58 protein-coding genes, 2 tRNA genes and 1 pseudogene (1 of these 61 running past the window's edge) are annotated in these 52,735 nt (G+C 71.6%); 30 read left to right on the top strand and 31 right to left on the bottom strand.

Annotated elements, in window-relative coordinates; translation table 11 throughout:
* Positions 1–199 precede the first annotated feature (199 nt).
* Positions 200–1,363, top strand: a complete 1,164-nt coding sequence (locus tag BLR04_RS27045; protein ID WP_090770412.1) for a low temperature requirement protein A — start codon at positions 200–202, stop codon at positions 1,361–1,363.
* On the opposite strand, the gene BLR04_RS27040 is transcribed toward BLR04_RS27045, so the two are convergent.
* Positions 1,332–2,246, bottom strand: coding sequence for an RNA polymerase sigma-70 factor (locus tag BLR04_RS27040; protein WP_090770483.1), 915 nt, complete (start codon positions 2,244–2,246; stop codon positions 1,332–1,334). The two genes, BLR04_RS27045 and BLR04_RS27040, sit on opposite strands and share 32 nt — an antisense overlap.
* A gap of 222 nt (positions 2,247–2,468) precedes the next feature.
* Between BLR04_RS27040 and BLR04_RS27035 the strand changes: the two genes are divergently transcribed.
* From BLR04_RS27035 to BLR04_RS27025, 3 genes are all read left to right on the top strand, one after another.
* On the top strand, positions 2,469–2,699 hold the full coding sequence (locus BLR04_RS27035; RefSeq protein WP_143022223.1) for a hypothetical protein: 231 nt from the start codon (positions 2,469–2,471) through the stop codon (positions 2,697–2,699).
* A complete protein-coding gene (locus tag BLR04_RS27030) occupies positions 2,696–3,619 on the top strand; it encodes an RNA polymerase sigma-70 factor (RefSeq protein ID WP_245740570.1) in 924 nt (307 codons plus the stop codon). Before BLR04_RS27035 ends, BLR04_RS27030 begins: the two co-directional genes overlap by 4 nt.
* Positions 3,620–3,754: 135 nt before the next feature.
* Positions 3,755–4,432: a sigma-70 family RNA polymerase sigma factor family protein gene (locus BLR04_RS27025; protein ID WP_143022222.1), complete on the top strand. Its 678-nt coding sequence runs from the start codon at positions 3,755–3,757 to the stop codon at positions 4,430–4,432.
* Here BLR04_RS27025 and BLR04_RS27020 read toward each other — a convergent pair whose 3' ends face one another.
* Positions 4,433–5,008 (bottom strand): TetR/AcrR family transcriptional regulator, encoded by a 576-nt coding sequence (locus BLR04_RS27020; protein ID WP_090770406.1) that lies wholly within the window; start codon positions 5,006–5,008, stop codon positions 4,433–4,435. It lies immediately after the preceding gene.
* Positions 5,009–5,097: 89 nt separating this feature from the next.
* Between BLR04_RS27020 and BLR04_RS27015 the strand changes: the two genes are divergently transcribed.
* The gene (locus BLR04_RS27015; protein ID WP_090770404.1) at positions 5,098–5,799 is read left to right on the top strand and encodes an SDR family oxidoreductase; all 702 of its coding nucleotides are present in this window, start codon (positions 5,098–5,100) and stop codon (positions 5,797–5,799) included.
* Positions 5,800–5,813: 14 nt separating this feature from the next.
* Here BLR04_RS27015 and BLR04_RS27010 read toward each other — a convergent pair whose 3' ends face one another.
* The 4 genes from BLR04_RS27010 to BLR04_RS26995 all read right to left on the bottom strand — a co-directional run bounded on the left by BLR04_RS27010 (position 5,814) and on the right by BLR04_RS26995 (position 8,107).
* Positions 5,814–6,281: a DUF4396 domain-containing protein gene (locus BLR04_RS27010; RefSeq protein ID WP_090770402.1), complete on the bottom strand. Its 468-nt coding sequence runs from the start codon at positions 6,279–6,281 to the stop codon at positions 5,814–5,816.
* Between the two features lie 15 nt (positions 6,282–6,296).
* Entirely contained in the window at positions 6,297–6,578 is a 282-nt protein-coding gene (locus BLR04_RS27005) for a metal-sensitive transcriptional regulator (protein WP_090770400.1), read from the bottom strand.
* A 66-nt stretch (positions 6,579–6,644) separates the two neighbouring features.
* The gene (locus tag BLR04_RS27000) at positions 6,645–7,631 is read right to left on the bottom strand and encodes a phosphotransferase family protein (protein ID WP_090770397.1); all 987 of its coding nucleotides are present in this window, start codon (positions 7,629–7,631) and stop codon (positions 6,645–6,647) included.
* A gap of 20 nt (positions 7,632–7,651) precedes the next feature.
* Positions 7,652–8,107 (bottom strand): MarR family winged helix-turn-helix transcriptional regulator, encoded by a 456-nt coding sequence (locus BLR04_RS26995; RefSeq protein ID WP_176903303.1) that lies wholly within the window; start codon positions 8,105–8,107, stop codon positions 7,652–7,654.
* Between the two features lie 96 nt (positions 8,108–8,203).
* Between BLR04_RS26995 and BLR04_RS26990 the strand changes: the two genes are divergently transcribed.
* Complete coding sequence (locus tag BLR04_RS26990; protein ID WP_218129183.1) at positions 8,204–9,037, top strand: alpha/beta fold hydrolase; 834 nt, start codon at positions 8,204–8,206, stop codon at positions 9,035–9,037.
* Between the two features lie 128 nt (positions 9,038–9,165).
* Positions 9,166–10,041, top strand: coding sequence for a D-alanyl-D-alanine carboxypeptidase family protein (locus BLR04_RS26985; RefSeq protein ID WP_090770395.1), 876 nt, complete (start codon positions 9,166–9,168; stop codon positions 10,039–10,041).
* Here the strand turns inward: BLR04_RS26985 and BLR04_RS26980 are convergent.
* The 4 genes from BLR04_RS26980 to BLR04_RS26965 form a co-directional block, all read right to left on the bottom strand.
* A complete protein-coding gene (locus BLR04_RS26980) occupies positions 10,025–11,272 on the bottom strand; it encodes a sensor histidine kinase (protein ID WP_218129182.1) in 1,248 nt (415 codons plus the stop codon). The genes BLR04_RS26985 and BLR04_RS26980 overlap by 17 nt on opposite strands.
* Complete coding sequence (gene cseB / locus BLR04_RS26975; RefSeq protein WP_090770390.1) at positions 11,269–11,988, bottom strand: two-component system response regulator CseB; 720 nt, start codon at positions 11,986–11,988, stop codon at positions 11,269–11,271. Before cseB ends, BLR04_RS26980 begins: the two co-directional genes overlap by 4 nt.
* A gap of 446 nt (positions 11,989–12,434) precedes the next feature.
* The gene (locus BLR04_RS39945) at positions 12,435–12,899 is read right to left on the bottom strand and encodes a hypothetical protein (RefSeq protein WP_143022221.1); all 465 of its coding nucleotides are present in this window, start codon (positions 12,897–12,899) and stop codon (positions 12,435–12,437) included.
* A 120-nt stretch (positions 12,900–13,019) separates the two neighbouring features.
* Positions 13,020–14,258 carry a winged helix DNA-binding domain-containing protein gene (locus BLR04_RS26965; RefSeq protein WP_090770386.1) on the bottom strand — a complete coding sequence of 413 codons (1,239 nt, stop codon included), beginning with the start codon at positions 14,256–14,258 and terminating at the stop codon, positions 13,020–13,022.
* Positions 14,259–14,342: 84 nt separating this feature from the next.
* On the opposite strand from BLR04_RS26965, the gene BLR04_RS41965 reads away from it, so the two are divergent.
* The 4 genes from BLR04_RS41965 to BLR04_RS26945 all read left to right on the top strand — a co-directional run bounded on the left by BLR04_RS41965 (position 14,343) and on the right by BLR04_RS26945 (position 17,063).
* Positions 14,343–14,747 (top strand): hypothetical protein, encoded by a 405-nt coding sequence (locus BLR04_RS41965; RefSeq protein ID WP_245740568.1) that lies wholly within the window; start codon positions 14,343–14,345, stop codon positions 14,745–14,747.
* A 333-nt stretch (positions 14,748–15,080) separates the two neighbouring features.
* Positions 15,081–15,452, top strand: a complete 372-nt coding sequence (locus tag BLR04_RS26955) for a hypothetical protein (RefSeq protein ID WP_090770384.1) — start codon at positions 15,081–15,083, stop codon at positions 15,450–15,452.
* 292 nt (positions 15,453–15,744) lie between these two features.
* Positions 15,745–16,158, top strand: coding sequence for an ArsR/SmtB family transcription factor (locus BLR04_RS26950; RefSeq protein WP_090770382.1), 414 nt, complete (start codon positions 15,745–15,747; stop codon positions 16,156–16,158).
* Positions 16,158–17,063 (top strand): cation diffusion facilitator family transporter, encoded by a 906-nt coding sequence (locus BLR04_RS26945; protein WP_090770380.1) that lies wholly within the window; start codon positions 16,158–16,160, stop codon positions 17,061–17,063. The genes BLR04_RS26950 and BLR04_RS26945 overlap by 1 nt, the downstream gene beginning before the upstream one ends.
* A gap of 39 nt (positions 17,064–17,102) precedes the next feature.
* Here the strand turns inward: BLR04_RS26945 and BLR04_RS26940 are convergent, their stop codons facing one another.
* A complete protein-coding gene (locus BLR04_RS26940; RefSeq protein WP_090770377.1) occupies positions 17,103–18,596 on the bottom strand; it encodes a CehA/McbA family metallohydrolase domain-containing protein in 1,494 nt (497 codons plus the stop codon).
* Between the two features lie 277 nt (positions 18,597–18,873).
* On the opposite strand from BLR04_RS26940, the gene BLR04_RS26935 reads away from it, so the two are divergent.
* Positions 18,874–19,905 (top strand): acetamidase/formamidase family protein, encoded by a 1,032-nt coding sequence (locus tag BLR04_RS26935; protein WP_090770375.1) that lies wholly within the window; start codon positions 18,874–18,876, stop codon positions 19,903–19,905.
* 39 nt (positions 19,906–19,944) lie between these two features.
* Here BLR04_RS26935 and BLR04_RS26930 read toward each other — a convergent pair whose 3' ends face one another.
* The 3 genes from BLR04_RS26930 to BLR04_RS26920 are packed head-to-tail and all read right to left on the bottom strand — an operon-like array spanning position 19,945 to position 23,533.
* Positions 19,945–21,129, bottom strand: a complete 1,185-nt coding sequence (locus BLR04_RS26930; RefSeq protein ID WP_143022220.1) for a GEVED domain-containing protein — start codon at positions 21,127–21,129, stop codon at positions 19,945–19,947.
* Positions 21,130–21,175: 46 nt separating this feature from the next.
* Positions 21,176–22,357, bottom strand: coding sequence for an NAD(P)-binding domain-containing protein (locus BLR04_RS26925; protein ID WP_090770370.1), 1,182 nt, complete (start codon positions 22,355–22,357; stop codon positions 21,176–21,178).
* A 15-nt stretch (positions 22,358–22,372) separates the two neighbouring features.
* Positions 22,373–23,533: a carboxylate--amine ligase gene (locus BLR04_RS26920; protein WP_090770367.1), complete on the bottom strand. Its 1,161-nt coding sequence runs from the start codon at positions 23,531–23,533 to the stop codon at positions 22,373–22,375.
* A 177-nt stretch (positions 23,534–23,710) separates the two neighbouring features.
* On the opposite strand from BLR04_RS26920, the pseudogene BLR04_RS42615 reads away from it, so the two are divergent.
* Positions 23,711–24,385, top strand: a pseudogene (locus BLR04_RS42615) (glycosyl hydrolase); the annotation flags it as partial.
* Positions 24,386–24,561: 176 nt separating this feature from the next.
* Here the strand turns inward: BLR04_RS42615 and BLR04_RS26910 are convergent.
* From BLR04_RS26910 to BLR04_RS26875, 8 genes are read right to left on the bottom strand one after another with little or no spacing between them, the layout of a single operon-like run.
* Positions 24,562–25,791 (bottom strand): glycosyltransferase, encoded by a 1,230-nt coding sequence (locus BLR04_RS26910; protein WP_090770363.1) that lies wholly within the window; start codon positions 25,789–25,791, stop codon positions 24,562–24,564.
* Entirely contained in the window at positions 25,782–26,912 is a 1,131-nt protein-coding gene (locus BLR04_RS26905; RefSeq protein WP_090770362.1) for a GNAT family N-acetyltransferase, read from the bottom strand. The genes BLR04_RS26910 and BLR04_RS26905 overlap by 10 nt, the downstream gene beginning before the upstream one ends.
* The gene (locus BLR04_RS26900; protein WP_090770360.1) at positions 26,909–27,463 is read right to left on the bottom strand and encodes a hypothetical protein; all 555 of its coding nucleotides are present in this window, start codon (positions 27,461–27,463) and stop codon (positions 26,909–26,911) included. The genes BLR04_RS26905 and BLR04_RS26900 overlap by 4 nt, the downstream gene beginning before the upstream one ends.
* Positions 27,460–28,560 carry a glycosyltransferase gene (locus BLR04_RS26895; protein ID WP_090770475.1) on the bottom strand — a complete coding sequence of 367 codons (1,101 nt, stop codon included), beginning with the start codon at positions 28,558–28,560 and terminating at the stop codon, positions 27,460–27,462. Before BLR04_RS26895 ends, BLR04_RS26900 begins: the two co-directional genes overlap by 4 nt.
* Positions 28,557–29,276, bottom strand: a complete 720-nt coding sequence (locus tag BLR04_RS26890) for a polysaccharide deacetylase family protein (RefSeq protein WP_245740567.1) — start codon at positions 29,274–29,276, stop codon at positions 28,557–28,559. Before BLR04_RS26890 ends, BLR04_RS26895 begins: the two co-directional genes overlap by 4 nt.
* On the bottom strand, positions 29,273–30,775 hold the full coding sequence (locus tag BLR04_RS26885) for a lipid II flippase MurJ (RefSeq protein WP_090770359.1): 1,503 nt from the start codon (positions 30,773–30,775) through the stop codon (positions 29,273–29,275). The genes BLR04_RS26890 and BLR04_RS26885 overlap by 4 nt, the downstream gene beginning before the upstream one ends.
* A complete protein-coding gene (locus tag BLR04_RS26880; RefSeq protein ID WP_090770357.1) occupies positions 30,772–32,109 on the bottom strand; it encodes an O-antigen ligase family protein in 1,338 nt (445 codons plus the stop codon). Before BLR04_RS26880 ends, BLR04_RS26885 begins: the two co-directional genes overlap by 4 nt.
* The gene (locus BLR04_RS26875) at positions 32,106–33,281 is read right to left on the bottom strand and encodes an exopolysaccharide biosynthesis polyprenyl glycosylphosphotransferase (RefSeq protein ID WP_218129180.1); all 1,176 of its coding nucleotides are present in this window, start codon (positions 33,279–33,281) and stop codon (positions 32,106–32,108) included. The genes BLR04_RS26880 and BLR04_RS26875 overlap by 4 nt, the downstream gene beginning before the upstream one ends.
* 720 nt (positions 33,282–34,001) lie before the next feature.
* Between BLR04_RS26875 and BLR04_RS26870 the strand changes: the two genes are divergently transcribed.
* Positions 34,002–34,442, top strand: coding sequence for a hypothetical protein (locus tag BLR04_RS26870; protein ID WP_143022218.1), 441 nt, complete (start codon positions 34,002–34,004; stop codon positions 34,440–34,442).
* Positions 34,443–34,558: 116 nt separating this feature from the next.
* On the opposite strand, the gene BLR04_RS26865 is transcribed toward BLR04_RS26870, so the two are convergent.
* Together BLR04_RS26865 and BLR04_RS26860 are read right to left on the bottom strand one after the other, a co-directional pair.
* Positions 34,559–35,284, bottom strand: coding sequence for an SDR family oxidoreductase (locus BLR04_RS26865; protein ID WP_090770352.1), 726 nt, complete (start codon positions 35,282–35,284; stop codon positions 34,559–34,561).
* A 99-nt stretch (positions 35,285–35,383) separates the two neighbouring features.
* Positions 35,384–35,836, bottom strand: a complete 453-nt coding sequence (locus tag BLR04_RS26860; RefSeq protein WP_090770350.1) for a GNAT family N-acetyltransferase — start codon at positions 35,834–35,836, stop codon at positions 35,384–35,386.
* 121 nt (positions 35,837–35,957) lie between these two features.
* Between BLR04_RS26860 and BLR04_RS26855 the strand changes: the two genes are divergently transcribed.
* Positions 35,958–36,335 carry a DUF2255 family protein gene (locus BLR04_RS26855; RefSeq protein ID WP_090770347.1) on the top strand — a complete coding sequence of 126 codons (378 nt, stop codon included), beginning with the start codon at positions 35,958–35,960 and terminating at the stop codon, positions 36,333–36,335.
* Between the two features lie 65 nt (positions 36,336–36,400).
* Entirely contained in the window at positions 36,401–37,102 is a 702-nt protein-coding gene (locus BLR04_RS26850) for a flavin reductase family protein (RefSeq protein WP_090770345.1), read from the top strand.
* Here the strand turns inward: BLR04_RS26850 and BLR04_RS26845 are convergent.
* From BLR04_RS26845 to BLR04_RS26835, 3 genes are read right to left on the bottom strand one after another with little or no spacing between them, the layout of a single operon-like run.
* Positions 37,039–37,572: an NUDIX hydrolase gene (locus BLR04_RS26845; protein ID WP_218129179.1), complete on the bottom strand. Its 534-nt coding sequence runs from the start codon at positions 37,570–37,572 to the stop codon at positions 37,039–37,041. The two genes, BLR04_RS26850 and BLR04_RS26845, sit on opposite strands and share 64 nt — an antisense overlap.
* Before the next feature lie 21 nt (positions 37,573–37,593).
* Entirely contained in the window at positions 37,594–38,337 is a 744-nt protein-coding gene (locus BLR04_RS26840; RefSeq protein WP_090770341.1) for an ABC transporter permease, read from the bottom strand.
* Positions 38,318–39,262 carry an ATP-binding cassette domain-containing protein gene (locus BLR04_RS26835; RefSeq protein ID WP_090770340.1) on the bottom strand — a complete coding sequence of 315 codons (945 nt, stop codon included), beginning with the start codon at positions 39,260–39,262 and terminating at the stop codon, positions 38,318–38,320. Before BLR04_RS26835 ends, BLR04_RS26840 begins: the two co-directional genes overlap by 20 nt.
* A 397-nt stretch (positions 39,263–39,659) precedes the next feature.
* Between BLR04_RS26835 and BLR04_RS26830 the strand changes: the two genes are divergently transcribed.
* The 4 genes from BLR04_RS26830 (at position 39,660) to BLR04_RS26815 (ending at position 41,605) form a co-directional block, all read left to right on the top strand.
* A complete protein-coding gene (locus BLR04_RS26830; protein ID WP_176903302.1) occupies positions 39,660–40,622 on the top strand; it encodes a lysozyme in 963 nt (320 codons plus the stop codon).
* A gap of 42 nt (positions 40,623–40,664) precedes the next feature.
* A complete protein-coding gene (locus BLR04_RS26825; RefSeq protein WP_090770336.1) occupies positions 40,665–41,195 on the top strand; it encodes a C40 family peptidase in 531 nt (176 codons plus the stop codon).
* A gap of 67 nt (positions 41,196–41,262) precedes the next feature.
* Positions 41,263–41,493, top strand: a complete 231-nt coding sequence (locus BLR04_RS26820) for a transposase (RefSeq protein ID WP_090770334.1) — start codon at positions 41,263–41,265, stop codon at positions 41,491–41,493.
* A 39-nt stretch (positions 41,494–41,532) separates the two neighbouring features.
* Positions 41,533–41,605 (top strand) — tRNA-Thr (locus tag BLR04_RS26815).
* A gap of 378 nt (positions 41,606–41,983) precedes the next feature.
* Here BLR04_RS26815 and BLR04_RS26810 read toward each other — a convergent pair.
* Entirely contained in the window at positions 41,984–42,433 is a 450-nt protein-coding gene (locus tag BLR04_RS26810) for a carboxymuconolactone decarboxylase family protein (RefSeq protein WP_090770332.1), read from the bottom strand.
* A gap of 84 nt (positions 42,434–42,517) precedes the next feature.
* On the opposite strand from BLR04_RS26810, the gene BLR04_RS26805 reads away from it, so the two are divergent.
* From BLR04_RS26805 to rpmG, 3 genes are all read left to right on the top strand, one after another.
* Positions 42,518–43,396: a sigma-70 family RNA polymerase sigma factor gene (locus tag BLR04_RS26805; protein WP_090770330.1), complete on the top strand. Its 879-nt coding sequence runs from the start codon at positions 42,518–42,520 to the stop codon at positions 43,394–43,396.
* A gap of 252 nt (positions 43,397–43,648) precedes the next feature.
* Positions 43,649–43,722 (top strand) — tRNA-Met (locus tag BLR04_RS26800).
* 71 nt (positions 43,723–43,793) lie between these two features.
* Positions 43,794–43,958, top strand: coding sequence for a 50S ribosomal protein L33 (gene rpmG / locus BLR04_RS26795; RefSeq protein ID WP_019632658.1), 165 nt, complete (start codon positions 43,794–43,796; stop codon positions 43,956–43,958).
* Positions 43,959–44,562: 604 nt separating this feature from the next.
* Here the strand turns inward: rpmG and BLR04_RS26790 are convergent.
* On the bottom strand, positions 44,563–45,153 hold the full coding sequence (locus BLR04_RS26790) for a TetR family transcriptional regulator (protein WP_090770326.1): 591 nt from the start codon (positions 45,151–45,153) through the stop codon (positions 44,563–44,565).
* A 119-nt stretch (positions 45,154–45,272) separates the two neighbouring features.
* Between BLR04_RS26790 and BLR04_RS26785 the strand changes: the two genes are divergently transcribed.
* On the top strand, positions 45,273–46,184 hold the full coding sequence (locus BLR04_RS26785; protein ID WP_090770324.1) for an SDR family oxidoreductase: 912 nt from the start codon (positions 45,273–45,275) through the stop codon (positions 46,182–46,184).
* A gap of 12 nt (positions 46,185–46,196) precedes the next feature.
* On the opposite strand, the gene BLR04_RS26780 is transcribed toward BLR04_RS26785, so the two are convergent.
* Positions 46,197–47,102, bottom strand: coding sequence for a LysR family transcriptional regulator (locus BLR04_RS26780; protein ID WP_090770322.1), 906 nt, complete (start codon positions 47,100–47,102; stop codon positions 46,197–46,199).
* A 112-nt stretch (positions 47,103–47,214) separates the two neighbouring features.
* Between BLR04_RS26780 and BLR04_RS26775 the strand changes: the two genes are divergently transcribed.
* The 6 genes from BLR04_RS26775 to BLR04_RS26750 all read left to right on the top strand — a co-directional run bounded on the left by BLR04_RS26775 (position 47,215) and on the right by BLR04_RS26750 (position 52,300).
* Positions 47,215–48,426, top strand: coding sequence for an MFS transporter (locus BLR04_RS26775; protein ID WP_218129178.1), 1,212 nt, complete (start codon positions 47,215–47,217; stop codon positions 48,424–48,426).
* A 121-nt stretch (positions 48,427–48,547) separates the two neighbouring features.
* Complete coding sequence (locus BLR04_RS26770) at positions 48,548–48,997, top strand: MaoC family dehydratase N-terminal domain-containing protein (protein ID WP_090770320.1); 450 nt, start codon at positions 48,548–48,550, stop codon at positions 48,995–48,997.
* A gap of 1 nt (position 48,998) precedes the next feature.
* Entirely contained in the window at positions 48,999–49,427 is a 429-nt protein-coding gene (locus BLR04_RS26765; protein ID WP_090770318.1) for a MaoC family dehydratase, read from the top strand.
* 66 nt (positions 49,428–49,493) lie between these two features.
* Positions 49,494–50,459, top strand: a complete 966-nt coding sequence (locus BLR04_RS26760) for a hypothetical protein (RefSeq protein WP_090770315.1) — start codon at positions 49,494–49,496, stop codon at positions 50,457–50,459.
* Positions 50,460–50,470: 11 nt separating this feature from the next.
* Positions 50,471–51,508, top strand: a complete 1,038-nt coding sequence (locus BLR04_RS26755) for a UDP-N-acetylmuramate dehydrogenase (RefSeq protein WP_090770469.1) — start codon at positions 50,471–50,473, stop codon at positions 51,506–51,508.
* Positions 51,509–51,733: 225 nt separating this feature from the next.
* Complete coding sequence (locus tag BLR04_RS26750) at positions 51,734–52,300, top strand: TMEM165/GDT1 family protein (protein WP_090770313.1); 567 nt, start codon at positions 51,734–51,736, stop codon at positions 52,298–52,300.
* A 4-nt stretch (positions 52,301–52,304) separates the two neighbouring features.
* Here BLR04_RS26750 and BLR04_RS42450 read toward each other — a convergent pair whose 3' ends face one another.
* On the bottom strand, positions 52,305–52,735 hold the end of the coding sequence (locus tag BLR04_RS42450) for an ATP-binding protein (RefSeq protein WP_281191676.1). 2,425 nt of this gene lie beyond the right edge of the window; only the last 431 of its 2,856 coding nucleotides appear in the window; its start codon lies beyond the right edge, outside the window; its stop codon occupies positions 52,305–52,307.

Raw genomic sequence — 52,735 nt, 5'->3', positions numbered from 1 at the left:
CACGAACTCCCAGATGTTCGTGTCCTCGGGCGGCTTCACCACCCGGTCACCAGCTAAGACAGCGCAGCTCGCCGAGCTGTGACAGCCGTGTGCTGTCACACACGGGAACGCTGTCCTGTCCTTGCCTGCCGGACGACTCGCGCAGCGACAGGAGCACGCCTTGCCGGCAGCCCGAACCCCCGGCCGCATCCGGGTACGGATGAACGCACGGCCCCTTGACGAGCCCCATCGCGCGTCGAGCCAGCTGGAGCTGCTGTTCGACCTCACCTTCGTGGTGGCGATCGCGGCCGTCACGGACCGGCTCGCGCACAGCGTCGCGGCCGGTCACGCCCTGGCCGGGCTGGTCCCTTTCCTCCAGGTCTTCTTCGCGATCTGGTGGGCGTGGATGAACTTCACCTGGTTTGCCTCGTCGTACGACACCGACGACGTCGCCTACCGGCTGCTGACGATGCTGCAGATGGGCGGGGCCCTCGTCATCGCGGTCGGGGCGTCGGCCGCCGCCGACCACTCCGACTACGCCGGTGTGACGCTCGGCTACCTCGTCATGCGGGCAGGGCTCATCGCCCAGTGGGTACGGGCCGGCGTCGAGCACCGGGCGGGCCGCCGTACCGCGTTGCGCTATGCCGGCGGCATCGCCGTCGCCGAGGCCGGCTGGCTGCTCCGGCAGGTGCTCGCGGACTCCGGCGCGCTGCCCGAGTCGTGGCAGCTGCCGTTCTTCCTCTGCCTGATCGTGCTGGAACTCGCGGTGCCGCGGTGGGCGGAACGGAGCGGGCCCACGACCTGGCATCCGCACCACATCGCAGAACGCTACGGCCTGTTCGCGATCATCCTGCTCGGTGAGGGTGTCCTCGCCGCGAGCCGGGGGGTGCGGGCCGCGCTCGACGTGGCGGAGCTCAGCAGCCCGTTCGTCGTCGTCGCCGTCTCCGGGCTCGTGCTGCTGTTCGCGTTGTGGTGGCTGTATTTCCTGGTCGAGGCGGGTGACGGGCTCAGGGAGCGCCGCCACCGCTCCTACGCGTGGGGGTACGTCCACTACGGCGTCTTCGCCGCCCTGGCGGCGCTCGGGGCCGGTCTGGAGGTCGCGGTCGAGCGGAGCGGGCACGCGCTCGCCGGCGCGCCGCAGGTGGCCGGTTACGCGGTCGCCGTCCCGGTGGCGGTGTTCCTCGTCCTGCTGTGGACGGTGCACCGGCTGATCGTGGTCCGGCCGGTGATCCGTCCCGCCGCGCTCGCGGGCTGCGTCGCCGCCGTCGCGGCGGCGCCGCTCGCCACGCCGTGGGTCGGCGTGGCGGGCGTGGTCGCGGTGATCGCGGCCGCGTGCGTCCTGCTGGTGGCCGTCACGGTCGGGACGGCGCCGGAACCGCGGTGATCTTGTCCGGGTTCATCATCCACATGACCCGCTCGATGCCGCGGTCGGAGGCGTCGATCGTGACGACCGCGAACACCGCTCCCTCGCGCAGCAGCACGGCGGAGGTCTGCGCGTTCGTGCTCGCGTACCGGACCTCGACGCCGGGCCAGAAGCGGTTCGCGAACGCCCTGACGTACCTGGCCACCCGGGTGGCGCCCGCCACGGGGAAGCGGGACGCGCGCACGACGCCGCCGCCGTCGGAGTAGCTCATCACGTCGGCGGCGAAGAGCTCCTCCAGCGCCGCCAGGTTGCCCGTGCGGGCGGCGGCGACGAACGCCGTCAGCAGCCTGCGCTGTTCCTTCGGCGACACGGGCGTGCGCCGCCCGGCCAGCACGTGCTTGCGGGCCCGGCTGACGAGCTGGCGTACGGTCGCCTCCTTCACCTGGATGATGTCGGCGATCTCCCGGTAGGAGTAGTCGAAGGCCTTGCGCAGCACGTACGCGGCCCGTTCGGTGGGGGTGAGCCGTTCGAGCAGGACGAGCACGGCCAGCTCCAGCGCCTCGCCCCGCTCCGCGCCGATGGACGGGTCGGCCCCGGTGTCGATCGGCTCGGGCAGCCAGGGGCCGACGTAGACCTCGCGCCGCACGCGGGCCGACTGGGCCGCGTTGATCGCGAGCCGCGTGGCCACTGTCGCCAGGAACGCCGCCGGGTTGTCCACCGAGGCGCGGTCGTAGCCCTGCCAGCGCAGCCAGACCTCCTGGACGAGGTCCTCGGCCTCGGCCACACTGCCCAGCATCCGGTACGCGATGCCGAACAGCCGTGGCCGCACGGTCGCGAACACCGAGGCGGCCTGTTCGAGGTCGTCAGGTTCGCCGGACCTGCTCGCCGGCACGGTTCCCGTCATGTCGTCGCCCCCCGCTCCGTCGTCCACATTACGTCGGCCGTCCGGCCGTGGATCATCCGGCCACCCCTCGTGAAGTTTTGCCCGGAAACCGTCACAAGCCAGGCAGCCGTCCTGTCTTAGCTGCGTATGAGCCGGGGACGGGCGGGTGCCGGGTGGCGCAGGGACCGCGCCCGCCCGCTCCCCTTACCGGACGTCTCACTCAAGCCACGTATGGAGTCACGCATGAACGCGTCGAGCGACGAGGACAACTTCCTGTACGAGCTCAAGATCGAGGTCGAGGCGGAGATCTCCCTCGTCGAGGCCAGCCGTCCGGAGGAGGAGGCCGAGCTGCCGGTCACCGACTGGCTGTTCGACCCGACGGAGGCCGAGCGCGAGCAGGTCGCGCTGCGGGGCCTGCTGGACGCGGTGGAGGCGCTGGAAGAGGACTCCATACCGGACGATCGACAAGCTTGAGCACACGGGTGCGGGGGACCATGCACACGAACTACCGGGCGGACGCCCTCGACCAGGCGGCGTCCGACTTTCTTGAACTGCGCCCGCGCCTGTTCGGCATCGCCTACCGGATGCTGGGCAGCGTGGCGGAGGCCGAGGACGTCCTCCAGGAGGTGTGGGTGCGCTGGCAGAACACCGACCGTGCGGGCGTCGAGCACCCGCAGGCGTTCCTGTCGCTCGTCACGACGCGGCTGTCCATCAACGTCGCCCAGTCCGCCCGCGCGCGGCGCGAGTCCTACGTCGGGCCCTGGCTGCCCGAGCCGGTCGACACCGGCAACGATCCCGCGCTGGGCGCGGAGCGCGGGGAGGCGCTCGAACTCGCCTTCCTGCTGCTCCTCGAAAGGCTCTCCCCCACAGAACGGGCGGCGTACGTGCTGCGGGAGGCGTTCGTCTACCCGTACCCGGACATCGCGGAGATCCTGGGGGTCAGCGCGGTCAACGCCCGCCAGCTCGTCAGCCGCGCCCGCAGGCGGCTGACCGCCGAGCGGCGCGAGCCCGTCGACCGGAGCGAGCACCGGCGGCTGCTGCGGGTCTTCCTCGACGCCGCCCAGACGGGGAACGTCGCCGCCCTGGAGGAGCTCTTCGCGGCCGACGTCGTCAGCAGCTCCGACGGGGGCGGCGTTCGCAGGGCGGCCCGCGTCCCGCTGGTCGGCCCCCTGCGCGTGGCGAGGTTCTACGCGGCGCTGGTGCCGCGGAACTGGAGCGAGGCCGACCTGTCCTGGGTGGAGGCGAACAGCCGCCCTGGGGTGCTGATCCGGCACAGCCGTACGAAGGTGGCGCTGCTCACCATCGACGCGTCGCCGCAGGGCATCCACCGCGTCATGTGGATCGGCAACCCGCACAAGCTCGGCGCGTACGAGCCGTCGCTCAGGAGCGCCTGACCTGGCCGCCTTCCGTGGCGGACGTCACATCCTGGCCGGCTGTCCGGTCTTTTCTCGCGACACCCGACGACAAGGGGACAACGTGCGGATCACCACGTTGAGCCACGCGCAGCCGCGCTCTGAAGGAGGCGGGACATGACCGAGGAGAGCGCGGGGACGCTCGCGGAGATGCTGGACGAGCGGCGGCGCCTGTTCGAGGTCGCGGTGTGGATGTCCGGTTCGGCGGAGGCCGCCGACGGGATCGTGCAGGAGACCTATCGCCGCTGGTACGCCCTCGACGACGCGGAACGGGCCGGCATCGCGGTGCCGCGGGCCTGGCTGACGCGTACCGCGGGGATCGTCTGCCTGGAACTGCTCGCCGACGGCGTCCCGTCCTGGCCGCCGCGGGGCGCCGTCCCTGACGTGCTCGCCGCCCCGCGTCCGGTCAGGCGCGAGCCGCAGGGCGACGTACGCGACCGGCACCACCGGGTGGTGAGCCGGTTCGCCGCGGCGTGCGTGCGAGGCGACGTGGCGGCGCTGAAGGAGGTGCTGGACGGTGAGGTCACCGTCGTCAGCGATGCCGGGGGCAAGCTCCGCGCCGCGGTGCGCCCGGTACGCGGCGCCGAGGCGGTCGCCCGGTTCGTCACCGTCATGCTGGCCGGTCAGCCGGACACCGACGTCGCCGTCGAGTCGGTGAACGGCAGGGCCGGGCTGGTCGTCCGCCGGGAGGGTCAGGCGGTGGCGGTGATCGGCATGAGCGTCGCCGACACCGGGATCACCGCGGTGTGGATCATGCTGAACCCCGACAAGCTACGCCACTGGCACCGTCCCTGATCACGCGCGCAGGCCGCCGGCGTCGAGCAGTGCGGCGGCCGTGGTGACGGCGAGCCCGTCGAGCCCCTGGGCCTGAACGACCGCGCGCGCGTTGCAGCCGTCGAACACCACGGTGAGCTGCCGTGCCAGGAGCGCAGGGTCCGTGGCGCCGCCGCGTCGGGCCTCCTCCTCGAAGAACGCGGTCAGCTGGTTCTTGGCCTTGCGGGCGACCGTGCTCGCCGGGTGCTCGGGCGACTTGACCTCCACCGCCGTGCTGACGAAGGGGCATCCGCGAAAGCCGGGCTCGGCCGCCGACTCCTCCAGGCGTTCGAACGGGTACAGGATCCGCTCCCGTGGCGACCGGCCGTCGCCGGCGGCGGGCATCAGATGCGCCGCCGTGGCCGGGATCCTGCGGTCGAGGCTGGCCGCCACCACCTCGTCCTTGCTGCCGAACAGCTGGTACATCGAGCGTTTGGACACCCCCGCCGCGCGGCACAGCTCCTCGACGCCCACGCCGATGCCCTCGCGGTGGAAGAGCTCGGCCGCGGCGTCGAGGAGGCGGTCGCGGGTGGATGTGCGGGAGGCCGTGTCCGTCATGCGTCCAGATTACTCCGGCTGTTGCGATCTAGAAACCGATCGGTTTACAGTGCTGGAAACCGATCGGTTTCCAATGGAGGGGTACGTTCATGACCAGCATCAAGGGCGCGGTGGCCTTCGTCACCGGCGGCAACCGGGGCATCGGCAAGTCTCTGGTGGAGGAGCTCTACGAGCGCGGCGCCGCGAAGGTGTACGCCACCACCCGCGACCCGCGCACGGTGACGCACCCGGACGCCGTCCCGATCGCCCTGGAGGTCACCGACCCCGCCTCCGTGGCGGCGGCGGCCGAGCAGGCCCAGGACGTCACGATCCTGATCAACAACGCCGGCGTCTCGGTCAGGGGCGACTACTTCGGCGAGACCCTCGACGACGTGCGCCAGGAGTTCGAGGTCAACTTCTACGGACCGCTGCACGTCACGCGGGCCTTCGTGCCGGTCATCGAGCGCAACGGCGGCGGACACATCCTCAACGCCCACTCGGTCCTGTCGTGGTTCACCACCGGGTCGTCCTACAGCGCCACGAAGGCGGCCCTGTGGTCCGCGACCAACTCGCTGCGCCTGGAACTGCGTCCGCGCGGCATCGCCGTCACCGGCCTGCACATGGGCTACGTCGACACCGACATGGTGGCGGACGTCGACGCCCCCAAGACGCCGCCGCGCGACGTGGCCGTCGCCGCGCTCGACGGCATCGAGTCGGGAGCGCACGAGGTGCTCGCCGACGACCTCACCCGCCAGGTGAAGGCCGCGCTGTCCGCCGACCTGGCGGCGCTGTACCCCGAACTGGCCGAGTAGGTTCTGAAAGCTCGTCAGTGATAGCGGTGGACCACCGCGTGGCCCTTGCCGCGACCGATGATCCACTTGTTGATCGGGGTGGTGACGAGGAAGGCCACCAGCAGTGACAGCGCAAGGGCGCCCCAGAACAGGGCGGAGGTCAGGGCGGCGTCCATGGCGCCGGGGACGGCGAGCATCACGCCGTTGTCGACGATCTCCATCACGATGATCGACACGGTGTCGGCGGCCAGCGCCAGCCTGATCGCCGTCCGCCAGTCAAGGCCCCTTCGGCGCAGCGGCACGAGGGTCAGCAGGTAGCCGAAGAAGAAGGCCAGCAGCACGGCCAGCGCGATCGAGGGGGCCGCGGTCCAGCCGAGCCAGGTGGCGATCACCAGCCCGAGGATCTCGCCGATGGCGCACCCGGTCAGGCAGTGCAGCGTCGCCGAGGCCGCCGTCCCCCATGACGCCTTGGGGGGTGCGTGCCCGTGCGGCTCGGTACCCATGTCGGCCTCCTCGCCCTAGGAACGGACCAGCCGGGCGATGGCGTCCGAGGCCTCCTTGATCTTGGCCTCCGCCTCGGGGCCGCCCTTGAGCGTGGCCTCCGCGACGCAGTGCGCCAGGTGCTCCTCGAGCAGCGCCAGCGAGAACGCCTTCAGCGCGCTGGTGGCCGCCGACACCTGCGTCAGGATGTCGATGCAGTACTTGTCCTCCTCGACCATCCGCTGCAGGCCGCGGATCTGCCCCTCGACACGCCGCAGGCGCATCGCGTGCTCGCGCTTGTTCTCGCCGTACCCGGTCATGACCGTCCTCCTCAGGGGTCGTACCTTGCAACACGGTACCCCCCTGAGGTATTTCGCGTCAGGACGCTAGGCGAGCCGGGGCAGGAGGGCGGCCACCGCGTCGTAGGTGCCCGCGATCGCGGAGGTGTCGGCGAGGCGGTGATGTTCGAGGCGAACGGCGCCGAGGTGCAGGATCTCGTAGAGCCGCGCGCGCCACGCCGCCGACGGGCTCAGGTCGCGCTCACCGTACGTCTCCCAGAACGCCACCCGCTCGTCCTGCTTGGCGGCGGCCATCCGGATCGGCCAGTCGGCGGCCGGGTCGCCCCATGAGGTGCGGTCGAGGTCGAACACGCCGGTGACGGTCGGCTCGTCGGCGTCCTCCGCGACCATGACGTTGACCGTCCACAGGTCGCCGGTGAGCAGGCGGGGCTCGGTGATCTCGTCCAGCACGGCGTGGTGCTCGGCGGCGATGGCCTCGGCCTTGCGCAGGTCGGCGGCATCGAGCGCCACCGCGTCGAGATCGGCCGCGATGTCGCGCAAGGTCCCGATCACGGCCCCGCTCCAGGTCTCGTACGCCGGCCCGGCCACCGGGCCGAACGCCCGGCCGCGCACCGAGTGGACCGTCCGCGTGATCTCTCCGAGCTGCCGGAAGAAGGCCGTCCAGGTCGGCCGCGGATGGCGGCGCAGCCCCTCGGGCGCGGGGACGCCGTCCAGCAGGGTCTGCACCAGGTAGTCACGGCCGACCAGCTCGTGCGACCAGTCGGCCGCGATGACCTTCGGCATCAGCGGGGCGATCGCCGTCAGGTACGGGACGGTGGCGTACTCGTTGCGCATGAACTCCCGCTCGGAGCCGAACTGGCGGTCCGGCTCGGGAGCGAAGCGCACGATCACCGGACGGGCCTGGTTCTCGACCGTGACGCGATAGGTGCTGTTGTACATCCCGAGCCCCATCTCGACGGCGGACACCACCCGCCCACCCGCGCCGAAGACCCGATGGCAGACCGCCTGCAGTTCCTCCGCGCTCACCGATTGCTGGAAAGCGTCCGCGGGCCGTTCGATCGGCTGAAAGTCCATCCGGACATTCTGGACGAGGCTCACCGTCCCCGCAGCCGGGCGAGCGCCTGCGGGGTGAGATGGCGGCCCAGCTCGGCGAGGAGCGCCACGATCCGGTCGACGTGCTCGGGGTCGTCGGTGCCCAGGGCGGTGGCCAGCGCGGCGTCGATCGAGGTCGATCTGATCTCCGCCACGCGGGGAGAGGCCTCGGGCGCGGGCCGGATGAGGACCCGGCGGCGGTCGCGCGGGTCGGGTTCGGTGACGACCGCGCCCGTCTCACGGAGCCGGGCGACCGCGCCGGACACGGCGCTCTGCGGGAGACCGGTCCGCGCGGCGATCTCGCCGACCGCGCTGCCGGGGTGTCCGCTCACGTCACCGGCCACGATGAGGACCGTACGGACGCTGGTGGAGTGCTGCCCGATGCCCTCGGTGGGCAGCGCCTCCTCGCCGATCTTCATCAGCACCCGTCCCAGCAGGAACAGCTCGACTCCGTTCATGCCCCGAAGATACATTATTTCTGATGCATCTGGCTTGATATATCAGAAATGATTGATTATGGTCCCTTCCGACGCTCCGAACCGAGAGGACAGCTCATGATGATCACCGACACGTCCGGACTGCTGCGCGTGCCCGGCGCCACGCTGTACTACGAGGTCCGTGGCGCGGGCCCGATCCTGCTGATCTCGCAGAGCGGCGAGGGGGGCGCCGGGCGCAGCACTGACCTGGTCGACCAGCTCGCCGGCGACTACACCGTGGTGACCTACGACCGTCGTGGCCTCTCGCGCAGCACCCTCGACGACCCCGCCAAGGCGGTGACGCTCGCCCAGCATGCCGACGACGTGCACCGCCTGCTCGCCGAGCTCACCGACGAGCCGGCGCTCATGCTCGGCTGCAGCATCGGCGCCTCCATCGGCTTCCACGTGCTCACCCGCCACCCGGGGCGGATCGGCACGCTCGTCGCCCACGAACCGGTGAGCCCGCGACTGCTCCCCGGCGACCAGCGCGCCCGCCACGAGCGGGAACTGGAGGAGATCCAGCGCGTCCACCGGACGGACGGTCTGCCGGCCGCTCTCGCGATGATCGCCGATGCCCTCGGCATCGACCCCGCCGACCCCGACGCCGAACCCGGCCTCACCCCGCAGCCGATGACCCCGCAGCGGGTGCGCGACTTCGGCTTCTTCATCGAGCACGAGTTCACGGCGGTCGTCCGCGACACTCTCGACATCGCCGCGCTCCGCGACGCGCCCGCCCGCATCATCCCGGCGGTCGGGCGCGCCACGCCGCACACCGTCTTCGACCGTACGTGCGCGGCCGTCCTGGCCGAGCTGCGCGGCACGGAGCTGCGGGAGTTCCCCGGCGGCCACAACGGCAACACCAGCCACCCTCGCGCGTACGCCACCGCCCTGCGGGCAGCCCTCGCGAACTGAGCTCCGGCCACTGAACGCCGTGCCACCCTGCCGCGAGCGGTGACTGCTGCACGATCGATGGGTGGCTGATCCCCTCCGGGTACGCGGACACGGCCTGCGCGACACATCGCCGGCAGACCCTGTCCGGCATGCGGAGTTCTGTGGCCTTCCTCCTTCTGCTGGGCTTGCTGCCCGGCTGCGCGCCCGAACCGATCGTCTCGGGGGCCGACGTGCCCGGTGTGCTCCTGCCGTGGCCGGCCGAGGGCCAGGCGGCGGTCGAGGTGGAGGGGATCGGCAGCCTCGGCGTCAGCGGTGACGGCGAGCCGGTGCCCATCGCCAGCGTGACGAAGGTGATGACCGCGTACGTGATCCTGCGGCGGCACCCGTTGCGGCCCGCCGACCCGGGCCCGCTGGTCACCGTCGACCGCACCGCCGAGGAGGAGTCGCACTCGCCGCAGGAGTCCACCGTCCCGGTCAGGGAGGGACAGCGGATCGGGCTGCGCCGCATGCTGGAGCTGATGCTGGTGCCGTCGGGCAACAACGTGGCCCGTCTGCTCGCCCGCTGGGACTCCGGCTCGCAGCAGGCCTTCGTCAGGCGGATGAACGCCGCCGCCCGCCGCCTCGGCATGGTCGGCACCACGTACACGGGGGCCAGCGGCAATGAGGACAGCACCGTCAGCACCGCGACCGACCAGCTCAAGCTGGCCTCGACGGCGATGCGGGACCCGGTGTTCCGCGAGGTCGTGGGGGAGGGCCACACCGAGCTCCCCGGCGACGCCCGGCGGTTCGCCAACACCAACACGCTGCTCGACAGGCACGGCGTCATCGGCATCAAGACCGGCTCCGGCACGGCCGCCGGCGGCAACCTGATGTGGGCCTCCCGCGTACGGGGACGGCTGGTCCTCGGGGTGATCCTCGGCCAGGCCGCGGGCACCGACCCGGTCTCCGGCAAGGAGGCGGCGCTCGCGGCGGGCGGGAGGATGACCGCGGCGGTCGAACGGTGGCTGCTCAGCTCGGATCGGTAGCGGGCGGGAGGCCGAGAGTGGCGACCGCGCCGCCGTCCGCCGCGTTCGACAGGGTGAACGTCGCCCCGATGACGCGGGCCTGGCCCATGGCGATGGTCAGCCCGAGGCCGTGACCGTGTCCGCGTTCCGCCGCTCCCGTACGGAAACGCTGCGGCCCCTCCGCGAGCAGGTCGGCGGGAAAGCCGGGACCGTGGTCGCGCACGACGACGGTCGTGCCGGACACGGCGACGTCGACGGGGGCGACGCCGTGGCGGTGGGCGTTGACGACCAGGTTGGCGAGGATCCGGTCGAGGCGGCGCGGGTCGGTCTCGGCGACGGCGCCGCCGGCGGCGGTGAACCGCACCAGGAGTCCGGTACGGGCGACGGACGCCTCGACGATGTCGGCCAGCGGCACCGGCCGCAGGTCGGGCCGCTCGGCGCCCGCGTCCAGGCGGGAGATCTCCAGCAGGTCCTCGACCAGGGCGCGCAGCACTCGCACGCGGTCGCGTACGAGGTCGGTCGCCTCGCCCTCGGCGAGCAGCTCGGCGGAGGTGATCAGGCCCATCAGCGGGGTACGCAGCTCGTGCGCGACGTCGGCGGTGAAGCGTTGCTCGCTGAGGAGCCGCCGCTGCAGCCCTTCCGCCATCGAGTCGACGGCGCGGGAGATCTCGTCGATCTCGTCGCCGCCGCGCGGCCGGCCGCCGATGCGGGCGTCCAGCTCCCCGTCGGCGATGCGCCGCGCCGTCCGCGCCACGCGGCGCAGCCGGCGGGTGGGCGGCTCGGCGACCAGCGCGGTGAGGGGGACGATGACGGCGAGTGTGCCGAGCGAGGCCAGCACGATGTGCCGGTCGAGCGCCCGCAGGCTCGCCATCTCGCCCCCCATCCACATCTGGACGACCAGCTCGCGCCCGCCGACGCGCGTGGCCCCCCACATCCACGGATAGTCAGGACGGCGGTCGTCGAACCAGTAGACCGCGCGGTCGGCGCGTGCGTCCGGCCCCCCGAGCTGCCGCAGCAGCTCCGAAGGGACGGGGTCGCTCGCCGCGATGTCCTGGGTGCCGTCCTCGGGGAGGGAGGCCAGGGCTTCGAAGGCGCGCGACCGGCCCAGCTCCATGGTGCGGTCGTAGGTGCTGCTGTGCACCAGTACGCCGATGGCCACCGCGACCGCGCAGCAGGCGAGGCCCACCAGCGTGGCGATCTTCCAGCGCAGCGACCGCCAGTTCAGCAACCCGTACGCCGCTCGTGCCCTCACCGGCGCAGCTTGTAGCCGAAGCCGCGGACGGTCTCGATGCGGTCCGCGCCGATCTTCTTGCGCAGCCGCTGCACGCACAGGTCGACGACGCGGCTGTCGCCGTCCCAGCCGTAGTCCCAGACATCGGTGAGCAGGGTCTGCCGGTCGAGCACGATCCCCGGATGGGCGGCGAACTCCAGCAGCAGCCGCAACTCGGTCGGGGCGAGCGCGACCGGACGGCCGGCCAGCGAGACCTCCAGGCCCTCCGGGTCGATGGTCAGGTCGCCGAAGACGAGCACGCCCCGGTCCTTCGCGGCGGCCGGCTCGGCGTCCGCGGTCTGCGCGGGGAACGAGGCCCGGCGCAGCAGTGACCTGATCCTGGCGACCAGGACGGAGGTGTCGACCGGCTTGACCACATAGTCGTCGGCGCCCGCTTCGAGACCCGAGACCACGTCCAGCGAGTCGCCGCGCGCGGACATCATGAGGATGGGCACCAGGCTCGTCTCCCTCACCTTGCGCGCCAGCCCGATGCCGTCGAGGCTGGGCAGCATCACGTCCAGGACGAGCAGGTCGTGCCGCTTGTCCTGGATCAGTTCCAGGGCGGTCAGGCCGTCGCCTGCCGTGTTCACGTGGTAGCCGTAGCGTTCGAGTGCCATCCCGACCGTCTTGCGGATCACTTCGTCGTCCTCGACGAGCAGGATCGAGACGGGAGGGAGCGTCACCGCAGAAACAGACATATCCCCTCAAATCATATGAAAAGGCATTCTAGCCACGAGTGCCGAATGCACCGCCTACCCCGCTCGACCTCACCACCGAAACACTCGCCTCGTGTCGCGATGCCGCCACCCCACGTCGCCCTCTGTGCGGCGATGCCGCCGCCCCACCTGGCCCTCTGTGTGGCGATGCCGCCGCCCCACCTGGCCCTCTGTGCGGCGATGCTGCCCCACCCACTTCACCATCTGTGCGGCGATGCCGCCGCCCTGCTTCGCCCCGGTGCGGCGATGCCGCCGCCCCACTTCATCGTCTGTGCGGCGATGCCGCCGCCCCACTTCATCGTCTGTGCGGCGATGCCGCCGCCCCGGTGCGGCGATGCTGCCCCATTCACCCCTCAGCCACGTGTCGGCGAGGTATCGACGGTGTATCTCCCCGCATCGCCGGCTGTCGCGCGTCCGTGGGGTGCAGCTCAGGAGCCGTGGGTGTGGGTGCTGTCGCGGATCTCTCCGCCCAGTTCGGCGTGGAGGTCGCCGAGGAGGGCCGGGGTGGCGACGACGGTCCACCGGTCGCCCACGAGGTACGTGCCCCCGTACGGCATGGCCGCGTCCAGCCAGGCGTCCCGGCCGGCCGGGGTGTCGAAGGTCATGATGGTGAACCGGCCCTTCGGCGACTGGCACACCACCTGGCGGTAGTCGGCGGCATGCCCCTGTTCCTCGGCATCCGGGCATCCCGCCGCGGCGACGATGCGTTCCATGCCCACCGATGGCCCCGGCTCGGCAGCCGTCGGCGCGTGACCATGACCGGCGGCGGGCGGGCCCGCCGTCGTCCGCGTGTGGTCGTGACCCGCGGCGGGCGACTCGCCGGTCGTCCTCACGTGGCCGTGACCGGCGGCGGGTGGATCGGAGCTCCAGACCGAACCGGCGAACAAGCCCACACCGAGGACGGTCAGGCAGCACGCGGCGATGGGTCGTAACCGATGCAGTGCACGTTTCACGTTCAGCCCAGGTGTCGTCGCGGATCTCACCCCTGGGTACGCGGCCACCCGGCCGGAGGTTCACGGCCAGTGCACCTCCGGTATCAGCCCCAGGAACCGCGCGTAACGCTCGAACGCCCGCTCGGCCTCCGCCCGGTCGCTTCCCCCGAGCGGCACGAGCGGCCGGACGGAGATCTTCACCTTGCTCTTCGAGACGGCACGCTTCCAGGTGGCCACGACCTGCCCGCCGCGCACCACGGTGGGCTGGAAGACCCCGTTCCCGCCGGGGATGATGGCCGCCTTGTGCTCGTCGGCGACCATGAGCGACCGGTCCTTGTAACCCAGCAGGTACTCGTCGAACCCCGGCAGCACGAGCAGCTCATCGCCAACCGGGGCCGGGGCGGTGGTGGTGACGGGGGCGTTGCCCGGTGGCACAGCGCCGGGTAAGGCGTCGCACGGTGATGCGGTGTCCAGGAGCGCATCGTCCGATGGCGCGGTGCCCAGGGCCGCGGTGTCCGCTGAGGCGGTGTCCGGTGGGGTGGTGTCGAGGAGGTCGGAGGCCAGGTAGGTTTCGAGGCCGTCGACGGTTACGCGGGTCAGGGCGTCGCCGGCTACGGCGATGCCGCGTTTGGCGTCGGCGGCGGTCAGGCCGGTCCAGCCCGCGAAGTCGTGCCGGGTGGTCGGCCCCCGGCCCCGGAAGAAGCGCAGGGCGATGATGCCGAGCGCCTCGTCGCGCTCCGGCCGGTGCGGGTCGGGGACCCACTCGTCCAGCAGCACGAAGCTCTGCTCGTTGCCGAGGTTGGGCGCGATGCACACCAAGCCCCGCTGGGCGGCGTGGCACAGCAGGTGGTAGCCGCGCGAGCCGCCCGCGTCGATGCCCTTGCGGGCGAGCACGGCCAGGCAATCCGACCGGCTCAGCCGCCCGCCGCCGGCCAGGGCCGTGCCGAGCGCGTCCATGGCCGCGGCGACGGTCTCGTCCGAGAGGCCGAGCCGCTCGCGCGCCCGCGCGGCGCCCTTCAGCATCCGTACGGCCATCAGGTCGAGCATCCAGCGGGCGTCGCGGGCGGGGACGAAGTGGATGGTGCCGCGCATCGGCCACGTACGCACAGCCTCGCGCCGCTCCAGCGCGGCGGTGACGTCGGCGGCGGTGTGCCCGGGCAGCCGCACGCCGAACGACCACAGCCCGCTGGCCAGGTCTTGCGCCTGCATGGCCCCCAGCCAGGTGACCACCTCGGCCACACTGGCCGCCCGGTGGGACGACGCCAGGAGCAACAGGCTGGACATCCGCAGATCGAGCGCCTGCCGGCGAGTGAGCTCCATGGACGAGGCCCTTCGGTTCGGCCGCCGGGATTTCCGACAGGACCTCAGCGTACGAGGCCCCACCGACAGAGGATCAAGAACGAGGTGACCGTCAACGCTCCCGGCGCCGAGCATCTTCCGTACGCGAGCTGGTCGCCCGCGGCGTGCTGGGTCACCTGGGTGACCATCCACTCCGAGCACGGGGCGGAGGCGTCCCACTGGCCGTCGCGCCCACCCGCGACGCTGCTCTCCAGCGCCCGGTACGAGGCGGACAGCACCTCGCGCCAGGCCGTGCACGCCGAGCGCGGCCCGGTGGGCGGGTACCGGCTCGGCCAGGGCGCGAAGATGCCCCCGCTGCTGCTCGACGACGACGAACGAGGCCGTGGCCGTGGCAGTGGCGCTCGCCGTCGGCCTGGCAGAGGACGGCTCCACCGGCATCGCGGACATCGACGCCAGTCTCACCCGGGCGCTCGCCGAGCCGCTGTGCGGAAGCTCTCGACGGACAAGTAGGACCGCCGATAGAGCGACATATCGATTAAATACGGACATAGATGGATGAATTACGAGAAAGTCAGCGCCCCAATCGCCCATGCTTAAACGTCAAATAGTGGTCGAAGTACCCCTTTTGGTTTTGACGGGCCGTTTGGGCTTGAAGAGTTAACTGAGAAGATCCGTATGGGTATGTCTGATCTCGTCTGGTAATCGCGAAATAGCGGATACCGGGATTTCGAGCAGGTCTACCCACGAACGGAAGAGCACGTGAATACTGAAAGTCGGCGGTCGCGGTCGCTTCGCCACGGGCGGCTCGCGGCACTAGTCCTTACCGGCGCGGTCGCCGGTGTCATGTTCATTCCCGTCGGCCAGGCAGTGGCCGGGGCGAGCGCAGGCTTCCCGGCCGTCGAGGCCGGCGGTCCGCCGCCGAAGCCGGCCAAGGCCGCTCCGGCGCCCAGGCCCGTCAGGGTGGTGAAGCAGATCCGGCGCGAGAAGCCGGTTCTCCTCCCGCCGCGGTCGAGGCGCTCCTGGCGGCACGACAACGTTGACGCCGTCGTCGACAACTACAACGACAACTTCAACCGAGAGGAGCGCAGGCACCGTCACTTCCCGCGCCACCACCACTTCCCGCGCTGGTGGGGCCCGACGCCCTCCATGACCGGCGCCACCACGCTTGCGGACGATGCTGGTCTGCAGAACAACATGGGCGACCTCGTCGACTGAACGGGTCGTGCACGGGCCGGCCGCTGAGGCCGCGATCGGTGCCGGGTGTGCAGTGCCCGCATCGTCACGGTGAAGCAGTAAGGCGCCGGCAAGCACCGGCGGAGCTGTCGCGGACCTCGTGTCCGCGGCAGCTTCGTCATGTGACGGACGTCCGAACTCGGCGCCGCCCCGAGAAGGTGCGTGGGCGGGGGCGCGCAGAGAGGGCGTGGGGAGGGGCACGTGTGGACCGGAAGGGCGCGGGCGGGTAGCTCAGGTCTTGACAGGGCGGCCCGATTGCCTCATACCTTGTCATATGAAGAGTTCTTCAGACGACCGGGTGTTGGCCATGGACCGGTGCACGGCGAAGGTGGTCGACGCCGACCGGGTCGCGGCCGTCTGCGAGCGCATGCCGGCGGCCGGCGACCTGGCCGACACCGCCGACGTCTTCGGCCTGCTGTCCGACCCCAACCGGCTCCGCCTGCTGGTCGCCCTCCTCGACGGTGAGCTGTGCGTGTGCGACCTCGCCGCGGTGACCGGGCAGAGCGAGTCGGCCGTCTCGCACGCGCTGCGGCTCCTGCGCGCGCACCGCATCGTCGCGGCCCGCCGCTCGGGCCGGATGGCCTACTACCGGCTCGAGGACCCGCACGTGCGCATGCTGCTCGACCTGGCTCTCGCCCACACCGAGCACACCGAGGCCATGCACCCGGAACGCGAGGGAGCCCCCTGATGGGCGCGGGTCACGGACACGGGCACGGGCACGCCGGGACGAGGCACCGCTGGCGGCTGGCCGTCTCGTTCGTGCTGATCGGCGCGTTCTTCGTGGTGGAGCTCGTGTACGGGCTGATCGCCGGCTCGCTCGCGCTGCTGTCGGACGCCGGCCACATGGCCGCCGACGTCGTCACGCTGGGCGCGGCGCTGGTCGCCACCCGCATCGCCACCCGCCCCGACACCACCGGCCGGCGCAGCTACGGCTCCTACCGGGCCGAGGTGTTCGCCTCGCTGCTGGCCGTGATCACGATGCTGGTCGTCGCCCTGTACGTGGTGACCGAGGCCATCGGCCGCATCGGCGGCCCGGCGGAGGTTTCCTCGGGTCCGATGCTCGTGGTCGGCGCCATCGGCCTGGCCGTCAACCTCGTCGCCCTGCTCCTGCTGCGCGCCGGCGCCGGGGAGAGCCTCAACGTCAGGGGCGCCTACCTGGAGGTCGTCGCCGACACGGCCGGGTCGGTCGGCGTCATCGTGGCCGGCTGGCTGGTGGCGACCACCGGCTCGGCCGTCTGGGACACCGTCATCGCCCTCGCCATCGGCGTCTTCGTCGCCGTACGCGCCGTCGCACTCGGCCGTCAGGTGTTCGCGGTGCTGGGCCAGCACGTGCCCGAGGGGGTGGACGCCACCGCCGTGGCCGCCGACCTGGCCGCCATCAAGGGCGTCCGCGACGTCCACGACCTGCACCTGTGGACGCTCACCTCCGGCATGAACGTCGCCACCGCCCACCTCGTCACCGCCGACATGGGCGAGAACCACGCCGTCCTCGACGAGGCCCGCGAGGTGCTGAGGCGGCGGCACGACATCGCCCACGCGACCTTGCAGGTCGAGCCCGCCGACCACCAGGGGTGCGACGAGCTCGGCTGGTGAAGGGCCGGGGCGGTCCAGGGGACCGCCCCGATCAGCGTCCTAGCGGACGCGGATGAAGACCGGGTTCGAGTAGAACCACAGGTCCTCCCACGGGCTCTCCTTGCCGTCGGCCTGCGGCTCCATCTCGTCGGTGCTGGTGCCACGGACCCGCAGGTAGCTGTCCTGGCCGACGTCGCGCAGGGTGTGCTTGATGACGTAGTCGTCGCCCTGACGACGCCAGTCGCGGGGGCCGAAGCGCGCCACGACCTTGGTGGTCGGGTTGGTGGCGGCGTCGAGGTCGGCGCTCACACCGGTGACCTGGCCGACGATCAGGTCGACGCGCCGCACCTCAGGGCGGTCGCCGTTGGCGTTCTCGCCGTCCAGCGGACGGAAGCGGATCTCCACCTCGACGTCGTTGCGGTTACGGCTGTTGACCTGCAGCGTCTCGCTCACCGTGGCCTTGCGGCCCTGGCTGCTCGCGGTGACGTCGAGCGCGGTGATCAGGTCACCGGTGGTGACGAAGATCCGGCCGTTGCGCAGGGCGTCCATGATGTCGCCGTAGTCCTGCCGCGCGGCCACGTAGGTCTTGCTGTACTCGCCGGGCCAGAAGTCGGAGCCGCCGCGCGTCCAGTGCACGTGCGAGTCGGAGGTGGCGGTGATCCACCAGTGCCGGCCCTCGCCCAGGAGGGAGTCCCACAGGCCGCCGACCATGGCGGTCATCTGGTCGAAGCCGCCGTAGGTGGGGTGGTTGCCGTAGCCGCCGCGGGCGCCGCCGTTGAGCGGGCCGGCCTGGTGGCCGGGCGCGCCCTCGAAGCCGACGTAGATGTCGGGGGCCGCGTTGTTGCCGTTGCGGAACTCGCGCGGGGTGTCCTGGCCCCAGACGCCGAGGCCTGTCGCCGAGCGCGAGGCGTGGTGCGCGATGACCAGCGGCTTCTGCCGCATGTCGCGGGCGGTCTTCAGGAACTCGACCATCTTCGCCTCGGTGTCACGGGCGGGGTCGGTCGGGAAGGCGTCGTACTTGGCGAAGCGGCTCTCCAGCTCGAACAGCTGCTTGGCCTCGTCGGCGTGGTGGGGGATCATCAGCGTGTGGTGGTCCAGGGCCGGGGCGTCGAGCTCCATGCCCCAGAACTGCAGGACCTCCGGCACCAGCACGCGCGAGCGCAGCAGGTCGGGGTAGGCCTGCTCCAGGTTGACCTTGGAGTGGGTGGGGCCACCGTGGTCGGTGCACATGGCCCAGGTCAGGCCGAAGTACTTCGCCATGATCGCGTTGGTGACGATCGGGTAGACCGCGTCCGCCCCCTTGTGGAAGGTCGGGGGGTTGGTCTTGGTGTCGAACTCGCCGCTGTACTCGGAGTGGATGTGGTGGTCGCCCGCGCGCCACATGCGTCCGTTGTTGCCGCCGTTGCCGAACTTGCGCTCGTCGTCGGCCTGGGCGGGGGTGCCGCCGACCAGGGGAGCGGCCGCGGCCAGGGTGGCGCCGACGCCGGCGTACTTGACCAGCCTGCGCCGCGAAAGCCCGGAGAGCTCGTTCTCTTCGGCCTTCTTGTTTCGCACGGTGAAGCCTTCCTGCTGGGTTTGGGGTGCCAAGCGACAAAGCTCCAAGAGAATCTTGAACACAGGGTGAAGATCGGCCGGGATGATCGAGAACAGTGTGTTGCCGGAGGTCTGGACCGCCCGCCGGCGCCGGTTTCCCGTCGCCCGCGCCCGCGCCGCCGAGGCGTCTTGAAGGCGAGTCCCGAAGCCGGGACGGGACCATACCGAGGGCGGCTGTAGGGGGCGCGGTATAAACGGTGAAATATCGTGATGCATCTGCTGTTGGAGGCCCACCAACGTGAGATCCGCCGAGCCGTCCGTGACCCCGCCCCAGCCGTCCGCGACCGACGCCGTCGTCCTCCCCACCACCCGCGACACCGCGATCTGGGGGTACTTCCCGACCGACCGGGCGCCGGTGCTGAGCGTGGACTCCGGCACGGTCGTCACGGTCGACGCCGTCAACCAGTTCGGCGTCCCCTCACCTGAGGGGCCGGTCGCCTACTTCGAGCGGCTCGGCGTGCCCGCCGGCGAGGTGCTGCCCGAGCTCGCCGAGATCGCGAAGAACCCACGCCCGGCGGGCTCCAGCGGCCACGTCATCACGGGCCCGGTCGAGGTGAGGGGGGCCGAGCCGGGCGACGTCCTGCAGATCGACATCATCGACCTGTCACCGCGCGTCCCGTACGGCGTCAACAGCAGCGGCCCCGGCAGCGGCGTCTGCGGCGACCTGCTCGACACCGCCTCGGTCCGCCTGCTGCGCCTGGACGAGTCCGGCAGCCACTACGACTTCGGGCACGGCATCCAGATCCCGTTCAAGCCGTTCGCGGGGATCATGGCGGTCGCGCCGCCCACGTCGGCCGGCTTCGTCTCCGCCAACCCGCCCGACCGCTGGGGCGGCAACATCGACTTCCGCGACCTCGTCGCCGGGACGACGCTCTACCTGCCGGTGTTCCAGCCGGGCGGGATGTTCTACGTCGGCGACACGCACGGCGCGCAGGGCCACGGCGAGGTCAACCAGACGGCCGTCGAGCACTCGCTGACGTTCACGGCCCGCTTCACCGTGCGCAAGGACCTCACCCTCCGGTGGCCGCGCGCGGAGAGCGACACGTACGTGTGGTGCATGGGCATCGACGCCGATCTCGACGTCGCGCTGGAGATCGCCGTCAAGGAGGCGGTGGGCCACCTGGTGGAGGCCACCGGCGGCGCGCTCACGGTCGCCGACGCGTACGCGCTGTGCAGCATCGCCGTCGACTTCGTCGTGGCCGAGGCGGTCGACGGCAACAAGGCCGTCGTCGCGTACGTGCCCAAGTCGCTGACGACGGCGCGAGGCTGAGGCAGCCGGCCCGCGGGGAGCGGGCCGGCGTGCGGCGGGTCAGGGAAGCTCGTGGTCGAGCCGGATCAGGTGGTCCTCGACCTCGCCGGTGTCCGCCCAACCGGTCGGCGACGCGGCGGGGTCGTCGTCGGCGGTGAGCCGGAGCCGCAGCCACGTGGGGCCACTGCCGATCGGCCGCGGCGTGACCCATCGCAGGGTCGCGACCGTCTCGCCCGCGGCCACCGACGTCCTGGCCCGCTCGTTGGGGTCGAAACGGCCGTCGCGGTCGAAGTCGATCCAGCCGGTGACGCTCGAGTCGGACCTGGACGTCACGGGCACGTCCAGCGTGTAGCCGCCCTCGTCGCGGGTGAGCTGCGTCCTGGTGGCGTCCACCGCGTCGTCGACGTCCGAGTCGGTGGCCAGCGCGCGCGGCGCCATGCTGACGGTGGCGCCGTGGTCGGCGGTCACGGTACGGCCCAGGTAGGAGTCGCTGATCGCGTGGGCGGCGGCCCCGTACGAGGTGGGCGCGTCGGAGGCGTCCTCGGTCAGCGACAGCTTGAACGCGGCCCACATCTGCGGCGTCGTCGCGCCGTTGCCCTGGCGTACGTCCCGCGCCCGCAGCCGGATCGTGAACCGGGTGAGCGTGCCCGACACCGTGACCGTGCCGCAGGTGTAGACGACCCCGCAGGTCGTGGACGGCGCGGAGTACACCCGCTGCGGCCTGATCGAGTCGGCCGTCACCATGTACCCGGGGAAGCCCGCCGCCTTGCTGAAGGACGGCCGGCCCGGCGATCCGCCGACCAGCTGGACCCCGGCCCAGTAGTCGTCGCGGTTGCGGGTGGAGGTGCCCGACGAGCCGCCCGTGCCGAAGATGTGCAGGTGCGGGTCGCGTACGGGCCTGGAGAAGACGAACGTGAGCTCGGCCACGTCGGTCCACGCGTCCGTCTTGGTGGCGAAGCCCTCGTAGAGGTCGACGAACCCGGCCGTCGCCTTGGCGTTGGCGGGGATGAGGTACTCGTCGTCGGGCGCCGAGGGGTCGGCCGGCGTCGCCTTGGCGGAGGTCACCCGGGTCTTGCCGATCATCGTCTTGCGCACGATCACCTTCACGCCCGACGGGGTGCGGCCCATGGCCGTCGCCGCCGAGTTGGTGAAGAGGGACGACGGCGTGTCGTCGGCGTGCGCCGCCTGGACGCAGGTCAGGGCGAAGGCCAGGGTCGAGCAGACCAACGTTCTACGAAATTTCATGCTTGATGCCCCCGATTACTGATGTGTTGCAATACAGAGCGAACCGTCAGCGCAGATGGCGTACGAGCCCCTGCGTCACCCGCCGGGCCGCGTAGTCGCAGCCGTACACGAACCTCATGGCCGGCCCGAAGGTCGCGGCGGCGGCCAGCCCCACCAGGTGCAGCCCCGCGACGGACGTCTCGAAGGCGGGGCCGAGCCGCGGCGTCGGGCCCGCCGCCGCCACGGCCCGCCGCAGGCCGTCGTCGAGGACGCGGAGCCTGCCGACGTCCACCCGGTAGCCGGTCGCGGCGATCACGTGTTCGGTGTCGAGCGTGGTCTCCGCGCCGGACCGGTCCCGCAGCCGCAGCCGCACCCCGTCGTGCAGCTCGGCGGCGGCGAGCGCGCTGCCGAGCGTCACCGAGACGGCCGCCTCGAAGCGGTCCCGCAGCCACCACGAGCCCGCGGGGCCGAGCGCGGTGTGCACCACATGGTCGCGGACGCCGCGCGGCAGGTGCCGGAACGCGCCCGGCACCCGGGCCCAGGCCAGCGAACGCCAGCCACGTCCGAGCCCCGAGCGCGGCGCGAGCAGGCGGGACGCCACGGAGGGACGCCCGTCAGGTGTGTCGTTCCACGCCAGCGCGGCCGTCCTCGCCACGACCCGGACCTGGGCCCCCGCCTCCGCCAGCAGCGTCGCGGTCTCCAGCGCCGCCTGACCGGCCCCGATCACGGTCACGTGCCGGCCCGAGAACCGGCCGACGTCGTGGTGGTCGGAGCTGTGCGTGACGGCCTCGGGCGGCAGCCCCTCCAGGGCGGCCGGCCGGTGCGCGAACGGCAGGAACCCCACGGCGAGGACGACGGTCCTGGCCAGCAGCTGCTCGCCCGAGGTGAGGGTGAGCGCGAACGACCCGCCCTCGACGCCGACGGACGCCACCTCCGACTCCTCCAGCGCCGCGCCGACCGCCCGCGCGTGGAACCACCTGCCGTAGTCGACGAACCGCTCCACCGGCACCGGATCGCCGTACCCGTACGGGTGGTAGGCGTCGAGCCCGTGCCGCCGCTCGGGGTCGGCGAGGTGCGACGCGTCCGGCTCGGACTTCAGCAGCATCCCGCGCGGCATGTGGTTCTCCCACGCCCGCATCGGAATGCCGAAGACCCGTGCCTCCAGCCCGGCGTGCAAGGCATGGGCGGCCACGGACAACCCGTAAGGACCGGCGCCGACGATCGCGACGTCGATGATCGGGATACGCAACTTTCCTCCACAGTGCTAATCGCCGGAGCGGGTGATCCGGGCGAGACCGCGCCTGATCGTCCGAGTGGCCATGGCCGCGAACGGGCGGGGGTCGTCGGGCGCCATCCAGGCCAGTTCGTCGGCCATGGCGAGCGCGGGCAGGGCCAGCGGGCCCGCGGTGAACAGCTCGTAGTTCTCCACCACGTACGTCCGGCCGTACGCCGCAGGGCCGCGCGAGGGCCGGTGGCCGGACAGGTGCAGGTGCGCGACACGAACCAGGTCCAGGCCGTCGGCGTCGGTGAACAGCCGGAACTGGGCGCCGAGGCGGGGGTTGCAGTCGAGCAGGTGGTAGACGTCCTCGGCCGGGTCGTGCCGGAAGTCGATGTCGAGGACGCCGCGGTAGCCGAGCTTCTCCGCCAGCGCGCGGGCCATGTCCTCGACCGCCGGGTTGCGCACCCAGCGCCCGTAGGTGGTGAGCCCCGCGCCCCTCGGGTAGGACCGCTCCTTGCGGCCCGCGCCGTCGTACAGGCTCTGGGAGTGCTCGTCGAAGTAGCCGTGGTAGAACCAGTCGCAGCCCTGCCCGCCCGGCACGTACCGCTGGAAGAGCAGGTCGCGGTCGCTCGCGTGCGGCAGCAGCCGCGCGAGGTCGCGAGGGTGGTGGACGAGCGAGGTGTTGCGCAGGCCGAGTCCGGACGGCAGCAGCCAGGGCTGGGCCCACTTGGCGACCAGCGGCAGCCCGAAGGCGGCGACGGCGTCGTCGGCGTCGCGCTCGTCGCGGATCAGCCGCGTCTGCGGCTGGGGGATCCCGAGTTCGGCACACAGCTCGGCCAGCAGCCGCTTGTCCGCGAGCACGCGCGGCAGCCGCGGCTCCTGCCGGGGCAGCAGGTAGTACGGGGCCAGCTCGTCGGCGTGCTCGGCGACGGCGATGGCGCTCGCGTCGTCCATCGCCAGCAGCACGGCCCTGCGGCCGATGTCGTCGGCCACCTGGAGCAGCGACCGTACGACGTCGCGTTCGTGCGGCCACGGGTGGACCCGGGTGAGGTACCGGGACCGGGCGGCCGGCTCGTCGTCGGAGCCGATCAAAGCGTGAACCTCCACGCCGGCCCTGCCGAGCGAACGGATGGCGCCGAGCGTCCCATGGTGGAACATGTTGGAGTCCAGCCGCAGTACGAGCGCCGGGACGGTGTGATCAAGCATCAATTACGTCCTGCTCCTTTGCGGAAAATTCATGAATGTAACCATTCGTGAATGGGCTTTCAGGGGTGTCGTCCTACGCGGTGTAGGCAATGAACGAAAAGCAGCAACAGGGGGGATGCGGTGTCGAGGGCGAGGGTTTTCCTGCGGTGTTCGCTTGCGGTGGCTACCGCTTGCGTCATGGCCGCATGGCTCGGCGTCGGAGAATGGCTCGGATTCGACGACAACGAGGGGCGCGCCCAGGACGGCTCCGACGCGGCGATCGGCATCTTCCTCGCCTCGGACGAACGCGGCCCCAAGCACCTGGCCAAGTTCGAGGGGTGGCTCCGGCGCAAGGTCACGGTGGGCCGCACCTACCTGCCGGGTGAGCGATGGGAGTCGATCGAGGGCGCGTCGTTCGTCCTCGATCCGTGGCTGCGCTGGAAGGCCGCCACGCCCGGCCGCATCCTGGCGCTGAACGTGCCGATGGTCGCCCCCAACGAGGCCGGGATGCCCGACCACGCGGTGGCGGGCGAGCTGCAGGCGGGGGCGAACGGCGCGCGCGACCACCACTTCGGGCAGCTGGCCCGCAAGCTGGTGTCGTCCGGCGCCGGCGACACGATCATCGTGCTGGGCTGGGAGATGAACGGCACGACCTACTCCAGCAGGTGCGCGCCCAACCCGCAGGCGTGGAAGGACTACTGGCGGCGCATCGTGACGACCATGCGCGCGACGCCCGGCCAGCAGTTCCGCTTCGACTTCGCCCCCAGCCGCGGGCGCGACGCGATCCCCTGGACCGAGTGCTACCCGGGTGACGACGTGGTCGACATCATCGGCATGGACTCCTACGACCAGTGGCCGGGGCGCGACTTCTCCGACTACGTCAACCAGCCGTACGGGCTGGAGGCGCAGGCCAAGTTCGCCGAGGAGCGCGGCAAGCCCATCTCGTTCCCCGAGTGGGGCCTGTTCCGGTACGGCGACCGGCCGCAGTTCGTCGAGAAGATGCTCGACTGGATCGAACGTCACGACGTGGCCTACCACTCGATCACCGACTACTGCCCGCATGGCGTCTGGTTGTGCTCGTCGAACCCGCGCTCGGCGGAGGTGTTCCGCAAGCGGCTGCGGCCCGTGCCGTCGACGGCCCCGAGTGCCGTTCCCGCGCCCAGCCCGTCGCTGCATCCGGTGGTCGTGCCGAGCACGTGCCCGGCCAGCGAGTCCATCGCGTCGTCCACGTCGAACCCGGCGGCCAGCGACGCGGCGGCGGCCCCTTCCGCGGCGGCCAGCTCCGGCTGCCCGAGCCTGAGCAGCAGCGCCTCGGCCAGCCCGGCGTCGTCACCGGGCGCGACGACCGCGCCGACCCCGCCGGACACCAGCTCGCTCAGCCCTGGCACGTCGGAGGCGACCAGCGACCTGCCGGAGGCGAGCGCCTCCAGCGCGGTGAGCGGCAGCCCCTCCCAGCGGGAGGGCAGCACCACCACGTCGGACGCGGCGTACCAGGAGCTGACGTCGGAAGAAGCACCGGCGAACTGAACGCGCGGCACGGCGCGTGAACGCAGCGCGCCGAGCAGCGGGCCGTCGCCGACGACGGCGAGCCGCGCCCGCTCGTCGCGGGCGGCGACCCGCTCCCACGCCGACAGCAGCAGGTCCTGCCCCTTCTGGCGGGTGACCCGGCCGACGCAGACCGCGAGCGGCGCCGCGCCGTCGATGCCGAGCCTGGCGCGGGCGGCCGCCCGCTCGGCCGGTCCGGCAGGGCGGAAACGGCGCAGGTCGACGCCGTTGCGGACCACGACGATGCCGCCGCGGACGCCGTGCTGCCTGGCCAGGCCGGCCTCTCCCGTGCCGACGCAGACGATCCGGTCGCTCCAGCGGGCGGCCAGCCGCTCCCAGCCGAGCGCCGCGCGGGCGGCCGGCCCGCGCAGGGCCAGCCAGGACCAGCCGTGCGGCTGGAACAGCGTGGGCACGCGCCCCCTGATCGCGAGCCGCCCGGCCAGCCCCGCCTTGGACGAGTGCAGGTGCACCACGTCCGGGCCGAAGCGGCGGACGATCCCCCACAGCCGCGCCGCCTGCGCGGCGTCGCCGACGCCCGGCGCGCGCCGCGCCGTCCAGTCGAGGTGGGGCACGCCGAGGGCGGCCAGCTCGCGGGGCAGCGGGCCGCCGCGCGGGCAGGCCACCGCGACCCGCCAGCCGCGCCGCACCTGGTCGGCGACCACGGTCGCGACGTACGCCCCGACCCCGCCGTCCACCGGCTGCGTGACGTGCAGGACGCTCGGTGTCAGCGCCATGTCGTGATCCTCTGCGCCAGCCTTGGGAACCGCCGTTTCGCCACGTCACGTCCGGTCGCGCGCATGCCGGTGGTGGCCGCGTAGGCGCCGGCGCGCAGGTTGCGGCCGAGCATCACCCGCTGGTTGGGGACGACCTCGCACTCCCACTTGGCCTTGTACTCCTCGTCGCCGCGCAGCATGCTGACCGTCCGCTTGCCGAGCCGGCCGGCCGTCGCCAGGTTCTCGCGCAGCAGCATCATCAAGATGTCGGCCTCGGCACGCAGGTCGGGATGGCACCCGTACAGGTAGCCGCCCACGAAGTCCTTGCCGACCACCGAGAAGTCGCAGGCCATCAGCCGTCCGCCGACCCGGTACTCGGCCAGGCCCGCGTGGCCGTCGGCCACCATCGACTGCGCGGCCCGCGTCAGGTGCTCGCGGAAGCGCGGCTGGGTGTGCAGGACGTTGATGGGCCGGTCCTGCCACTGCAGGGTGTGCAGGCGCAGCAGCTCGGTCATCGTGTGCTCGGCCCGGTCCGCCCCGACGGACGTCACCGACAGCTCCATCCGGTCCAGCTTGCGCAGCCGGGCGCGCAGCTTGCGGGCCCGGCTCGGCTTCAGCCCGTCGAGCACCTCCTCGAGGGGCCGGCCGGGCAACTGCAGGCAGGTGGAGCTGGGCATCGTCCACGACCGGACGCCCCAGAGCCGGGCCAGCCGGAGGATCGCCGCGCCGGGCCGGGCCTCCGGGACGTCGATCACGTCCCAACCGGGCTGGGCCAGCAGGCCGGAGCGCAGCTCGCACAGCCCGGCGTCGCCCTCCCCGTCGTCCACCACGATGTCGGTGAAGTCGGACTGCGTCCCGCCGACGGGCGTCAGCACCCGGCACCCCATCCGGCGCTCCAGCCGGAACGGCGCCGCCGCGACGAGACGGCCGTCGCGGCGGGCCAGGAACACCCGAAGCCGACCCGGCGTCCCGTAGACCCGCCACCAGGAGCACAGCCACCCGTACGACTGGAACGGCGTCGCGGTCGAGCTGCGCGCGTACAGGTCCGCCCATTCGGCCGACAGCGCGGCCAGGTCCTCGCCCTTGGTGACGACCCGAAGTGCCAGCCGCGCGTGCGAGGCCCGCGAGGTGGACGACGTCACGCGCCCGCCCCGCTCAGCGCTGCCGCCGGCTCGCGGCGCGCGTACGGCGCGGCCATCCTGACGAGACCGCCCACGAGCACGGCGCCGAACGCCCCGACGGCCACGCTGATCAGCGGGAGCGGCGACGCGGGCCGCACCGGGGCAGCGGCGGTGGCGAAGGACGCCAGCCGTACCCGGGTGTCGGTCGCGTGCGTGTTGGCGTAGTTGACCAGCGCGCTCGCGGCCCGGTTGGCCCGCGCCGCGGCCTCGGTGCCCGTGGTCGCCTCGGAGGTGAGCCGCACCAGCGGCGCGTCGGGCGAGGCCGCCACGCTGAGGGCGTCCTGCTCGGCGCGGTCGGTGGTGAGCAGGCCGGGATGGCCGGCGATCCTGGCGTAGGCGGTGGCGAAGTGGGCCGACTGCACCGGATCGCCTCCCGCCACCACGACGTAGGCGTCGGCGGCGTAGACGGCGTCCGTGGCCAGCGCGTACGTCAGTCCGCCCGCGGCTCCAGCCGTCAGGGACAGCGCGAGCCACCATCGCGAGGCCAGGTTGGTGATCCGGGTGAGCTTCATCGTTCCTTCTCCGTGGGTGTGGCGCCGAGCAGGCGCTGGTAGAGCGACTCGAGTTGGTCCGCCTGGCGGCGGACGTCGTAGAAGCGGACGGCGTCGGGCGGGGCCAGCCGGGCGGGCGGCCGGGCGGCGAGCCTGGTCAGTTCGGCCGCGAGCCGGTCGGGTGGGACGCGCATGGCGCCCGGAGCCGACCCCGGCGGCAGGTCGTCGATGGCCGGGCAGTTGTCGTACAGCACCGGCAGGCCGCAGGCGAGCGCCTCGACCACGGCGAGCCCGAACGTCTCCTCGGCGGAGGGCGCGACCAGCACGTCCATGGCCGAGAGCATGGCCCTGACGTGCGGCGATTCCCCGGCGAAGCGCACCCGCCGCTCGACCCCGAGCGCGCGGGTCTGCTCGCGCAGCCGCTGCTCGCAGGAGCCCGAGCCGACGAGCAGCAGGATCGTGTCGCCGAGCGACGGCATCGCGGCGATCAGCCGGTCGAAGCGCTTGACCGGCTCCAGACGGCCGACCCCGCCGACCACGAACGTGTCCGTGGCGAGCCCCAGGTCCTCGCGGGCCCGCCGGCGCAGGCCGGGGTCGAAGCCGAACGCCGCGCCGTCGAGACCGTTCGGGATGACCACCATGCGGCGGCGGGGGACACCCCAGGCGGTCAGCCGCTCCACCACCGACGGCGAGACGGCGACCGTACGGTGCCCGAGCCGTTCGCTGGCCAGGTAGAGCGCCCTGATCGGGCGGGTGAGGCGGCGGCCCTCGATGTGCTCGCGGCCGATGGAGTGCTCGGTGGCGACGATGGCAGGGACCCGCGCCAGCCGCGCGGCCAGCCTCCCGTACACGCAGGCGCGGTAGAGGTGCGTGTGCACCACGTCGTAGCGCTGCCGGCGCATCAGCCGCGCCAGCCGCCCGACGGCGCGCAGGTCGCGGTTGCCGCGCATGCCGACGTGGTGGACGGGCACGCCGGTGCGCTCGATGGCCTCCGCGAGCGCGCCGCGCCCGGTGAGCACCGCGACCTCGCACCGGGCGCGCAGGTGCGGGAGCAGCGACCGCAGCTGCTGCTCGGCGCCGCCCGCCGCCAGGCCGGTGATGACGTGCAGGACCTTCACCGGCCCCACCGGCCCCAGCGGCGCGTCTGCGTCCGGTGCCTGACCCGCTTGACCCGCAGCCGCAGCGCGCCGTCCTTCTCGCCGATGTACGTGCGGGGCAGCGCGTGCCGGCCGCCGACCGGGGAGGTGCGGATGGCGCAGGCGTAGGAGTACCCGGCGCGGCGCACGGCGTCCGCCTCCCGCTGGGTGACGTGTCCGTAGGGGTAGCAGAAGCCGCTCACCTCGTGGCCGAGGACGTCCTCCAGGTCTGCTTTGCCGGCCGCGACCTCGTGCCACAGGTCGCTGTCGCTCAGCCCGGTCAGCGAGCGGTGGCGGACGGAGTGCGAGCCGATCTCCATGCCCTGCATGGCCGCCCAGCGCACGCCGTCGGCGTCCATGAGCGGTTTGCGCGGGGCGTCGGCGTCCCAGACGTTGTGCTCGCCGAGCAGCCCGGAGACGACGAACACCGTCGCGGTGAACCGGTGGCGCAGAAGGGCGGGCACGACCTCGCCGAGGAAGTCCTCGTACCCGTCGTCGAAGGTCAGCCCGACCAGGCCGCGGGAGGCCCCGGCCGCCTGGGCGCGCAGCAGTTCGCGCATCGACACGCCGACCAGCCCCTGGTCGGCCAGCCAGCGCAGCTGCCGGGCGAAGCGGCCGGGCGAGACGGTGATGTTGTGCGGGTCGCTGTCGCATTTCTCGACGGAGTGGTACATGAGCACGTACGGCATGGCGGTCATGCGCGACCTCGCATCCTGGTGTCGTTGTCGTCGGTGAGCGCCGCACCGGCTCGCGTCACGACCGCGACGGCGCAGAAGACGGCGGCGATCGCGGTCCCGGTCGCGATCACGCGGGCCGGCTGGGACAGGCCCGCGGCGAGCGTCTGGACCCCCCACCCGGCGGCGCCAGCGGCGACCGTGGCCGCGAGCAGGCCGCCGAGCGGCCCGGCGACCGCGCCGAGTGGCAGGGCGACGACCCGCCGCCGCCCCCCGGCGAGCAGCAGCACGGCGGTGAGCGTGATCCCCGCCGCGTTGGCCGCGGCGATCCCGGTGGTCCCGAAGGCGGGCCTGGCCATCGCGACGGTCACGGCCAGGCCGGCCGCCATCGCCAGCGCCGGGTACCAGTAGGAGCCGGCCCGGCAGAAGTACGTCCTGCTCACGATGCCGACCAGCGCCTGGCCGAGCAGGCCGAGCGCGTACACGCGCATGATGTGCGCGGTGGCGGCGGTGTCGGCCTCGGTGAAGGCGCCGTACTGGAGCAGGGTCGCGACGAGGTCCGGAGCGCAGACGATCAGGGCCGCGGTCGACGGGAGCACGATCGCGGAACCGGCGACCAGGTCGCGGGCCAGCCGGCGGCGGGCCCGGACGTCGTCCCCGGCGGTGACGGCGCGGGCGAGCTGCGGGAAGCTCACCGTCGCGATGATGAGCGAGAGCACCATCGGCACCTGGGCGATCTTCTGCGCGTAGTTGAGGTGCGAGATCGACCCCTCCGGCAGCGCCGAGCCGACGTGGCGTTCCACGAACACCTGGAACTGGCGGGTCAGCGTGAACACCGCCACCGGCAGGAACGCGATCAGCGGCACCGGCACCCGCCGCGCGGACCGGGCCGGCGCGCCGAAGCGCCGCAGGAACGCGGGCACCTGGACGAGGACCATGCCGACGCCGCCGGCGGCCACCCCGATCGCGGCGGCGTACGCGCCCTGCTCCCGCAGCGCCACCACACAGGCGACGATGCCCACGTTGTAGGCGACGTAGATCGCGGCCGGCGCGGTGAACGAGCCGTGGGAGCGCAGGGCCGCGCTCAGGTAACCGGCCAGGCCGAACGTCAGGATCGTGACGGAGGCCACCCGCATGCAGTCGACGGCCAGGTCGGGGCGCGGGATGCCGGGGGCGAGCCAGCCGACGAGCCACGGCGCCGCGGCCGCGGCCAGCGCGCCGAGCGCGACGAGCCCGCCGCACAGGCGCGGCAGCGTGGACGCGATCAGGTCGCGGACGTCGTGCCCCAGCTCGATCCACCGGCTGAACAAGGGGACCAGCACGAACGCCATCGCGCCCTCGATGAGCAGCGGCGCGGCGGTCTCGGGGATGGTCCAGGCCACGAGGAAGGCGTCGGTGCCGGCGTCCGCCCCGAACAGCATGCCGAGCGCCAGGTCGCGGACGAAGCCGAGCGCCGACCCGCATCCGGTGAGCACGGCGGTGATGCCGACGGCCCGGACGGTGGCCGACGAGGCCGTCGTCATCGCGCGGCCCCCGCGCCCACCGCGGCGCGGTTCTCCGTTCGGACCGCCGCCCGGTGCCGGCCGGCGACGAGCGCCAGGGCCAGGCCGAGGGCGACGGACGTGACCATCGTGGACGGCCCGCCGATGTCGCCGTAGGTGAAGCTGACGACGTGCCAGGTGACGAGCCCGGCGGCGGCGAGCACGGCCCCGCGGGCCGCCCACCAGGCCAGACAGCCCAGGAACCCGGCGAACGCGGCCAGCCCGAGCAGCCCCTGTTCGCTCAGGATCAGCAGGTACATGTTGTGCGGCGAGAGCAGCGGCCGGCGTTCGTAACCGTGCACGGGGTCGTCGGTGTCGCTGCCGGAGGACAGTTCGAGCGGCGCGTACGTGTCGCGCAGCTCACCGAACCGGCGCGGGCCCACCCCGGTCAGCGGGTTGTCGACCCACATGCCCGTGGCCGCGGTCCAGAGGCTGTAGCGGTCGCTCACCGACTGGTCGGGGTCGGTCACGACCTCGGTGATCGAGGCGAGCCGCCGGTCGAGCAGGTCGGACCCGGTGCCGGCCGCGAACGCGAGCGCCGCGCCCACGGCGCCCACGAGGACCACCCGGGCGGCGACGGCCCGGCTGTGCAGGAAGAGCACGACGAGTACGGCGCAGATGACGGCGATCCAGCTGCCCCGGCTGAGCGAGAGCGCGAGCGGGACACACAGCAGGCCCGCGCCGCCGAGCGCGAGGACGCGGCCGTTGCCCCGTACGGACAGGCCTGCGGCCAGCAGGATGACGACCCCGTAGCTGACCATGGTGGCCATGCCCATGACGTCGGGGGCGCCGAAGGTGCCGACGGCGCGTACCCGTTCGCCCTCGTAGGCGGCCCCGGTGCCGGTGAGCACCTGGTAGCAGCCGAGCACGCCCTGCAGGGTCGCGGCTCCGACGACCGACCCGGCCACGATCATGACGTCGGCGCGGTCGCGCACGGTCACCAGGACGGCCAGCGGGACGAGGACGAACACCTGGAGGAAGCGCAGGTAGCCGGGCAGGCTCGCCATCGTGTCGGCCGAGGCCAGCAGCGCGACGGTGGCGGCCGCCGCGAGCGGCGCCAGCACGACGGCCCGCCTCTCCAGCGTCCCTGCCACGTCCATCACGCCGGTCCTGAGGGACGGACGGCGGCCGGCCACGTCGATCACGCCCGCCCGGCGCCCTGACAGCAGGAAGGCGGCCGCGAGGACGATCAGTGCGACCGAGGTCAGGTCGGCGGCCGAGACGTGCACGCCGGTGGCGGTCCGGTCCGCCGGCAGGCACGAGATCAGCACGGTGGCGGCCGCGGCCAGGCTGGGCCGCTCGATGAGGGCCTTCATGACTGGCTCCCGCCCGGCCGGATCATCGACCACACCGTCAACAACATGATCTTGAGGTCCGTACGCAAGGTCCACCCGTCGATGTAGTGGTTGTCGAAGCGGGCGCGGTCCTCGATCGAGGTGTCGCCGCGCAGTCCGTGGATCTGCGCCCACCCGGTGATGCCCACCGGGAGCCGGTGCCGCAGGTCGTAGCCGGGAACGGCGCTGGAGAACTCCTCCACGAAATAGGGGCGCTCGGGACGCGGGCCGACGAGGCTCATGTCGCCCTTGAGAACGTTCCAGAGCTGGGGGAGCTCGTCGAAGGACGTCCTGCGCAGCACCCGGCCGATCGGCCCGAGCCGGCTGTCGTGGGCGATGCTCCACAGGGTCTCCGACTCGTGCGTCGTCGCGGGCTTCAGCGTGCGGAGCTTGATCACCTCGATCGGACGGCCGAGGCGGCCCACGCGGCGCTGCCTGAACAGCAGGCCGGGGCCGGTCTCCCAGGCGGCCAGCAGGGCGCAGACCGCGAGGAGCGGGGCGCTCACGACGAGCCCGGTCGCGGCGAGCAGCACGTCGAGCGCGCGCTTGACCGGCCAGGACGGCCTGCGCCACGCCGGGGCCCGCATGCGGACGACAGGGAAGCCGTACACGTGTTCGCGCAGGCTGACGAAGTCGGTGACCGGCGTGCCGGGTTCGGGGGCGAGGAAGACGTCGCAGCCCAGTTCGGCGGCCGTTCGTGCGATGCCGTGGTGGTCCTGGCCGGCGATGATCACGGCGCGCACGCCGTGGGCCCGGATGACGGAGGTGGCGTCGGCCGGCCCGCCGAGCACGCTCAGGGGCGGTTTCTCGACCGTGTTCTCGTGCAGGAACCCGAGGGGGAGCAGGCCGTACTCGGGGTGGGCGAGCAGGGCGGTCGCCAGGTTCTGCCCGTGCGGGCCGGCTCCGACCACGAGGGCGGCGGCCGCCCTGCCGTTCATGTGGGCCCTGCGCGCCACGAAGTACAGGACGCCGCGCAGCGACACGGCGCACACGGCGAAGAGGGCGGCGCTCAGCGCGACCACGGTCAGTGACGTCGCATGCCAGAAGGCGGCGAGCGCGGCGACGAGTCCGGCTCCGGCGATCCAGAGCCCGCGATCGAGGCTGGAGGGCAGAATGCGCGGCGCGTAGACGCGTCCGGCGCAATTGAGCCCCACGACGAGAATGGCCGCGAGTGCGATTCGCGGTATTTCCTGACCGGCCGTGGTGGCCGTGAAAGCCATACTGGTCAGGTCGATGCAGACGGGACCGAGCGGCTGCGCTGCCACCCGGTGGCCGCGACGCGTCGATCGCCGCCCGACCTGGCGGTCGCCTCCAATACGAACAGCCACTACTTCTCCGGAAATAGCTAGTTTGACCAGATCAGCTGCTGAGTGGCTGGTCCAATCCTACCGAAAAAGCCAACAGTCGCCTTTTGGGCGGCTTGCCTATATTTAGGCGTGGTTTAGGGATTTCCTGTGTAATACGCGAACAATGACCTTGCGAATCCTTGATCATAGTCGCGAGCTCCGGCGAAATCGAGAACATGAAGGGGTCATGGCCCGTAGGGTCACGCAAGATTTCGTTGGCGGCTCTTTGGTGATGCGAATGCCGTCGTGACGTTTGGGCGCAGAATTGGGGTGGTGAGTCCCGGCTGTACCGATAGCTCCCGGCGGTGTACGCGCTGTCGGTGGCGATCACGCAGCGTGCTGGGCGGTGGGTCGCCGCTGCCGGGAAAGGTCCCTCGTTATGAGTAAAAATGCACATTCGAGGGGTTGTGCGTATTTGGCCACAGAACTGTTGGCCGGTTCTCCGTAGCTTGAGTGTCGTCCGGACCGCGTGTCCGGTACGGGCAAAAGGCGTACTCGTCCCGAGACGCTCACTCAATGGAGGAAACTGTGCGAAACATCCGTAAGTTGTTCGCCGGCACCGTCCTCGCCGGCGCCCTGGCCGCGGGGGCTTTCGCGGCTCCGGCGTCGGCCGCGACCGCGACGACGGCGAACGCGCCTGTCGCCGCCTCGGCCCAGGCCTTCTCCGGCTGGAAGTACCTCTACGTCGGCGGCCACGACGGCCGCATCGGCTACCAGTGGGGCCGCAACAACGGCCGCTACTACCTGAACTTCAAGCTGTGGGACCGCGACCGCCACGACCGCGGCTTCACCTGGTTCGACGTGTACTACAAGCGTGACGGCCGCTGGCACCACTACAAGCGGTTCTCCACGAAGAACTTCTACGAGAAGGACCTCGTGTTCGGCCGTGACGTGGACGACATCCGCATCCGGTACGGCTACGGCTGGGACAACCACTTCAACTGGGGCAGCTACCGCTACTACCGCTGACCTCATATTTCCGGATAAGTCGCCGGTCCCGGCTCCGTGAGGAGACGGGACAGGAAGAACGACTGAGCGGGCGCTCCCTGGCGAGGGCGCCCGCTCTTCCGTGTGCCATCGGGCGATCAGAGCTCGCGGCGACCGCCGTCCACGTGCAGGTCCACGCCGTTCACCGCGCGGTTCTCCAGCAGGAAGACGGACGCGTCCACGACGTCGGCCGTCGTGGGGGAGCGGTCGGTCAGCGTGCGGCGGCGGGCGTCCTCCAGGGCGGCCGGCTTCGCCAGCCAGAACGGCGAGTCGCCCACGATGCCCGGGTGGATGGAGTTCACCCGGATCGGGGCGATCTCCACCGAGAGCGTACGGACCATGCCCACGACACCGGCGTTGATCGTCGACACCGTCGTGGACCCCGCGTACGGGCGGTCCTTCGCCACCCCGCCGAAGAACAGCACGGAACTGTCCGGGGACAGCTGCGGCAGCAGCGCGTTCACCACCGCGTGGTAGCCCACCAGCTTCAGCGTGGTGAGCCGGACGGCCCGCTCCACGTCGTAGCCGGCGATGGAGTTGAGGTCGCGTTCGATCGCGGTGAGGACGAGCCGGTCGACCGGGCCGACGTCGGAGAGCGCGGCGGCGATGTCCTGCGGGCGGCTGAGGTCGAGGGCGATGCCCCTGGCCTGCGGCGCGTTCCCGCCTGCGTCCGCGACGGCGATCTTGTCCACTTCCGCGGCGGCCTGCTCGGCCCGCTCTCGGTCGCGGCCGCTCACCACGACGGATCTACCCCGTACGGCGTAGTGCTTGGCGAGCTCCAGACCGATGCCCGCGGTGCCGCCGACGATGATCACACTGCTCATGTGCGTTCTCCTTCGAGTTCGCCGGGTTGCCCCGGTGTCCGGTGCAACACCCGAACCCCCTGGCCGCTGACCCGTCAGCCTGGGGTTGCCAACCCCTGGCTAGACCTTCAGGTCGAGAACACCGACCGTCTGGCCCCCGCTGGTCTCACCCGTCAGCCGGAAGCCGAGCCTGCAGTAGAACCCCTCGGGGCCGTCGTCACCGGGCTCCCAGGTGACGTACATGCGGTCGGCGCCGCGCCGCCGCACCTCGTCGGCCACCGCCGCGACGGCGAACCGCCCGACCCCGCGCCCCTGCGCCTCGGACGACACGTTCAGCCGCCACAACCCCGACCGGAAGTCGACACCCTTGCCGTCCCAGTCGATGTCGACGAACGCCATGACGAACCCGACGGCGGTGTCGCCGTCGAGGATCAGGCGGGGCCACGCCTCAGGGTGCACGTACGCCTCGGCCAGCGACTTCACCACGGGGGAGACCAACCGCTCCTGGTCGGGACGGACCCGTACGGCGAGGGCGCGGTCGATGTTCGCGGGGGTGATGGGGGCGAGTCTCATGCGGACACCCTAGAAGGCCGCCGATCTCGGCGGTCCGGCGCGTCTGACCGGGTGGTGGGGGTGGCAGCGGTGAAGATCGGAGCGCCGGGCCATATCCATCGACCACAAGGGGGACGGACCGATGCCGACCTGGACGAGTGACGAGATCAACCGGATCTCGACCGCGGACGAGCTGGAGGTCGCGCCGCTGGGCGGCGACGGCGCCCGGCTCAGGCCGGTGCCGATCTGGGTCGTACGCCATGACGACGGCCTCTACGTCCGGTCGTACAAGGGGACGGACGGCCGCTGGTACCGCGCGGCCCTGACCAGCAGCCAGGGGCGCATCCAGGCGGGCGGCGTCGACCGGGACGTCACGTTCGTGGCGGAGACCGACCCGGAGCTCAACGAGCAGATCGACGCGGCCTACCGCAGCAAGTACCACCGGTACGGCCAGAACTACGTCGAGGCCATGGTGTCGTCCGACGCCCGCACGACGACCCTCAGGCTCCTGCCGCGCTGAGCCCATGACGCGAGGTCCGATGGCCGCCAGCGGGAGGCCGCTGTGGCGGGCGAGAGTGGTCGGCCATGAGCACCGACATACGTACTCCCGCTGCCGTGCACACCGCGCTGGAGCCGAGCATCCTCTACTTCGGCACCCCCGTCGTCCTGATCTCCTCCTGCGACGAGGACGGCGTGCCGAACCTGGCGCCGATGTCGTCGGCCTTCTGGCTGGGGTGGCGGGCCGTGCTGGGGCTGGGGACCAGGTCGAAGACCGCCCGCAACCTGCTGGCGACCGGTGAGTGCGTGCTGAACCTGCCGTCCGACGCCCTGGCGCACGCGGTGGACCGGCTGGCCCTCACCACGCAGGTGAACCCGGTGCCCGAGCGCAAGTACGAACGCGGCTACCGGTACGTCGAGGACAAGTTCGGCCAGGCCGGGCTGACCGCCGTCCCGTCGGAGACGGTGACGCCGCCGCGCGCGGCCGAGTGCCCGGTCGCCATGGAGGCCGTGCTCGAACGCCACCACCCCGTCGACGACGGCGGGACGGTCGCGTTCGAGGTGCGGGTGCAGCGCGTCTGGGTGCACGAGGACATCCGCACACCGGGTACGGACGACCACATCGACCCCGACGCCTGGCGTCCGCTGATCATGAGTTTCCAGCAGCTGTACGGCCTCGGCCCGCGGCTGCGCCCGTCGGCCCTCGCCACGATCCCCGAGCGCTGCTACCGCAGCGACGACGTGGATCGGGCCCGCGCGATCCCCACCAGGGGCAGCCAGGTGCTCTGAGGGCAGGCCCGCTCGATCTCGTCCGGTGCCATCCAGTCGGCCCGGCTGCTCTCCGACCCGGCGGGCGGGCGCGTCGGCGCGCCCACCCCCGCCACGGACCCCCGGAACATCACCATGTACGCCAGCGCCGGGTACCGGTATCCGGCGGGCGGCGGCTCCAGCAGCTCGATGCGCTGCCAGGCGAGGACCGACAGCGAGGAGACCGGCACCCGCAGGCCGGTCTCCTCGTACAGCTCCCGGGCGGCGGCCGTGGCGGCGTCCTCGCCCGGCTCCAGGTGACCGCCAGGGATGTCCCAGCCGCGGCCCTCGCGCTCGACGCGGGTCATGAGTGTCCGGCCCGCCTCGTCCGCCACGAACGCGAACGCGGACGTCGTCCGGTCGACCGGCGGGAGGGTGTCGGACAGGATCAGGTCGAGGCGGTGCGCCACGGGGATCCACGGCACGGTGTGGGTCGCCACCAACTGCGTCATGGGCCCCATCATGCCGGTGGGTCAGACGCCCTTCCGCATGGCCCGGTTCCCGAGGTGGAGGCCGACCGCGGCGACCACGCAGACCGCGATGCCGCCGTACAGGACGGAGGGGTCGGCGAGGTCGCCCGCGTACAGCGCGCGCTGAGCGGCAACGACGTACGTCACCGGGTTGAGCTGCCCGAGGACGCGCAGCCACCCGGGGGCCGACTCCAGCGGCAGCAGCACCCCGGACAGCAGCAGCAGCGGGAAGAGCACCGACTGGCTCACCACGTAGAACAGGGTGCCGCTGGGCGCCGACTTGACCGCCAGCACGAACGACAGCGCGCCGAGGCCCACCGCGAACACCATGAGCTGGGCCAGCGCGGCCGGCACGCCCACCGCGTGCGGCTCGAAGCCGAGCGGCAGGGCCAGCAGGATGATCAGCACCGCCTGCGCGAGCAGCGTGAGCGTCGCCTTCATGCACTTGCCCACCAGCATCGCCGTACGGTTCAGCGGCGTGACCAGCAGGCGTTCGAACGCGCCGCCGAGCAGCTCGACCAGCAGCCCGTACCCGGCGCCCATGGGCCCGGTCAGGCACATCATCACGAGGATGCCGGGGACGAACCACTGCCACGACGAGCCGACGGCGCCGTCCAGCAGCGTCCCGAACAGGAAGAGGAACAGCAGCGGCTGCCCCATGTCGAACAGCAGGCCGACCGGGTTGCGCAGGGCGGGCCTGAGCTCGCGGGAGAAAACGGTGGTGGTGTCACGCAGGAAGGTCGTCATCGGTGAGGCTTCTCCCGGTCAGGGTGAGGAACACGTCGTCGAGGGTGGGCCGGACGGTCTCGGCGGCGGTGACCTTGACGCCGGCGGCGTCGAGGGTCCTGAGGTGGCCGGGCAGCGCGGCGGCCGCCCGGTCGACCCGCAGGCGCACGGTGGTGTCCCTGGCCGTCCCGCCGGCGACGCGGACGGCCTTCTCGGCGTCCTGCGCGGTGGCGGTGGTGACGACGACGTGGTCGCCCGCGAGGTCGTTCTTGAGCTGCTCGGCGGTGCCGTCGGCGATGATGCGCCCGCCGTCGATGATCACCACCCGTTCGGCCATGCTGTCGGCCTCCTCCAGGTAGTGGGTGGTGAGGAGCAGCGTGGTCCCGTACGTCTCCCGCAGCCGCAGGATGTGCTGCCAGATCTCGGCGCGGCTCTTCGGGTCGAGGCCGGTCGAGGGCTCGTCCATGAAGAGCAGCCTGGGCCGGTGGACCAGGCCGAGCGCGATGTCGAGGCGGCGGCGCTGGCCGCCGGACAGGGTGCCGGGCAGCCGTTTCGCCAGCGGCGTGAGGTCGAGCAGGTCGAGCAGCTCGTCGGCGCGGCGGGTGGCCTCACGCGGGCGCAGGCCGTAGCAGCGGCCCTGGGAGACGAGCTCGTCGCGGACGCGATGCTCCTCGCCGGCGCTGTTGCGCTGGCCCACGTACCCGATGTGGGAACGGACGCGGGCCGGGTCCTTGACCACGTCGTGGCCGGCGACGACGGCGGAGCCGGAGGTGGGCGGGAGCAGGGTGGTGAGCATGCGGAGTGTGGTGGACTTGCCCGCTCCGTTCGGGCCGAGGAAGGCGACGAGCCGGCCGGCCTCGATGTCGAGGTCGACGCCACGGACGGCGTCCACCTTCTCCTTTCGCCTGACGGTGAAGACTCGGGTCAGGCCCCGGGTGTGGATCATGGTCGAACTCCTCCGGGCATGGCGAAGAAACCCCTGGTCGGGGGCGGAATTCGCGGATCGGCACCAGTCTGGGCAGGGCAAACTCGTTTGGCAAACGCGAACATGACGTACACGAACGGCGCTGACCTGCGGAAACATCGCGGCCCGCGACGGCGTACGTGAACTTTTTTCAGGGCGCTGACGTGGGGTTTCTCACCTGTCGTGCGGTTTTCTGCTCAGGGCCGCGGGCGCGGGCTGTCCAGGGCCCGCGGAGCCTCGGGGGTCGGGCTTACGGGGCGTATTCGAGTGATGCGAGAAAGGCAAGTCGATATTTCGCGACTTGCAGAATTCGGTACTCCTCGCAATGATCTCCGGCGTGAAACGCTTATTGGTATGTGCGGTAATCGCCACGGTGGGGATGACCGGCGTCGCACAGGCGGCCGACGGCGTCCCCGGCGTCGACGTCAGCAACTGGACCGGCGAGATCGACTGGGGGAACGTCGCGGCCGGTGGCGGGAAGTTCGCGTTCGTGCACGCCACCGAGGGCACGGACTACCGCAACCCACGTTTCGACGCCCAGTGGAACGGCGCCGCGGCGGCCGGCCTGATCAGGGGCGCGTACCACTTCGCCCAGCCGCACGAGTCGGACGGTACGGCGCAGGCCGACTTCTTCCTCCAGAACGGCGGCACCTGGATCGGCGACGGCCGGACCCTGCCGGGCGTCCTCGACGTCGAGGACAACCCGTACAAGGACAGGAACGGCAAGAACACCTGCTACGGGCTGAACGCCACTGACATGGTCACCTGGCTGAAGGCCTTCACCCGGCGCTACCGCGAGGCGACCGGACGCGACGCGATCATCTACACGACCACCAGTTGGTGGAAGACCTGCACCGGGAACTCCGCCGAGTTCGCCGCCAACCCGCTCTGGCTGGCCCGCTGGGGCAGCGAGCCGGGAGAGCTGCCGAAGAGCTGGAAGCGGCACACCTTCTGGCAGTCGGCCGACAAGGGCACGCTGGCCGGCGGGCAGAACTCGTACAACGGCACGGAGTCACAGCTGAAGTCGCTGGTCAACCCGCCTGCCGAGGTGCGGGTGTCCGGCACGGTGAAGAGCCGTACGCTCTACTCGGTCACGATCGCCAACACCGGCCCGCACCCTGTCACGAACATCAAGGTGTCGGGGCGGACGTTCGGCGGCCAGCGCGTGGTGAAGGCGCCCACGTGCAAGTACAGCGGCACGGCGGTCAAATGCCAGATCAAGGAACTGCCGCGCGGGAAACAGGTGAGGTTCGAGTTCACCACCAAGCCGTCGAAGAAGAAGGGCGCAGTGGGGATCAACATCACGGTCGGTTCGGTAAAACTCCACCTCAAGGCCCGATAAGGCAATATGTAACCCAAACCCATATTTGCTCGGGGGTGGGTGATGAAGCGGCGACCGGTCATGGCGGCGGCCCTGCTCGTGCTGGGCGCCGCTGTCGTCACGGGCTCCGCACCGCTGAACCAGCCGGTGCCGCCGCTGTCGGTACGGCTCGCGTACCAGATGGAGCAGCGCGACATCCCGTACTCGTGGGGCGGCGGCCACGGCGCGCGCCCGGGTCCCTCCACGGGCACCTGCACCGGTTACACGGGCAGCATCAAACCCTGCCCGGCCACCACCACGACGGGGCTCGACTGCTCCGGGTTCGTACGCTGGATCTATGCGATGGCCCACGGGACGGACGTGCTCGGGCCGGGCAACACCGGCGCCCAGCTCCGCAGGATGCACCGCGTCGCCGTCGGCCGGCCAGGAGACCTGGTCTTCTTCGGCAAGGTCACCAAGCGGACGGCCAAGGTCCACCACGTGGGCCTCTACCTGGGCGACGGGAAGATGATGGACGCCCCCTACACCGGGACCGTGGTGCGCGTGGACGAGGTCGCGACCAGGAAGGATTTCGCCGGGTTCTACCGGTACTGATCCGGTATGGGCGTAACGCCTGTGGCGGAACGAAAAATGAGAGACCCGGCGGCTAGGGTGTGCCGCTATGGAAAGCCGATGGATCGGGGTCGACGGTTACGAGGTCGTGCCCGCCCTGCGTGAGGGTCGGCAGGTGCTCCGGGTGCTCAGGAACGGCTGGGCGGTGGCCGACTGCAGCTCGGTCGACGAGGTCGCCAGGCACGTCGACCTGGCCGATCTGTGCGAGGTCTTCGAGTTCCCTTCGCGGATGGCGCTCGATGGACCGGCTGAGGCCCGAACGAGTTCGCATCATCGCTGAGTGCCGTGTATGGTTACACCTGTCCGCAGCGCCGGACAGGCCCCTATAGCTCAGTCGGCAGAGCGTCTCCATGGTAAGGAGAAGGTCAACGGTTCGATTCCGTTTGGGGGCTCGCAGTCTGACCACCAGGTAACGCCCGGTCCGAGATCTCGGAACCGGGCGTTCTTCGTTGTCAGGGTCTCTCCCAGTGGCTTCGCGCCGAGAGCTCCCGATCCATTCCAGCGGCCTCCCCGAACACCCCCGAAGCTCCGGACGGGGATGTCGGCGCACCGGCACAGCCGCATCACGGCGCCTTCGCGACACCCGACACCCACCGCCCCCAAGCGCCCGGCTCGGCTTCAGGACGTGCGCGTGTCCTACGCTTGCGGGACGCCACGCGTCCTATGCGCGCTTGTCTTGCGAGGCGCGCGCGTCGTACGCGCCCGACTCCAGGGCGGGCGCATCCTGCGCTTCAAGCCACACCCTCCGGGCGGAGGGTGTGGCTTGCGGGTTACCAGGTCTTGCCGGCTTGCTGGCGGGTCGTGCGGTTGATCCGGTTGAAGAAGTTCGTCAGCGCGATCTCCAGGGTGATCGCCGAGAGCTGCTGCTCGTCGAAGTGGGCGGCGGCCGCGTCCCAGATCTCGTCGGTCACGCCCGGCGCGCCGTCCTGGACCCGGGTGGCGGCCTCGGCCAGTGCGAGCGCGGTCCGTTCCGCCTCGGTGAAGAAGGGCGTCTCACGCCAGGTGACCACGTTGTGCAGCCGCTCGTCGGTCTCCCCCTGCTTCCTGGCAGCCGCGACCCCGGCGAAGACGCAGGGGCTGCAGCCGTTGATCTGGCTCACGCGCAGGTGGACCAGTTCGAGCACGAGCGGATCCACGCCACCGGAGTGGATCGCCTTGTGGAGGTGCTGGATCGCCGTCGTCACGTCGGCGTTCGGGCGGCTCTGCATACGTGCTTCCATCGATCGTGCTCCTTCAATCGGTTACCTGTGCCCCTCGGGGCCCGTCATCACCCATGACGGAGCAGAGGCGAGGAAGGTAACACCATGTCCGACACCAGCCCCACGGACCCGATCTCCTGGGCGTTCGAGGCCCAGCGCGACCGGTTGCGCGCCGTCGCCCACCGCATGCTCGGGTCGCACGCCGACGCCGAGGACGTGGTACAGGAGGCCTGGCTGCGGCTCTCCCGCCAGGACACGGCCACCATCCACAACCTCGCCGGCTGGCTGACCACCGTGGTCGGCCGGATCAGCCTGGACGTCCTGCGGACGCGTCAGGCCCGTCCTGAGGCGTCCTACGACGACCGGTTGCCCGAGCTCGTCGTGGCGGTGGATGACGGTCCCGCGCCCGAGGACGACGTGGCGCTCGCCGACTCGGTGGGGCTCGCGCTCCTGGTCGTCCTGGAGTCGCTCGGGCCGAGCGAGCGGCTGGCCTTCGTGCTGCACGACCTGTTCGCGGTGCCGTTCGACGAGATCGGCAAGATCCTCGGCAGGTCCGCCGACGCCGCCAAGATGCTCGCCAGCCGCGCCCGCAGGAAGGTGCGGGCGAACGAGCGGCCGGCAGCCGCCGGACGCGAGCAGCGCGAGGTGATCGAGGCGTTCCTGGCAGCGGCTCGGCGCGGCGACTTCGAGGGGTTGCTGCGCGTGCTCGACCCCGATGTGAGGCTGACCGCCGAGACCCCCGGCGGGGTGTTCGTCACCCTCGGAGCCACCAAGGTCGCCGGTGGCGCGCGAATGTCGGGCGGCGCGGCCGTGCGCTGGCGGGCGGTGCTCGTGGACGGTCGTCCAGGGATCGTGTCCTGGCGGGCGGACGGCTCCCCGCTCTCGCTCGCCGCGTTCACCGTCGTCGACGGCCGGATCACCGACATCGCGGTCGTGGCCGACCCGACCAGGCTCGCGTCCCTGAACCTGCCCGACCCGACGTGACCGACGCCACGGTCTCGTGCCGCGCTTCCGTGGTACGGGGCATCCACGGTGGGTGCTGGGCGTTCGCGGAGAGTGGCGGGCGCTGCTAGGCTGATCACTCCTCGAGACGGCGGCAGGCGGGGTTGCCGCTTATTGATTTCGAGTGGTGGGGGTTCCTGAGGCATACTGGGAGCACCCCACCCGATCGGGCGAGTTACTAATGTGCTCACCGCTTCGGGTATCCTCTACGGGCCGGGTCGTTACCGGCTCAAAGGCGGAGTAGCTCAGTCTGGCAGAGCAAACGGCTCATAATCGTTGTGTCGCCGGTTCAAGTCCGGCCTCCGCTACTGCCCCATCCCAGGTCCACCGACCTGGGTACGGGTGTGTCCATATCCCGAACGTAGAAAGGCACTCCCAAGTGGCTGCCACCGACGTTAGGCCGAAGATCACGCTGGCCTGCCAGGAGTGCAAGCACCGCAACTACATCACGCGGAAGAACCGGCGTAACGACCCGGATCGGCTTGAGCTGAAGAAGTACTGCCCCAACTGCCGCTGCCACCGCGCGCACCGCGAGACCCGCTAGGTCTCCGGGCAGGTCTTCTGCCACTCTCCTTCTCCATAACGCACAACCGGCGTCCTCCCGACAGGGCGCCGGTTCGTCGTGTCTGCACACCCCTCCAAGGCCCCACCTGACCGGCGCCCCTCCAAGGCCCCCTGCCTGACCGGCACTCCCTCACCGAGGCACGGCTCCCGCGCGCCGATCTGAAACCCCCTGCCTGACCGGCACTTCCTTGTGACCCCTTGCCTGACCGGCACCTCTTCATGGCCCCGCCTGACTGGCCGTGCTCGGATTTCTCTCGTCGGGGGGGCCAACTGCGCTCAAGCCCTCCAGGCGCCCGCCCGTCTGCCGGTGCGCAGGTTTCTGCGAGTGTCTGACTGCTGGTCGCGTTCGCCCTTTTGGTCCCACGCCTGGCTGGTTGTTCGGGTGACTCCCGAGTGCCTGTGCGGACGGCCTTGGTGAGCCCAGTACCGGTTGCGAGCGCGACGCCCCGGCGCACCGCGCCTTGAAGCCGCTGCGCTTCGGCGGGGCCGCTGTCGTAGCTGCCACGTCCCGCTCGCCGTGCCTCGCGACTGCGCCTCTGCGTTTCTGTCCACTTGCGGCTGGGCCCGTTCGGGCCAGCGGTTGATCAGGGCATGCTGCCGGAGTCGTCGGCCAGGGGGGTCAGGGAGAGGGCGCGCAGGTCGGCGAAGGCTTGGAGGAGGTGTGCGTCCAGGCTCTGCGACGAGTCGTTGATCCAGGCTTGGAACGCCTGGTGGAAGGCGGCCCACCCGGCCTGGGCGGCCAGGCCGGCCAGCCGGTCGGCGACACCGCGCTGCCGCAGCGCTGCCGCCAAGGCTGCGATGAGCGACGCGGCCTTGGCCAGGTCACGCTCGCGGAGCGCCGGCGTCGCCGCGATGACCTGGACGCGTGGTTCTGCGAAGGGCCGGTTGCCCTCAAAGATGTGTTCGGCCTTTCTGAAGGCGCGGAGCAGCAGGTCGAGCGGCTGGAGGCCGTCGGGCGCTTCGGACACCGCCCCCGTCAGGGCCGCGCGGAGGTCGGCCTCGCCGTCGAAGAGCACCTCGCGCTTGTCGGGGAAGTGCCGGAAGAACGTGCGTTCGTTGACGCCGGCCCGGGCGGCGATCTCGGCCGTGGTGGTCCTGTCGAACCCGCGTTCCAGGTACAGCTCCAGAGCCGCCTGCTGAAGGCGGCGGCGCGCTTCTGCTCCGCTTCGTGGCACGCTCAGGAGAATACCGCATGTGCCAGTGACTGGCGCTACTTGACGTCAGTCACTGGCGCTACCTACAGTCGCTGAAGGCACAGGTAGTGCCAGTCACTGGCGTTAAGTGGGGGAATTACATGCATGTCTTCGTCACTGGTGGTTCCGGCCTGACCGGCCCCGCGGTCGTCGCCGAGCTCATCGCGGCCGGCCACACCGTCACCGGTCTGGCGCGCTCGGACGCCGCGGCCGCCCGGCTGGAGTCGCTGGGGGCCACACCGCACCATGGCTCCCTGGACGACCTCGACAGTCTCCGCAGCGGCGCGGAGGCCGCCGACGGGGTCCTGCACATGGCCTACGGCGTCGACTTCTCTGATCCCGACGGCATGATGAGGCGAGACCTGACCGCGATCGAGACTCTCGGCCGACCGCTGGAACACTCGGGCAAGCCGCTCGTCGTCACATCGGGCACCCTGGTCGTGTCCGCCGGCCGGGAGGCCACCGAGAAGGACGAGCCCGACACGACCGGGGCCGCCGCCTACCGCGTCGCCAGTGAGCGGGCGTGTCTGGACTTCGCCACCCGGGGAGTGCGCGCCAGTGTGGTGCGCCTGGCTCCCACCGTCCACGGTCCGAAAGACCGAGGCTTCATCCCCATGCTCATCGCCACCGCGCGCAAGACCGGCGTCTCGGCCTATGTGGGAGATGGCGCCAACCGGTGGCCGGCGGTGCATCGGCTCGACGCGGCGGTCCTGTTCCGTCTGGCGGTGGAGAAGGCGCCCGCGGGCAGTGTGCTGCACGGTGCGGCCGAGAGCGGCGTCACCTTGAGAAGCATCGCGGAGGTGATCGCCAGGGGCCTGGACGTGCCCACGGCCTCGCTGACCGCGGACGAGGCCGCCACGCACTTCGTCAGCCCGTTCATGGCCGTCGCCTACGGCCTCGACAGGCCCGTCTCCAGCGCGTACACCCAGGAGTTGCTCGGCTGGTCACCCGTACACCCGACACTGCTCGAAGACCTGGAGCACGGCGACTACCTGGTCGCGCCGACCACCTGACCTCGTGCGTGGTCATGGCCGCTGGGGGTTGAACAGGTCGATTTCGCTCTGGACGGCCTGGGTGAAGGCGCGTACGGCGCGTCTCTCGGCGCGGGACGTGGCCGTGGCCAGGAACATGGGCCAGAAAAGTTGCCCGTCCCTAAGGCGTTTGCGGCGGACCGGGACGTCGTCCAGGGAGACGAAGCCGGGCACCAGGGCCACCCCGAGGCCGGCCGCCACGTAACCGGGCATCACCGTCACGTCGGAGGTCTCCAGGGTGACGGTGCGCTGGAGCGACCGGCGGGCGAAGGCCTCGTCCGTGATCGTGCGGTTGCCGAACCCCGGCGGCGAGTCGATCCACCGGTCACCGCTGAGCTCGGCGAGCGAGACGTCGGGGGCGTCGGCGTACGGATGTCCGGGCGGCACGACGGGCTGCAGCGAGGTGCGGACGAGCTCGCGCAGTTCCACGCCGGCGGGTGAGGGTGTGGTGACCGAGACGAACGCGACGTCGAGCGGTCCTTCCACCAGCGCGCGGATCAGGCCCGCCGATCCGTCGGGGAACGCCTGCATGCTCACCGTCACGTGCGGATGGTCGGTCTGGAAGCGTCCGAGCAGTCGTGGCAGGTCGATCATCCGCAGCGGCGTCATCGTGCCGACGACGAGCGGCCCCCGTACCTCGGTCAGGGTGTCGGCGACGGCGCGGCGGGCGCGCTCCGCCGCCGCGAGGGTGGCGCGGGCCTCGGGGAGCAGTGCCGCGCCGGCGTCGGTGAGCACCGCCTTTCGCGCCGTACGGGTGAAGAGCTGCGCGCCGAATTCCGTCTCCAGGGCCCGCAGTGTGCTGCTCACGCCCGACTGCACCAGGTGGAGCCGTTCCCCGGCGGCGGTGAGGGTGCCCTCTTCTGCGATGGCGAGGAAGACCTCCAGGTGACGCAGTTCCATGTCCCTTTCCTATCTCAAAAAGCGATAGATAGCAGCTTGTATAAGTATTGGCGGAGATGGTGCGATTTGTGATTCAGTGTCCGAGGTCTTGTTGAGCGTGCAAGGAGTCAGTGTGACCGCGCAGCTGCCCGGACCGGCGAGTTCCCGCCACAGCGCCGGCTTTTGGATCGTCGCCTTCGTCTTCGCGGTCGAGATGGCCTTCTCCGCGGCCCCCACCCCGCTGTGGACCTTCTACCGTGAGCGCGACCACTTCTCGACCATGATGGTGACGGTCGCCTTCGCGGCCTACTCCCTCGGTGTGGTCATCAGCATCTTCCTGGCGGGGCACGTCTCCGACTGGCGTGGACGGCGGCGCATCCTGGTGCCCGCCATCCTGCTGCAGATCCTCGCGGCGGTGCTCTTCCTGTTCTGGCCCGACCTTCCCGGGCTCATCCTGGCCCGCCTCGTCAGCGGCCTGAGCGTCGGCATGGCGACCGCGACGGCCACGGCCTATCTCGGGGAGCTGCACGCCGTCACCCGGCCGGGCAGCACCCCCCACCGCCCCGCGCTGGTCGCCACGGCCGCCAACCTGGGCGGCATCGGCCTCGGCCCGCTGGTGGCGGGGGTGATCGTGCAGTACACCGACGCCAAGCTGACCGTGCCGTTCGTCGTGTTCCTGGCGCTGCTGGTCGTCTCGCTCGTCGCGCTGCCGTTCGTGCCGGAGACCGTACGGGGCCGCGAGGCGCGGGCCTACCGCCCGCAGCGCGTGGTGGTTCCCTCCCACGCCCGGGGAAGCTACTTCGCCGTCGCCGGTGCGTCCTTCGGCCTGTTCGCGATCATGGGGCTGTTCACCTCGCTCGCGCCCAGCTTCCTGGCCGCCATCGGCCAGCCGTCGCCCGTCGTGGCCGGGCTGGCCGCGTTCCTCGTGTTCGGGGGCGCGGCTCTCGCCCAGACGGGTCTCGGCCGGCTGAGCCTCGGCCGCCAGCTGACCCTCGGCTTCTGGCTGACCGGCGTGGGCGTCGTCGCGGTGGTGGCGGGCGCCCTGGAGGCCTCCTGGCCCGGGTTCCTCGTCGGCGGCCTGGTCGCCGGCAGCGGCAGCGGCATCCTGCTCAAGGGCGCCTTGGGCACCGCCGCGGTGGCCGCTCCCGCCGAGGCCCGCGGCGAGGCCATCGCCGGGATCTTCCTCGCCGGGTACCTCGGCCTCGCGCTGCCGGTGCTCGGCATGGGCCTCGCGACCGGCCTCGGCGCGTCACTGAACGCCTCCCTGATCGGTCTCGCGGTCCTCGTGCTGGCGGTGGTCGTGGTGGCCGCCATGACGCTGCGTCGCCACCCCGCGCCCGCCTGACCTCCGACGGGCGTGAAAGCGCTGGCTCGGGGCAAAGACAAGGCCATCAGCGACCATCGCCGAACGTTGTTCCGTTACCGTCTGCCACGGCGACGCTCGGAGACCTTGCGAGGGAGCACTGATGGCCTTGAACCGTGACTTCGTCGGCAGATCGTACGGACCCAGCGCCCCGTACGAGGTCAGCCGGGTGAAGATCAGGGAGTTCGCGGCGGCGATCGGCGACAACAACCCGCTCTACCGCGACAGGGAGGCCGCCCGGGCCGCCGGCCATCCCGACGTGATCGCGCCGCCCACGTTCCCCATCGTGTTCAGCCTGCAGAGCGGCGGTGAGGCGCTGCTCGACCCCGACCTGGGGCTGAACCTCGCCATGGTGGTCCACGGGGAGCAGCGCTTCGAGCACATCCGCCCCGTCCGCGCGGGCGACGAGCTGGTCATGACCTCGACGATCACCGACATCAGGACCGCCGGGCGCAACGAGCTGCTGACGATCAGGAGCGACGTGAGCACGGTCGACGGCGAGCCCGTCTGCGTCACGTACAACACGATCGTCGAGCGCGGAGGGGCCGTCTGAGATGACCGCCACGGTGAGGTACGACGAGGTCGAGGTCGGCCAGGAGATCCCGGCCGTCGACTACCGCGTGCGCCGGCTCAACCTGGTGATGTACGCGGGCGCGTCCGGCGACTTCAACCAGATCCACTGGAACGAGCGCTTCGCCAGGATGGTCGGGCTGCCCGACGTGATCGCGCACGGGATGTACACGATGGCGCAGTCCGGGCGGTTCGTCACCGACTGGGTGGGCGACCCGGGGGCGCTGGTCGACTTCGGGGTGCGGTTCTCGTCGATGGTGGTGGTTCCCGACGACGACCACGGCGCCACGATCACGGTCAGCGGCGTGGTGGAGGAGAAGCTGGGGGACAAGCGGGTGGTCATCTCCCTCACCGCGCGGTCGGGCGACGTACGGGTGCTGTCGAAGGCGCGTGCGGTGGTGCAGCTGTCCTGATCCCGGGTAGCGGGTTCAGCTATGACTGATGTCTGGCCCTCCGTCCGATCGATTCCCGTCTCCGCCGTGACCGACGCCGCGCGCCCGAGGAAGCTGCGTCCCCTGCGCATCGAGCAGGTGGCCGGTGCGGCCGGCACCGGCCGCGACACCGCGGGCGGTGCGGCGATCGGCGTCGGCACGAAGGGCGCGCGGCCGGCGCACGCCCGCGCCAACCCCGCCGCCGAGCTTGGCTTCTCCGGCGACCCCGAGCAGCACTGCGCCGACGACACCGACATGCTGCACGCCCAGCGCACCTGGGACGCCGCCCTGGCCACCAACCGCCTCGACCTGCTGGGCGTCACCATCGAGCGGCAGCGGGTCGAGACCGAGGACATCACCGCGAGCGTGAGCCTTCTGGTCGACGGCCGTCCTGACGACCTCCGCGCGTGCGTGGAGTCGGTGATCAAGCACACCCGGGCGAAGGTGCTCGCCCTCGACCTCGGCAACGTGGGCGGCGCGGGCGACGTCCTGCGCGAGCTCGCCGCGCGTCACCGCGACCGGATCACCGCCTGGCACGTCGCCGAGACGCCGCGCCGGCTCGGCGGCACGGCGACGTGGGGCGAGAGCCGGGCGAAGCTGCTGCGGCTCGACGAGTCCGAGGTGCACATCCTGATGGAGACGTACGTCGTGCTCGGCGGCGACGCGCTGACCCCGCTGATCGCGGCCGTCGCGGCGGGCGCGACGGCGGCCGGCTGGAGGGGCGTGGACCCCGCGGACGGCGAGCCGCGCGGGCCCGGCAGGGTGCCCGCCCTGACCGGCGAGCTCATGGCGGTGCGCAGGGCGTACGCGTTCCGCGCGCTGCCGGAGGACGCGGTCGACGTGAAAGACGCCATCATGAGGATGTCGCTGCGGCTGCCCGGCGAGCTGGTCGTGCCGGAGAAGCCGCTGCCCGTGGCCATGCTGGACGCGGAACGCCTGCATGACCAGGAGGACCCGGCGCCGGCTCTCACGGGACGGGGCCGCGCGGCGCCGGGTCCTGACCGCGCCTCATAAGCTTGGTGCTCATGGAGATGATCGCCCCGTACACCACGCTGCGTCTGGGCGGGCCCGCCCGCGAGTTCGCCACAGCCACGACGGCGGAGGAGCTCGTGTCGCTGGTCGCAGAGGCCGACCGCAACGGGGTTCCCACGCTGGTGCTCGGCGGGGGCAGCAACGTGGTGGTGTCCGACGAGGGGTTCGACGGGCTGGTCATCAAGGTCGCGACCGAGGGTGTGACGGTCTCGCGCGACGGCGAGCAGGTGATCGTCACCGCCGAGGCCGGCGAGGACTGGGACCGTCTGGCGCTGCGCGCCGTGACCGAGGGCTGGTCGGGCATCGAGTGCCTGTCGGGCATACCCGGCCTGGTGGGCTCGACGCCGATCCAGAACGTCGGGGCGTACGGGCAGGAGGTCTCCCAGACCATCCGGTGCGTGCGCGCCTACGACCGGCGGGCCAGGCACGTGGTCGACCTGGAGGCGCGGCAGTGCGGCTTCGCCTACCGCGACAGCCTGTTCAAGCAGGACCCGTCGCGTCACGTCGTGCTGGCGGTCACGTACGCGCTGGAGGTGGCAGAGCTGTCCGGGCCGGTGGCCTACGCCGAGGTGGCCGCCAGGCTGGGCGTCGAGCTGGGTGGCCGGGTGCCGCTCGCGGTGGCCCGCGAGACCGTGCTGGAGCTGCGCCGCGGTAAGGGCATGGTGCTCGACCCCGCCGACCCCGACACGCGCAGCGCCGGGTCGTTCTTCACCAACCCGGTCCTGACGGCCGAGCAGGCCGAGGAACTGGCGGTACGCGCTCCCGGCCACCCGCGCTACGAGATGCCCGGCGGCCAGGTCAAGGTGCCCGCCGCGTGGCTGATCGAGCAGGCCGGCTACCCGAAGGGGTACGAACACGGCCCCGTGCGCATCTCCACCAAGCACACGCTCGCGCTCACCAACCCCGGCGCCGCCGCCACCACCGGCGACCTGCTGGCGCTGGCGCGTGAGGTGCGCGACGGGGTGCGCGAGAAGTTCGGGGTGACGCTGGTCAACGAGCCGGTGATGGTGGGGTGCGCCCTCGGGGAATAGGCGGTGCGCCGTTCCTGTTAGGGTGTCTTGGAATTTCCGAAGGGGAGTAGTCCCGAATCGTGTGATCGACACACTGGCGCATCCGTGCGCCCGGTCACGCGGGCCTCATGCGGGCGGACGAGACCTTCGGCCTGGTAGCTGTGCGTACAGACGCTGCCGGGCCGAAGCCGTGCCCGAAAATCTCCCCGGGTCTCGCTTCCGGCCTGGTCGCGCGGAAGGGGACCGTTGGAAGCGTTCTGGATCAGTCTCGGGGCCATTTTCCTGGCCGAGCTGGGCGACAAGAGCCAGTTGATGGCGATGACGTTCGCCACCCGGTTCAAGATCGGGCCGGTGCTCCTGGGCATCACGATCGCCACGACCGTCGTGCACCTGCTGAGCGTCGCGGTGGGCGGGCTGATCGGTGACGCGCTGCCCACGACGGCCATCGAAGTGGTGGCAGGGGTCGCCTTCCTCGGCTTCGCCGCGTGGACGTTGCGCGGCGACGAGCTGACCGAGGAGGAGTCGAGCAAGGCGCAGCGCACCACCAGGAACGCCCTGATCGCGGTGACCGTGGCGTTCTTCCTGAGCGAGCTGGGCGACAAGACGATGCTGGCGACGATCACGCTGGCCACGCAGCACGGCTGGGTGGGCACCTGGCTCGGCTCCACGATCGGCATGGTGGCGGCCGACGCGCTCGCCATCGTGGTGGGCCGCACGATGGGCCGGCACCTGCCCGAGAAGGTCATCCGGTACGGCGCCGCCGCCGCGTTCGCCGTCTTCGGCGTGGTGATGCTGGTCGAGGCGCTCGTCTGACCGGTTATCGGGTGAGCAGGGAGAGGCGGTGGCCGACGGCGGCCGCCTCGCCGCGCGTGGTGACGCCGAGCTTGGCGAGGATGTGCGACACGTGCACGCTCACCGTCTTGGCCGAGATGAACAGCTCGGCGGCGATGTCCCGGTTGGTACGGCCCTGGGCCACCAGGCGCAGCACCTCGCGCTCGCGCGGCGTCAGCAGCTCCGACCGGTCCTGCGCGGTCGTGCCGCCCCCCACCCGCCGCAGCAGCTCCTGGATGCGTTCGGTCAGTGGCGTCGCGCGCAGCGCCTGCGCCAGCGGCAGCGCCTTGACCAGCCGGGCCGCGGCACCCTCCCGGTCGCCGGCCCGCGCCGCGACCGCCGCGGCCCGCTGCAGCGCCAGCGCCTCGTTGTGGGGACGCCGGAGCCGCTGCCAGACGGTCGCCGCGGCGTCGAAGT

The sequence above is a fragment of the Nonomuraea maritima genome, assembly GCF_900100395.1.
Lineage (GTDB): Bacteria > Actinomycetota > Actinomycetes > Streptosporangiales > Streptosporangiaceae > Nonomuraea > Nonomuraea maritima.
Note: the sequence above shows the minus strand (reverse complement) of the source record. Positions and strands in the feature narration are given on the sequence as shown.

What these genes read in the sequence shown, in the direction of transcription:
- BLR04_RS26950 (WP_090770382.1), top strand. Translation starts at nt 15,745, where the DNA reads ATGAAGAGTTCTTCAGACGACCGGGTGTTGGCCATGGACCGGTGCACG.
- BLR04_RS26835 (WP_090770340.1), bottom strand. Translation starts at nt 39,262, where the DNA reads ATGATCCACACCCGGGGCCTGACCCGAGTCTTCACCGTCAGGCGAAAG.
- BLR04_RS26955 (WP_090770384.1), top strand. Translation starts at nt 15,081, where the DNA reads ATGTTCATTCCCGTCGGCCAGGCAGTGGCCGGGGCGAGCGCAGGCTTC.
- BLR04_RS26865 (WP_090770352.1), bottom strand. Translation starts at nt 35,284, where the DNA reads ATGAGCAGTGTGATCATCGTCGGCGGCACCGCGGGCATCGGTCTGGAG.
- BLR04_RS26785 (WP_090770324.1), top strand. Translation starts at nt 45,273, where the DNA reads ATGCATGTCTTCGTCACTGGTGGTTCCGGCCTGACCGGCCCCGCGGTC.
- BLR04_RS26995 (WP_176903303.1), bottom strand. Translation starts at nt 8,107, where the DNA reads ATGAACGGAGTCGAGCTGTTCCTGCTGGGACGGGTGCTGATGAAGATC.
- BLR04_RS27035 (WP_143022223.1), top strand. Translation starts at nt 2,469, where the DNA reads ATGAACGCGTCGAGCGACGAGGACAACTTCCTGTACGAGCTCAAGATC.
- BLR04_RS26765 (WP_090770318.1), top strand. Translation starts at nt 48,999, where the DNA reads ATGACCGCCACGGTGAGGTACGACGAGGTCGAGGTCGGCCAGGAGATC.
- BLR04_RS26900 (WP_090770360.1), bottom strand. Translation starts at nt 27,463, where the DNA reads ATGAAGCTCACCCGGATCACCAACCTGGCCTCGCGATGGTGGCTCGCG.
- BLR04_RS26985 (WP_090770395.1), top strand. Translation starts at nt 9,166, where the DNA reads ATGCGGAGTTCTGTGGCCTTCCTCCTTCTGCTGGGCTTGCTGCCCGGC.
- BLR04_RS27005 (WP_090770400.1), bottom strand. Translation starts at nt 6,578, where the DNA reads ATGACCGGGTACGGCGAGAACAAGCGCGAGCACGCGATGCGCCTGCGG.
- BLR04_RS26930 (WP_143022220.1), bottom strand. Translation starts at nt 21,129, where the DNA reads ATGAAATTTCGTAGAACGTTGGTCTGCTCGACCCTGGCCTTCGCCCTG.
- BLR04_RS26945 (WP_090770380.1), top strand. Translation starts at nt 16,158, where the DNA reads ATGGGCGCGGGTCACGGACACGGGCACGGGCACGCCGGGACGAGGCAC.
- BLR04_RS27015 (WP_090770404.1), top strand. Translation starts at nt 5,098, where the DNA reads ATGACCAGCATCAAGGGCGCGGTGGCCTTCGTCACCGGCGGCAACCGG.
- BLR04_RS27020 (WP_090770406.1), bottom strand. Translation starts at nt 5,008, where the DNA reads ATGACGGACACGGCCTCCCGCACATCCACCCGCGACCGCCTCCTCGAC.
- BLR04_RS26855 (WP_090770347.1), top strand. Translation starts at nt 35,958, where the DNA reads ATGCCGACCTGGACGAGTGACGAGATCAACCGGATCTCGACCGCGGAC.
- BLR04_RS26840 (WP_090770341.1), bottom strand. Translation starts at nt 38,337, where the DNA reads ATGACGACCTTCCTGCGTGACACCACCACCGTTTTCTCCCGCGAGCTC.
- BLR04_RS26885 (WP_090770359.1), bottom strand. Translation starts at nt 30,775, where the DNA reads ATGACGACGGCCTCGTCGGCCACCGTCCGGGCCGTCGGCATCACCGCC.
- BLR04_RS26880 (WP_090770357.1), bottom strand. Translation starts at nt 32,109, where the DNA reads ATGAAGGCCCTCATCGAGCGGCCCAGCCTGGCCGCGGCCGCCACCGTG.
- BLR04_RS26845 (WP_218129179.1), bottom strand. Translation starts at nt 37,572, where the DNA reads ATGACGCAGTTGGTGGCGACCCACACCGTGCCGTGGATCCCCGTGGCG.
- BLR04_RS26860 (WP_090770350.1), bottom strand. Translation starts at nt 35,836, where the DNA reads ATGAGACTCGCCCCCATCACCCCCGCGAACATCGACCGCGCCCTCGCC.
- BLR04_RS26830 (WP_176903302.1), top strand. Translation starts at nt 39,660, where the DNA reads ATGACCGGCGTCGCACAGGCGGCCGACGGCGTCCCCGGCGTCGACGTC.
- BLR04_RS26890 (WP_245740567.1), bottom strand. Translation starts at nt 29,276, where the DNA reads ATGACCGCCATGCCGTACGTGCTCATGTACCACTCCGTCGAGAAATGC.
- BLR04_RS26755 (WP_090770469.1), top strand. Translation starts at nt 50,471, where the DNA reads ATGGAGATGATCGCCCCGTACACCACGCTGCGTCTGGGCGGGCCCGCC.
- BLR04_RS26780 (WP_090770322.1), bottom strand. Translation starts at nt 47,102, where the DNA reads ATGGAACTGCGTCACCTGGAGGTCTTCCTCGCCATCGCAGAAGAGGGC.
- BLR04_RS26920 (WP_090770367.1), bottom strand. Translation starts at nt 23,533, where the DNA reads ATGCTTGATCACACCGTCCCGGCGCTCGTACTGCGGCTGGACTCCAAC.
- BLR04_RS26805 (WP_090770330.1), top strand. Translation starts at nt 42,518, where the DNA reads ATGTCCGACACCAGCCCCACGGACCCGATCTCCTGGGCGTTCGAGGCC.
- BLR04_RS27045 (WP_090770412.1), top strand. Translation starts at nt 200, where the DNA reads ATGAACGCACGGCCCCTTGACGAGCCCCATCGCGCGTCGAGCCAGCTG.
- BLR04_RS26820 (WP_090770334.1), top strand. Translation starts at nt 41,263, where the DNA reads ATGGAAAGCCGATGGATCGGGGTCGACGGTTACGAGGTCGTGCCCGCC.
- BLR04_RS27040 (WP_090770483.1), bottom strand. Translation starts at nt 2,246, where the DNA reads ATGACGGGAACCGTGCCGGCGAGCAGGTCCGGCGAACCTGACGACCTC.
- BLR04_RS27010 (WP_090770402.1), bottom strand. Translation starts at nt 6,281, where the DNA reads ATGGGTACCGAGCCGCACGGGCACGCACCCCCCAAGGCGTCATGGGGG.
- BLR04_RS26850 (WP_090770345.1), top strand. Translation starts at nt 36,401, where the DNA reads ATGAGCACCGACATACGTACTCCCGCTGCCGTGCACACCGCGCTGGAG.
- BLR04_RS26825 (WP_090770336.1), top strand. Translation starts at nt 40,665, where the DNA reads ATGAAGCGGCGACCGGTCATGGCGGCGGCCCTGCTCGTGCTGGGCGCC.
- BLR04_RS26965 (WP_090770386.1), bottom strand. Translation starts at nt 14,258, where the DNA reads ATGGAGCTCACTCGCCGGCAGGCGCTCGATCTGCGGATGTCCAGCCTG.
- BLR04_RS27000 (WP_090770397.1), bottom strand. Translation starts at nt 7,631, where the DNA reads ATGGACTTTCAGCCGATCGAACGGCCCGCGGACGCTTTCCAGCAATCG.
- BLR04_RS26810 (WP_090770332.1), bottom strand. Translation starts at nt 42,433, where the DNA reads ATGGAAGCACGTATGCAGAGCCGCCCGAACGCCGACGTGACGACGGCG.
- cseB (WP_090770390.1), bottom strand. Translation starts at nt 11,988, where the DNA reads ATGTCTGTTTCTGCGGTGACGCTCCCTCCCGTCTCGATCCTGCTCGTC.
- BLR04_RS26770 (WP_090770320.1), top strand. Translation starts at nt 48,548, where the DNA reads ATGGCCTTGAACCGTGACTTCGTCGGCAGATCGTACGGACCCAGCGCC.
- BLR04_RS27025 (WP_143022222.1), top strand. Translation starts at nt 3,755, where the DNA reads ATGACCGAGGAGAGCGCGGGGACGCTCGCGGAGATGCTGGACGAGCGG.
- BLR04_RS26910 (WP_090770363.1), bottom strand. Translation starts at nt 25,791, where the DNA reads ATGGCGCTGACACCGAGCGTCCTGCACGTCACGCAGCCGGTGGACGGC.
- BLR04_RS26990 (WP_218129183.1), top strand. Translation starts at nt 8,204, where the DNA reads ATGATGATCACCGACACGTCCGGACTGCTGCGCGTGCCCGGCGCCACG.